Source organism: Streptomyces sp. SCA2-17 (assembly GCF_044336695.1).
In genome coordinates this window covers 3,081,418-3,138,062 of the sequence record NZ_CP117521.1, presented here as the reverse complement: position 1 = coordinate 3,138,062, position 56,645 = coordinate 3,081,418, and the positions used below count along the sequence as shown (strand labels likewise).

Annotated in this window: 56 protein-coding genes, 3 tRNA genes and 3 pseudogenes (1 of these 62 running past the window's edge); 36 read left to right on the top strand and 26 right to left on the bottom strand. The window is 70.8% G+C overall.

Features of this window, described 5'->3' with window-relative positions:
* The 7 genes and pseudogenes from PS271_RS14055 to rpmH form a co-directional block, all read right to left on the bottom strand.
* Positions 1-172, bottom strand: partial view of a ParA family protein gene (locus tag PS271_RS14055; protein WP_398382227.1) — the start only. Its footprint begins 908 nt before the window's first position; only the first 172 of its 1,080 coding nucleotides appear in the window; it begins with the start codon at positions 170-172; the stop codon falls past the left edge of the window.
* Positions 173-460: 288 nt separating this feature from the next.
* Positions 461-1,171 (bottom strand): 16S rRNA (guanine(527)-N(7))-methyltransferase RsmG, encoded by a 711-nt coding sequence (rsmG, locus tag PS271_RS14050; RefSeq protein ID WP_356278354.1) that lies wholly within the window; start codon positions 1,169-1,171, stop codon positions 461-463.
* Positions 1,172-1,337: 166 nt separating this feature from the next.
* The gene (locus tag PS271_RS14045) at positions 1,338-1,859 is read right to left on the bottom strand and encodes a Jag family protein (protein ID WP_356278357.1); all 522 of its coding nucleotides are present in this window, start codon (positions 1,857-1,859) and stop codon (positions 1,338-1,340) included.
* A 14-nt stretch (positions 1,860-1,873) separates the two neighbouring features.
* Positions 1,874-3,001: a membrane protein insertase YidC gene (yidC, locus tag PS271_RS14040; protein WP_398382226.1), complete on the bottom strand. Its 1,128-nt coding sequence runs from the start codon at positions 2,999-3,001 to the stop codon at positions 1,874-1,876.
* Positions 3,002-3,004: 3 nt separating this feature from the next.
* Complete coding sequence (yidD, locus tag PS271_RS14035; RefSeq protein WP_356278363.1) at positions 3,005-3,322, bottom strand: membrane protein insertion efficiency factor YidD; 318 nt, start codon at positions 3,320-3,322, stop codon at positions 3,005-3,007.
* A 62-nt stretch (positions 3,323-3,384) separates the two neighbouring features.
* A pseudogene (rnpA, locus tag PS271_RS14030) lies at positions 3,385-3,753 on the bottom strand (ribonuclease P protein component); the annotation flags it as partial.
* 28 nt (positions 3,754-3,781) lie between these two features.
* Positions 3,782-3,919, bottom strand: coding sequence for a 50S ribosomal protein L34 (gene rpmH, locus PS271_RS14025; RefSeq protein WP_003949374.1), 138 nt, complete (start codon positions 3,917-3,919; stop codon positions 3,782-3,784).
* 421 nt (positions 3,920-4,340) lie between these two features.
* Here rpmH and dnaA point away from each other — a divergent pair, with 421 nt between their 5' ends.
* The 10 genes from dnaA to PS271_RS13975 all read left to right on the top strand — a co-directional run bounded on the left by dnaA (position 4,341) and on the right by PS271_RS13975 (position 17,783).
* Positions 4,341-6,305 (top strand): chromosomal replication initiator protein DnaA, encoded by a 1,965-nt coding sequence (gene dnaA, locus PS271_RS14020; RefSeq protein ID WP_398382225.1) that lies wholly within the window; start codon positions 4,341-4,343, stop codon positions 6,303-6,305.
* A 924-nt stretch (positions 6,306-7,229) separates the two neighbouring features.
* On the top strand, positions 7,230-8,360 hold the full coding sequence (dnaN, locus tag PS271_RS14015) for a DNA polymerase III subunit beta (RefSeq protein WP_356278370.1): 1,131 nt from the start codon (positions 7,230-7,232) through the stop codon (positions 8,358-8,360).
* Positions 8,361-8,491: 131 nt separating this feature from the next.
* Entirely contained in the window at positions 8,492-9,370 is an 879-nt protein-coding gene (gnd, locus tag PS271_RS14010; RefSeq protein ID WP_398382224.1) for a phosphogluconate dehydrogenase (NAD(+)-dependent, decarboxylating), read from the top strand.
* 96 nt (positions 9,371-9,466) lie between these two features.
* On the top strand, positions 9,467-10,591 hold the full coding sequence (recF, locus tag PS271_RS14005) for a DNA replication/repair protein RecF (protein ID WP_398382223.1): 1,125 nt from the start codon (positions 9,467-9,469) through the stop codon (positions 10,589-10,591).
* A complete protein-coding gene (locus PS271_RS14000) occupies positions 10,588-11,133 on the top strand; it encodes a DciA family protein (RefSeq protein ID WP_398382222.1) in 546 nt (181 codons plus the stop codon). The genes recF and PS271_RS14000 overlap by 4 nt, the downstream gene beginning before the upstream one ends.
* Positions 11,134-11,520: 387 nt before the next feature.
* Positions 11,521-13,569, top strand: coding sequence for a DNA topoisomerase (ATP-hydrolyzing) subunit B (gene gyrB / locus PS271_RS13995; RefSeq protein ID WP_398382221.1), 2,049 nt, complete (start codon positions 11,521-11,523; stop codon positions 13,567-13,569).
* 52 nt (positions 13,570-13,621) lie between these two features.
* Positions 13,622-16,252, top strand: coding sequence for a DNA gyrase subunit A (gyrA, locus tag PS271_RS13990; protein ID WP_398382220.1), 2,631 nt, complete (start codon positions 13,622-13,624; stop codon positions 16,250-16,252).
* A 342-nt stretch (positions 16,253-16,594) separates the two neighbouring features.
* Positions 16,595-17,320 carry a DUF3566 domain-containing protein gene (locus PS271_RS13985; protein ID WP_398386840.1) on the top strand — a complete coding sequence of 242 codons (726 nt, stop codon included), beginning with the start codon at positions 16,595-16,597 and terminating at the stop codon, positions 17,318-17,320.
* Between the two features lie 71 nt (positions 17,321-17,391).
* Positions 17,392-17,465 (top strand) — tRNA-Ile (locus tag PS271_RS13980).
* 183 nt (positions 17,466-17,648) lie between these two features.
* A complete protein-coding gene (locus tag PS271_RS13975; RefSeq protein WP_003958712.1) occupies positions 17,649-17,783 on the top strand; it encodes a DLW-39 family protein in 135 nt (44 codons plus the stop codon).
* A 98-nt stretch (positions 17,784-17,881) separates the two neighbouring features.
* On the opposite strand, the gene PS271_RS13970 is transcribed toward PS271_RS13975, so the two are convergent.
* Positions 17,882-19,009 (bottom strand): serine/threonine-protein kinase, encoded by a 1,128-nt coding sequence (locus PS271_RS13970; protein ID WP_398382219.1) that lies wholly within the window; start codon positions 19,007-19,009, stop codon positions 17,882-17,884.
* 13 nt (positions 19,010-19,022) lie between these two features.
* A complete protein-coding gene (locus tag PS271_RS13965) occupies positions 19,023-19,568 on the bottom strand; it encodes a helix-turn-helix domain-containing protein (protein ID WP_388626511.1) in 546 nt (181 codons plus the stop codon).
* Between the two features lie 118 nt (positions 19,569-19,686).
* Between PS271_RS13965 and PS271_RS13960 the strand changes: the two genes are divergently transcribed.
* Positions 19,687-19,759 (top strand) — tRNA-Ala (locus PS271_RS13960).
* Between the two features lie 152 nt (positions 19,760-19,911).
* On the opposite strand, the gene PS271_RS13955 is transcribed toward PS271_RS13960, so the two are convergent.
* A complete protein-coding gene (locus PS271_RS13955) occupies positions 19,912-20,478 on the bottom strand; it encodes a Gfo/Idh/MocA family protein (protein WP_398382218.1) in 567 nt (188 codons plus the stop codon).
* Between PS271_RS13955 and PS271_RS13950 the strand changes: the two are divergent.
* From PS271_RS13950 to PS271_RS13900, 11 genes and pseudogenes are all read left to right on the top strand, one after another.
* A pseudogene (locus tag PS271_RS13950) lies at positions 20,479-21,062 on the top strand (beta-ketoacyl synthase N-terminal-like domain-containing protein); the annotation flags it as partial. It lies immediately after the preceding gene.
* Positions 21,059-21,211 (top strand): beta-ketoacyl synthase N-terminal-like domain-containing protein, encoded by a 153-nt coding sequence (locus PS271_RS13945; protein WP_398382217.1) that lies wholly within the window; start codon positions 21,059-21,061, stop codon positions 21,209-21,211. The pseudogene PS271_RS13950 and the gene PS271_RS13945, both read left to right, overlap by 4 nt.
* 10 nt (positions 21,212-21,221) lie before the next feature.
* Positions 21,222-21,471 (top strand): annotated as a pseudogene (locus tag PS271_RS13940) (ketosynthase chain-length factor); the annotation flags it as partial.
* A 327-nt stretch (positions 21,472-21,798) separates the two neighbouring features.
* Positions 21,799-22,743: an ATP-binding cassette domain-containing protein gene (locus PS271_RS13935; RefSeq protein WP_398386838.1), complete on the top strand. Its 945-nt coding sequence runs from the start codon at positions 21,799-21,801 to the stop codon at positions 22,741-22,743.
* Positions 22,743-22,892, top strand: coding sequence for a hypothetical protein (locus PS271_RS13930; protein ID WP_398382216.1), 150 nt, complete (start codon positions 22,743-22,745; stop codon positions 22,890-22,892). Before PS271_RS13935 ends, PS271_RS13930 begins: the two co-directional genes overlap by 1 nt.
* A 24-nt stretch (positions 22,893-22,916) precedes the next feature.
* The gene (istA, locus tag PS271_RS13925; protein WP_398382215.1) at positions 22,917-24,362 is read left to right on the top strand and encodes an IS21 family transposase; all 1,446 of its coding nucleotides are present in this window, start codon (positions 22,917-22,919) and stop codon (positions 24,360-24,362) included.
* Positions 24,359-25,129, top strand: coding sequence for an IS21-like element helper ATPase IstB (gene istB, locus PS271_RS13920; protein ID WP_398382214.1), 771 nt, complete (start codon positions 24,359-24,361; stop codon positions 25,127-25,129). Before istA ends, istB begins: the two co-directional genes overlap by 4 nt.
* A gap of 56 nt (positions 25,130-25,185) precedes the next feature.
* Entirely contained in the window at positions 25,186-25,827 is a 642-nt protein-coding gene (locus tag PS271_RS13915) for an ABC transporter permease (RefSeq protein WP_398382213.1), read from the top strand.
* 71 nt (positions 25,828-25,898) lie between these two features.
* Positions 25,899-27,071, top strand: a complete 1,173-nt coding sequence (locus PS271_RS13910) for a sensor histidine kinase (protein ID WP_398382212.1) — start codon at positions 25,899-25,901, stop codon at positions 27,069-27,071.
* Entirely contained in the window at positions 27,068-27,673 is a 606-nt protein-coding gene (locus PS271_RS13905) for a response regulator (protein ID WP_398382211.1), read from the top strand. The genes PS271_RS13910 and PS271_RS13905 overlap by 4 nt, the downstream gene beginning before the upstream one ends.
* An 8-nt stretch (positions 27,674-27,681) precedes the next feature.
* Positions 27,682-27,981, top strand: a complete 300-nt coding sequence (locus tag PS271_RS13900; protein ID WP_398382210.1) for a response regulator transcription factor — start codon at positions 27,682-27,684, stop codon at positions 27,979-27,981.
* Between the two features lie 71 nt (positions 27,982-28,052).
* On the opposite strand, the gene PS271_RS13895 is transcribed toward PS271_RS13900, so the two are convergent.
* Both PS271_RS13895 and PS271_RS13890 read right to left on the bottom strand, forming a co-directional pair.
* Positions 28,053-29,114, bottom strand: coding sequence for a hypothetical protein (locus PS271_RS13895; protein ID WP_398382209.1), 1,062 nt, complete (start codon positions 29,112-29,114; stop codon positions 28,053-28,055).
* Between the two features lie 405 nt (positions 29,115-29,519).
* On the bottom strand, positions 29,520-30,185 hold the full coding sequence (locus PS271_RS13890) for a DUF5324 family protein (protein ID WP_398382208.1): 666 nt from the start codon (positions 30,183-30,185) through the stop codon (positions 29,520-29,522).
* Positions 30,186-30,439: 254 nt separating this feature from the next.
* On the opposite strand from PS271_RS13890, the gene PS271_RS13885 reads away from it, so the two are divergent.
* Positions 30,440-30,967, top strand: coding sequence for a peptidylprolyl isomerase (locus tag PS271_RS13885; protein ID WP_398382207.1), 528 nt, complete (start codon positions 30,440-30,442; stop codon positions 30,965-30,967).
* A gap of 158 nt (positions 30,968-31,125) precedes the next feature.
* Positions 31,126-32,001 (top strand): rhomboid family intramembrane serine protease, encoded by an 876-nt coding sequence (locus PS271_RS13880; RefSeq protein WP_398382206.1) that lies wholly within the window; start codon positions 31,126-31,128, stop codon positions 31,999-32,001.
* Positions 32,002-32,236: 235 nt separating this feature from the next.
* On the opposite strand, the gene crgA is transcribed toward PS271_RS13880, so the two are convergent.
* The gene (crgA, locus tag PS271_RS13875; RefSeq protein ID WP_120754945.1) at positions 32,237-32,491 is read right to left on the bottom strand and encodes a cell division protein CrgA; all 255 of its coding nucleotides are present in this window, start codon (positions 32,489-32,491) and stop codon (positions 32,237-32,239) included.
* Between the two features lie 155 nt (positions 32,492-32,646).
* Here crgA and PS271_RS13870 point away from each other — a divergent pair, with 155 nt between their 5' ends.
* From PS271_RS13870 to PS271_RS13845, 6 genes are all read left to right on the top strand, one after another.
* The gene (locus tag PS271_RS13870; protein ID WP_398382205.1) at positions 32,647-33,411 is read left to right on the top strand and encodes a DUF881 domain-containing protein; all 765 of its coding nucleotides are present in this window, start codon (positions 32,647-32,649) and stop codon (positions 33,409-33,411) included.
* Between the two features lie 38 nt (positions 33,412-33,449).
* Positions 33,450-34,319 (top strand): class E sortase, encoded by an 870-nt coding sequence (locus PS271_RS13865; RefSeq protein WP_398382204.1) that lies wholly within the window; start codon positions 33,450-33,452, stop codon positions 34,317-34,319.
* 72 nt (positions 34,320-34,391) lie between these two features.
* Positions 34,392-34,568, top strand: a complete 177-nt coding sequence (locus PS271_RS13860) for a hypothetical protein (RefSeq protein WP_398382203.1) — start codon at positions 34,392-34,394, stop codon at positions 34,566-34,568.
* Complete coding sequence (locus tag PS271_RS13855) at positions 34,565-35,203, top strand: aminodeoxychorismate/anthranilate synthase component II (protein ID WP_398382202.1); 639 nt, start codon at positions 34,565-34,567, stop codon at positions 35,201-35,203. Before PS271_RS13860 ends, PS271_RS13855 begins: the two co-directional genes overlap by 4 nt.
* Positions 35,200-36,054: a class E sortase gene (locus tag PS271_RS13850; protein WP_398382201.1), complete on the top strand. Its 855-nt coding sequence runs from the start codon at positions 35,200-35,202 to the stop codon at positions 36,052-36,054. The genes PS271_RS13855 and PS271_RS13850 overlap by 4 nt, the downstream gene beginning before the upstream one ends.
* Before the next feature lie 36 nt (positions 36,055-36,090).
* Positions 36,091-36,789 carry a class E sortase gene (locus tag PS271_RS13845; RefSeq protein ID WP_398382200.1) on the top strand — a complete coding sequence of 233 codons (699 nt, stop codon included), beginning with the start codon at positions 36,091-36,093 and terminating at the stop codon, positions 36,787-36,789.
* Between the two features lie 59 nt (positions 36,790-36,848).
* On the opposite strand, the gene pknB is transcribed toward PS271_RS13845, so the two are convergent.
* From pknB to PS271_RS13815, 6 genes are all read right to left on the bottom strand, one after another.
* On the bottom strand, positions 36,849-38,882 hold the full coding sequence (pknB, locus tag PS271_RS13840; RefSeq protein ID WP_398382199.1) for a Stk1 family PASTA domain-containing Ser/Thr kinase: 2,034 nt from the start codon (positions 38,880-38,882) through the stop codon (positions 36,849-36,851).
* Positions 38,883-39,044: 162 nt separating this feature from the next.
* Positions 39,045-40,499 carry a penicillin-binding transpeptidase domain-containing protein gene (locus tag PS271_RS13835; RefSeq protein ID WP_398382198.1) on the bottom strand — a complete coding sequence of 485 codons (1,455 nt, stop codon included), beginning with the start codon at positions 40,497-40,499 and terminating at the stop codon, positions 39,045-39,047.
* A complete protein-coding gene (locus PS271_RS13830; RefSeq protein ID WP_398382197.1) occupies positions 40,496-41,938 on the bottom strand; it encodes an FtsW/RodA/SpoVE family cell cycle protein in 1,443 nt (480 codons plus the stop codon). Before PS271_RS13830 ends, PS271_RS13835 begins: the two co-directional genes overlap by 4 nt.
* 49 nt (positions 41,939-41,987) lie before the next feature.
* Positions 41,988-43,535, bottom strand: coding sequence for a Stp1/IreP family PP2C-type Ser/Thr phosphatase (locus PS271_RS13825; protein WP_398386836.1), 1,548 nt, complete (start codon positions 43,533-43,535; stop codon positions 41,988-41,990).
* A 75-nt stretch (positions 43,536-43,610) separates the two neighbouring features.
* On the bottom strand, positions 43,611-44,159 hold the full coding sequence (locus tag PS271_RS13820; RefSeq protein WP_398382196.1) for an FHA domain-containing protein FhaB/FipA: 549 nt from the start codon (positions 44,157-44,159) through the stop codon (positions 43,611-43,613).
* 10 nt (positions 44,160-44,169) lie between these two features.
* Positions 44,170-45,027, bottom strand: a complete 858-nt coding sequence (locus PS271_RS13815; protein WP_398382195.1) for an FHA domain-containing protein — start codon at positions 45,025-45,027, stop codon at positions 44,170-44,172.
* A 425-nt stretch (positions 45,028-45,452) separates the two neighbouring features.
* On the opposite strand from PS271_RS13815, the gene PS271_RS13810 reads away from it, so the two are divergent.
* Positions 45,453-45,536: transfer RNA gene (locus PS271_RS13810), tRNA-Leu, on the top strand.
* Positions 45,537-45,781: 245 nt separating this feature from the next.
* A complete protein-coding gene (locus PS271_RS13805; RefSeq protein ID WP_398382194.1) occupies positions 45,782-46,528 on the top strand; it encodes a hypothetical protein in 747 nt (248 codons plus the stop codon).
* A 49-nt stretch (positions 46,529-46,577) separates the two neighbouring features.
* Here PS271_RS13805 and PS271_RS13800 read toward each other — a convergent pair whose 3' ends face one another.
* The gene (locus tag PS271_RS13800; RefSeq protein WP_398382193.1) at positions 46,578-46,895 is read right to left on the bottom strand and encodes a transcriptional regulator; all 318 of its coding nucleotides are present in this window, start codon (positions 46,893-46,895) and stop codon (positions 46,578-46,580) included.
* A gap of 324 nt (positions 46,896-47,219) precedes the next feature.
* Between PS271_RS13800 and PS271_RS13795 the strand changes: the two genes are divergently transcribed.
* From PS271_RS13795 to PS271_RS13780, 4 genes are all read left to right on the top strand, one after another.
* The gene (locus tag PS271_RS13795; protein ID WP_398382192.1) at positions 47,220-48,524 is read left to right on the top strand and encodes an IS701 family transposase; all 1,305 of its coding nucleotides are present in this window, start codon (positions 47,220-47,222) and stop codon (positions 48,522-48,524) included.
* Between the two features lie 198 nt (positions 48,525-48,722).
* Positions 48,723-50,117 carry a DUF2252 domain-containing protein gene (locus tag PS271_RS13790; RefSeq protein WP_398382191.1) on the top strand — a complete coding sequence of 465 codons (1,395 nt, stop codon included), beginning with the start codon at positions 48,723-48,725 and terminating at the stop codon, positions 50,115-50,117.
* Between the two features lie 282 nt (positions 50,118-50,399).
* A complete protein-coding gene (locus PS271_RS13785) occupies positions 50,400-51,182 on the top strand; it encodes a J domain-containing protein (RefSeq protein ID WP_398382190.1) in 783 nt (260 codons plus the stop codon).
* A 10-nt stretch (positions 51,183-51,192) separates the two neighbouring features.
* Complete coding sequence (locus PS271_RS13780) at positions 51,193-51,540, top strand: rhodanese-like domain-containing protein (RefSeq protein WP_120755569.1); 348 nt, start codon at positions 51,193-51,195, stop codon at positions 51,538-51,540.
* 37 nt (positions 51,541-51,577) lie between these two features.
* On the opposite strand, the gene PS271_RS13775 is transcribed toward PS271_RS13780, so the two are convergent.
* From PS271_RS13775 to paaA, 6 genes are all read right to left on the bottom strand, one after another.
* Positions 51,578-52,720: an acyl-CoA dehydrogenase family protein gene (locus PS271_RS13775; RefSeq protein WP_398382189.1), complete on the bottom strand. Its 1,143-nt coding sequence runs from the start codon at positions 52,718-52,720 to the stop codon at positions 51,578-51,580.
* 155 nt (positions 52,721-52,875) lie between these two features.
* Positions 52,876-54,018 carry a 2Fe-2S iron-sulfur cluster-binding protein gene (locus PS271_RS13770; protein ID WP_398382188.1) on the bottom strand — a complete coding sequence of 381 codons (1,143 nt, stop codon included), beginning with the start codon at positions 54,016-54,018 and terminating at the stop codon, positions 52,876-52,878.
* A complete protein-coding gene (gene paaD / locus PS271_RS13765) occupies positions 54,019-54,546 on the bottom strand; it encodes a 1,2-phenylacetyl-CoA epoxidase subunit PaaD (RefSeq protein ID WP_359594419.1) in 528 nt (175 codons plus the stop codon).
* Positions 54,540-55,280, bottom strand: coding sequence for a 1,2-phenylacetyl-CoA epoxidase subunit PaaC (gene paaC / locus PS271_RS13760; protein WP_398382187.1), 741 nt, complete (start codon positions 55,278-55,280; stop codon positions 54,540-54,542). The genes paaD and paaC overlap by 7 nt, the downstream gene beginning before the upstream one ends.
* Positions 55,277-55,564, bottom strand: coding sequence for a 1,2-phenylacetyl-CoA epoxidase subunit PaaB (gene paaB / locus PS271_RS13755; protein ID WP_120754903.1), 288 nt, complete (start codon positions 55,562-55,564; stop codon positions 55,277-55,279). The genes paaC and paaB overlap by 4 nt, the downstream gene beginning before the upstream one ends.
* Positions 55,561-56,526 (bottom strand): 1,2-phenylacetyl-CoA epoxidase subunit PaaA, encoded by a 966-nt coding sequence (paaA, locus tag PS271_RS13750; RefSeq protein WP_398382186.1) that lies wholly within the window; start codon positions 56,524-56,526, stop codon positions 55,561-55,563. The genes paaB and paaA overlap by 4 nt, the downstream gene beginning before the upstream one ends.
* Between the last annotated feature and the right edge of the window lie 119 nt (positions 56,527-56,645).

Genomic DNA, 56,645 nt, shown 5'->3' with positions numbered 1-56,645 from the left:
TCACGGGCACCCCGGCATCAGCCATGGGCAGCACCCCGGCATCAGCCGACGGTTCGGAGTCGGCGGGGCGGGGACCGGGGACCGGGTCGGCCATCGGCCCCGCGATATTGGCGTCGGACCGCAAGGATTCACTCTCCTCGACATCAGGCTCGCAATGGACAGAGCCTGCCATGCTTTCGGGGTTGTGAACCAGCGAGGCCCGTTCTCCTGTGGATGAATCCAGCATTCCTGTGGATACACCAGAGCCGCCGGCACCGCCGGCGCGCTCACCCGTCCGCTGGCCGCGCGGCACGGCCGCGCGGCCCCGGTCGATGATTCCCTGTAGCAAGGAGCGTCGTTTCACGTGAAACACGATGCAGCGCACGCTCCGCACCATAGCGGCGACACTCCGCTATGGATAGGTTTGGCAGGTTGTATGGAGCATTGCCCTGCTCCACCGGGGTGACCCGGAAGGGTGATCTCAGCGACGGCGGCGCGAGCGCCCCGCGGCCTTCGCCCGCTTGGCGGCGAAGCGCACACCGCCCGGGCTCTCCCCCACCTCGACCCGGACCACCGTGGACGGCGGGTCCACGACGCCCTGGCCGACCTGGAGGATCGAGGTGCGGACCACGCCGAGCTTGCTGAGCGCCGCCCGCGCGCCCTTCAGCTCCTCCTCCGCGGTGTCGCCCTTGAGGGCGAGCATCTCGCCGTACGGCCGCAGCAGGGGCACGCCCCAGCCCGCGAGCCGGTCCAGCGGAGCCACGGCCCGCGCGGTGACGACGTGCACCGGCTGTACCTTGCCGAGCATCTCCTCAGCGCGGCCCCGGACGACCGTGACGTGGTCCAGGCCCAGCAGCTCCACGACCTCCTGGAGGAACGTCGTACGGCGCAGCAGGGGCTCCAGGAGGGTGATCTGGAGGTCCGGCCGGACCAGGGCCAGCGGGATGCCGGGCAGGCCGGCGCCGGAGCCCACGTCGCACACGGAGACGCCGTCCGGGACGGCCTCGGCGAGCACCGCGCAGTTCAGCAGGTGCCGCTCCCACAGCCGCGGGACCTCACGGGGACCGATGAGACCACGCCGTACGCCCGCGTCTGCGAGCACTTCGGCGTACCGAACGGCTTCCGGCAGGCGGTCACCGAAAACCTCCCGGGCCTCGGGGGGCGCCGGGGGGAGCTCCGCTGCCTCATCCACGGGAAACCGTCCTTCCGTACGACGTCTCTCTGAGCATCACTGGGATTCAGAGTCTGAATATCAGGCTGACAAGGATCGGCCCCGCCTGCGAGCAGACGGGGCCGGACATACCTAGAAGTGGGATCGGGGAAGCCGGGGGGAACCGGGCGGGGAGCGCCCGGGACGGTCAGGCCGGGAGGACGACGACGAAGCGCTGGGGCTCCTCGCCCTCGGACTCGCTGCGCAGGCCCGCGGCGGCGACGGCGTCGTGGACGACCTTGCGCTCGAAGGGCGTCATCGGGTCCAGCTTGACCGGGCTGCCGGTGGAGCGGGCCTCGGCGGCCGCCGAGGCGCCGACCTTGGCCAGCTCCTCGCGCTTGCGGGCGCGGAAGCCGGCGATGTCCAGCATGAGCCGGCTGCGGTCGCCGGTCTCCCGGTTCACGGCCAGCCGGGTGAGCTCCTGGAGCGCCTCCAGCACCTCACCGTCACGGCCGACGAGCTTCTGGAGGTCACGGCTGGTCGAGTCGCTGATGATCGACACCGCGGCGCGGTCGGCCTCGACGTCCATGTCGATGTCGCCGTCGAGGTCGGCGATGTCGAGCAGACCCTCGAGGTAGTCGGCCGCGATCTCGCCTTCCTGCTCCAGGCGGGACAGGGTGTCGGTGCCCTCAGCGGCGACACCGCTGGTCTGGCGCTGCGTGTCCGTCACAGTGGACTCCTTCATCACTTCTTGGAGGGGTGCTTGGGCCGCTGCGGGCCGCTCTTGCGCTGCCCGGGCTTGCCGCCCGCCTTGGCGTCCTTGGCGCCGCCGGCGGCCTTGGCGTCCGTCCCGGACTCACCCTGCTTCTTCTCCAGCGACGGCTTCTGCTCGTCCGCGGCGGGGGTGGTGGAGGCAGCGTCGGAAGCGCCCGGGGTCGTGCCCGCGACCTGGCGCTTGGCCTTGGTCTGGCGCTTGGGCTGCTGACGCTTGGCGCGGGCGGCCTCGACGGCCTTGCGCGCCTCGACCTCGGCCGGGTCCTCCTTGAGCTTGCCCTTGGCCCGCAGGCGGTCCTGACGCTGCTTGAAGGCGAGGCTGCCCGGGGTGGGGTTGCGGCGGATGACGAACATCTGCTGGCCCATGGTCCACACGTTGGTGGTCAGCCAGTACAGGAGCACACCCGCGGGGACGTTGATGCCGATGACCGCGAAGATCACGGGGAAGACGTACATCAGCATCTTCTGCTGCTGCATGAACGGCGTCTTCACCGAGAGGTCGACGTTCTTCGTCATCAGCTGGCGCTGGGTGTAGAACTGCGACAGCGACATCAGGACGATCATGATGATCGTGACGACGCGGACGTCGGTCAGCGTGGCGCCGAGGCTCTCCACCTTGGAAGCGGAGTCGAGGAACTTCACCGAGAGCGGGGCGCCGAAGATGTGCGCCTGGCGGGCGCTGGCCAGCAGCTCCTCGTCGATGAAGCCGACCGTCTTGCCCTGGGCGATGTGGTTCAGGACCTGGTACAGCGAGATGAAGAAGGGCGACTGGGCCAGGATCGGGAGACAGCTCGAGAGAGGGTTGGTGCCCGTCTCCTTGTAGAGCTTCATCATCTCTTCGGACTGGCGCTGCTTGTCGCTCTTGTAGCGCTCCTGGATCGCCTTCATCTTCGGCTGGAGCGCCTGCATGTTCCGCGTCGCCTTGATCTGCTTCACGAAGAGCGGGATCAGGCAGATGCGGATCAGGACCACGAGGGAGACGATGGACAGCCCCCACGCCCAGCCGCTGTTCTTGTCGAAGACAAGGCTGTACAGCGAATGAAACTGGACGATGATCCAGGAAACTGCGTAATAGAGGGGACCGAGGATCGTGTCCACGAATCAGGCTCCTTGGGCGTTGGGCTGAGTCTCGGGCTGTGCGGCAGGCCCCGAGGCGGGGTGCCCACCCAGTCGGCTCCTCAGCCGCTGGTGCCAGACCGGACGCTTCCGGGGAGGAACGTGGTCGACGCCACCGAGCGACCACGGATTGCAGCGCAGGATGCGCCAGGCCGTCAGCGCCGTTCCTTTGACCGCACCGTGCACGTCAATGGCCGTGTAGCCGTAGTGCGAGCACGACGGGTAGTACTTGCAGACCGGGCCCAGGAGCGGGCTGATGGTCCACTGGTAGAGCTTGATCAACCACAGCAGCGGATACTTCACCGTGCGCTCCCTCCCTGGCTTGAGCCAAGGTCCCCGGGGGTGTCCCCGGGGGAATCGGAACGGCGCGGCGCCCCTCCCAACAGCCGCTGCAGTGCGGTGTCAAGATCACGGGCCAGCTCATCGTGGTCCGCCTCGCCCGAGCCGGGCAGGGCCCGTACCACCACCAGGCTACCGGCGGGCAGCTGATCGAGCCGGTCACGCATCAGGTGGCGAAGCCTGCGCTTCACCAGATTGCGGACAACGGCGACGCCGACGGCCTTGCTGACGACGAAACCCGCACGCACCGGGGGAACGCTCTCCCCAGGTGTGTGCGGGTCCGTTGTACCGCTACGGAGGTGGACGACGAGGAGCGGGCGGCCTGCCCTGCGTCCCCGGCGCACCGCGGTCGCAAAGTCCTCGCGCCGCCTCAGACGATTGTCGGTAGGCAGCACGGCATGGACCTATTGGTCGTCAGGCTGCTCAGGCCGACAGGCGGGCGCGACCCTTGCCACGGCGGGACGCGAGAATCGCGCGGCCGGCACGGGTGCGCATGCGCAGGCGGAAGCCGTGGGTCTTCGCGCGACGGCGGTTGTTCGGCTGGAAGGTGCGCTTGCTCACTCGGGGGCTCCAGAAATGATTCGGTGGTGGCGGGACATCGCCTGGCTGTCACCGTGCGCCCACGAGAAGCTCGCAACGCCCGAGTGCACCGCTTCATGACCACGCACAGACTCGACGCGATCTTTGCCCATCGGAGGCAGGCGGCAGCAGCCATCGACAACTCGACCTGGTCACGGTACGCGCGGCTACGCCATTCGGTCAAACCGGCAGCGCACCAGGGATACACCGTAGCCCGCCGCGGCCCGGTGGGACGACACGGCTCGCGCCATGGCACATTTGTACACACCCTGTGGACAACGACTTGAACCACGCACCGCGGCCTGACTACCGTGGCTGAACTCCGAATCCTTCCCGCCCGTCCCGAGAACCACACATTCGTGGGACTGACGGGGCGCCCCCAGTGACTGAGAGAGCGTGCCCTGTGGCTGACCTGCCTGCCGATCTTGCCGCAGTGTGGCCGCGCGTGCTCGACCAGCTCCTGGGCGAGGGCCGGGACAAGCGCGGCCAGGGCGTCGAGACCAAGGACGAGCACTGGATCAAGCGGTGCCAGCCGCTGGCCCTCGTCGCGGACACCGCCCTGCTGGCCGTGCCCAACGAATTCGCCAAGGGCGTGCTCGAGGGCCGGCTCGCGCCGCTCGTCAGCGAGGCCCTCAGCCGCGAGTGCGGCCGCCCCATCCGGATCGCGATCACCGTCGACGACTCCGCGGGCGAGTCCCCCGCCGAGCGCCCCCAGGCCCCGCAGCAGTCCCGCTACGAAGAGCCTGCGGGCCGCGGCGGCGCCGGCCAGGGCCGCGACGCCTACGAGTCCCGGGACGGCTACGAGAGCTTCGACAACGGCGCCTACGAGGGCCGCGAGAGCTACGGCCGCCAGGCCCCGGCCGACGACCTGCCCTCCGTGCGCCCCGCCTACCCGGACTACCAGCAGCAGCGCCCCGAGCCCGGCGCCTGGCCGCGCCACTCGGCCCCCTCGGGCCCCCCGGTGCCGCCCCCCGGTGACAGGGGCGACAGGAGCGACTACGGCTGGCAGCAGCAGCGCCTCGGCGGCTTCGCCGAGGGCGAACGCGATCCGTACGCCTCGCAGCACTCCGGCGGCGGCTACGAACCGCAGGGTTCCGACTACCGGACGCAGCCGTCCGAGCGCCTGCCGTACGAGCAGCAGCGCCACGACATGCCCGGCCGCGACATGCAGGGCCGGGAGATCCCCGGCCGGGACATGGGCGGCCGCGACATGCAGGGCCGGGACATGCAGGAGAGCGGCCCGCGCGGCGGCGACCGGTCCGACCGTCCCGTGTCCGGCGGCGCCCCCGGCCCGCTCGCGGCGAAGCCGTCCCCGGCCCCCGGCCCCGGCGAGCCGACCGCCCGCCTGAACCCGAAGTACCTCTTCGACACGTTCGTGATCGGCGCGTCCAACCGCTTCGCGCACGCCGCCGCGGTCGCGGTGGCCGAGGCGCCGGCGAAGGCGTACAACCCCCTCTTCATCTACGGCGAGTCGGGCCTGGGGAAGACCCACCTGCTGCACGCCATCGGGCACTACGCGCGCAGCCTCTACCCGGGCACGCGCGTGCGCTACGTGAGCTCCGAGGAGTTCACCAACGAGTTCATCAACTCCATCCGCGACGGCAAGGCGGACGCGTTCCGCAAGCGCTACCGCGACATGGACATCCTCCTGGTCGACGACATCCAGTTCCTGGCGAGCAAGGAGTCGACGCAGGAGGAGTTCTTCCACACCTTCAACACCCTCCACAACGCGAACAAGCAGATCGTGCTGTCCTCGGACCGGCCGCCCAAGCAGCTGGTGACGCTGGAGGACCGGCTGCGCAACCGCTTCGAGTGGGGCCTCATCACGGACGTCCAGCCGCCCGAGCTGGAGACCCGCATCGCGATCCTGCGCAAGAAGGCGGTGCAGGAGCAGCTGAACGCCCCGCCGGAGGTCCTGGAGTTCATCGCCTCCCGCATCTCGCGCAACATCCGCGAGCTGGAGGGCGCGCTGATCCGGGTGACGGCCTTCGCGAGCCTGAACCGGCAGCCGGTCGACCTGGGCCTGACCGAGATCGTCCTCAAGGACCTGATCCCGGGCGGCGAGGATGCCTCGCCGGAGATCACGGCGCCGGCCATCATGGCCGCGACCGCCGACTACTTCGGGCACACCGTCGAGGACCTGTGCGGGGCCTCGCGCAGCCGCGTGCTGGTGACGGCCCGGCAGATCGCCATGTACCTGTGCCGCGAGCTCACGGACCTGTCGCTGCCGAAGATCGGTGCGCAGTTCGGCGGGCGGGACCACACGACCGTCATGCACGCGGACCGGAAGATCCGCGCGCTGATGGCCGAACGGCGCTCCATCTACAACCAGGTGACCGAGCTGACGAACCGCATCAAGAACGGCTGAGGACACCGCAGAGGACGTCCGAGGGCGCTCCGGGAGGCTTCCCGGAGCGCCCTTTTCGCGGTCCTGGGGACGTCCTCTTCGCGGTCCCGGGGACATGAACAGCGGTCCTGGGGACGTCGCAGGGGCCTCGCGGAGGTCTCGCAGGGGCGCTTCGGGGGCATCCGGTGTCCACAGCCGTGGACAGCTCTGTTCGAATACGTGCGCCGGACCCGGGGTTCTCCACAGTTTCCTTGCCGACCGGCTGTCCACACCCTGTGGGCTGCGAAGTTGTCCATACGCCGTCCACAGCGCAGGCTGTTGATAGCCCATCAGGCGAGGTCAAGGGCGTGTGGATTTGTGGCTGACAGTCTTCCACAGCCTGTGGACAGACTTATCACCCACAAGGACCCCTCGGCGTTGTCCACCGGCCGCCCACAGGGGAGTGGATGTTGTACACAGTCTTTCCACACCCCTGTCCACTGTTCGGCAACGAAACGCCCGGGCTCACCGCACCGAGTGAAAGGCGTCACACCAAGGTGCCGGATTGGGCTGTGGGGAACCTGGGTAAAACTGGGGACAGCCCTGGGGAGAAGTGCGCCCCGCCTGTGCACTGGTTGTGCAGAACTTTCCGCGGTCCACAGCGCACCCCGCTTATCCACTGCCCCCGCCCACAGGCCCGGTGGACAAAAAAGCGGCGTTGACCTGGGCAAAGAGGGTTTTCCACCGTTTCCACAGGCCCTACTACTACGACCACAGAGATCAAGCGGGGAACTCGTTTCGAAGTGGGTCCTGTGCACAACTCGGCCGCGGGCCGCGCCACGCCCTCCGACCCGACTTGACCCCGAGACGCACCAGCTGTCAGCGGCGTACGTCAGACTGGTCTCCGGCAAGCAGCCGACGAAGAAGCCAGCAGGGCGAGCCAGCAACAAGCAGGAGGCGGTTCCGGTGAAGATCCGGGTGGAGCGCGATGTACTCGCGGAGGCAGTGGCCTGGGCGGCCCGCAGCCTCCCGGCCCGTCCGCCGGTGCCCGTCCTCGCGGGCCTGCTGCTGAAGGCCGAGGACGGCTCCCTGAGCCTGTCCGGCTTCGACTACGAGGTCTCCGCCCGCGTCTCGGTCGACGCCGATGTGGAGGAGGACGGCACCGTCCTCGTCTCCGGCCGCCTCCTCGCCGACATCTGCCGCGCACTTCCCAACAGGCCTGTGGAAATCTCCACCGACGGTGTGCGCGTCACCGTGGTCTGCGGCTCTTCGCGATTCACACTCCACACCCTGCCTGTGGAGGAGTACCCGGCGCTGCCGCAGATGCCCACCGCCACGGGCACCGTCCCCGCCGAGGTCTTCGCCGCTGCTGCCGCGCAGGTCGCCATCGCCGCCGGCCGTGACGACACGCTGCCGGTGCTCACCGGTGTCCGCATCGAGATCGAGGGCGACACCGTCACCCTGGCCTCCACCGACCGCTACCGCTTCGCGGTCCGCGAGTTCATGTGGAAGCCCGAGACCCCGGACATCTCCGCGGTCGCCCTGGTCCCCGCCAAGACCCTGCTGGACACCGCCAAGTCCCTCAGCGGCGGCGACACCGTGGCGCTGGCCCTGGCCGGCTCCGGTGCGGGCGAGGGCCTGATCGGCTTCGAGGGCGCCGGCCGCCGCACCACCACGCGGCTGCTCGAGGGCGACCTGCCGAAGTACCGCACGCTCTTCCCCACCGAGTTCAACTCGGTCGCCGTCATCGAGACCGCGCCGTTCGTCGAGGCCGTCAAGCGCGTGGCCCTCGTCGCCGAGCGGAACACCCCGGTGCGGCTGAGCTTCGAGCAGGGCGTGCTGATCCTGGAGGCCGGCTCCAGCGACGATGCACAGGCTGTGGAGCGCGTCGACGCCCAGCTCGACGGCGACGACATCTCGATCGCGTTCAACCCCGGCTTCCTGCTGGAGGGCCTGTCGGCGATCGACTCCCCGGTCGCCCAGCTGTCCTTCACGACGTCGACGAAGCCGGCGCTGCTGAGCGGCAAGCCCGCCGTCGACGCCGAGGCGGACGACGCGTACAAGTACCTGATCATGCCGGTTCGCCTGTCCGGCTGACGCCGCTGACGGGATCGGCCGCGGCGGGGGTGCGCAGCCTTTTGAGCGCCCCCGCCCCACAGGTGTGCAGCGCCTGCCCGGCGTAGGCTCGGACCCAGGTACGAACCCACTCAAGGCATAGAGGATCACCCATGGAGCTCGGTCTCGTCGGTCTCGGCAAGATGGGCGGCAACATGCGCGAGCGCATCCGCCGCGCAGGTCACACCGTCATCGGATACGACCGCAACCCTGACCTCGCGGACGTCAGCAGCCTCAAGGAGCTGGTCGACTCCCTCCAGGGCCCGCGCGTGGTGTGGGTCATGGTTCCGGCCGGTGCCGCCACCCAGTCCACCATCGACGAGCTCGGCGAGCTGCTCTCCCCGGGCGACATCGTCGTCGACGGCGGCAACTCCCGCTGGACCGATGACGAGAAGCACGCCGAGGAGCTGGGCCACAAGGGCATCGGCTTCGTGGACTGCGGCGTCTCCGGCGGCGTCTGGGGCCTGGAGAACGGCTACGCCCTGATGTACGGCGGCGACGCGGCGAACGTCGCGCGCGTCCAGCCCGTCTTCGACGCGCTCAAGCCCGAGGGCGACTTCGGCGCGGTGCACGCGGGCAAGGTCGGTGCCGGCCACTTCGCCAAGATGGTGCACAACGGCATCGAGTACGCCATGATGCAGGCCTTCGCCGAGGGCTGGGAGCTGCTGGAGAAGGTCGACTCCGTCACCGACGTGCGCGAGGTCTTCCGCTCCTGGCAGGAAGGCACGGTCATCCGCTCCTGGCTGCTCGACCTGGCCGTCAACGCCCTCGACGACGACGAGCACCTCGACAAGCTGCGCGGCTACGCCGCCGACTCCGGCGAGGGCCGCTGGACGGTCGAGGCCGCGATCGACAACGCCGTGCCGCTGCCCGCGATCACCGCGTCGCTCTTCGCGCGCTTCGCCTCCCGGCAGGACGACTCGCCGCAGATGAAGATGATCGCCGCGCTGCGCAACCAGTTCGGCGGCCACGCCGTCGAGAGCAAGCAGTAAAGGGCAAGCAGTAAAGAGCACGTAGTACCAGGCACCACAGCAGTAACAGCATCACCAGCAGGACGAGTAGTACACAGCGGAAGAGGTCGGCGCACCATGCATGTCACGCATCTGTCGCTGGCCGACTTCCGCTCGTACGCCCGGGCCGAGGTCGCCCTCGACCCGGGCGTCACGGCGTTCGTGGGCCCGAACGGCCAGGGCAAGACCAACCTCGTCGAGGCGGTCGGCTATCTGGCCACCCTCGGCAGCCACCGCGTCTCCTCCGACGCCCCGCTGGTCCGGATGGGCGCCGAGCGCGCCGTCATACGGGCCGCCGTGGTCCAGGGCGAGCGGCAGCAGCTGATCGAGCTGGAGCTCAACCCGGGCCGCGCCAACCGGGCCCGGATCAATAGGTCGTCCCAGGTCAGACCGCGTGACGTGCTCGGCATCGTGCGCACCGTGCTGTTCGCCCCCGAGGACCTGGCCCTGGTCAAGGGCGACCCCGGCGAGCGCCGCCGCTTCCTGGACGAGCTGATCACCGCGCGCACCCCGCGCATGGCGGGCGTCCGCTCCGACTACGAGCGGGTCCTCAAGCAGCGCAACACCCTCCTCAAGAGCGCGGCGATGGCGCGCCGGCACGGCGGGCGCGGCCTCGACCTGTCCACGCTCGACATCTGGGACCAGCACCTGGCCCGCGCCGGCGCCGAGCTGCTGGCCCAGCGGCTCGACCTGATCGCGACCCTGCGCCCGCTGGCCGACAAGGCCTACGAGCAGCTGGCGCCCGGCGGCGGCCCGGTCGCCTTCGACTACCGCGGCCCCGCCGGCATCGAGGGCGCCCACACCCGCGAGGAGCTGTACGAGGCGCTGCTCGCGGCGCTCGCCGAGGCCCGCAAGCAGGAGATCGAGCGGGGCGTGACGCTGGTCGGCCCGCACCGCGACGACCTCGTCCTGCGGCTCGGGCAGCTGCCGGCCAAGGGGTACGCGAGCCACGGCGAGTCCTGGTCGTACGCGCTGGCGCTGCGCCTGGCCTCGTACGAGCTGCTGCGCTCCGAGGGCAACGAGCCGGTGCTCGTCCTGGACGACGTCTTCGCCGAGCTGGACGCCCGGCGCCGGGTGCGGCTGGCGGAGCTGGTGGCCCACGGCGAGCAGGTGCTGGTCACCGCCGCGGTCGACGACGACGTGCCGGAGGTCCTCACCGGCGCCCGGTACGCGGTCTCGGACGGCAAGGTCGAGCGCGTATGAGCACGCACCCCGGCTCGCCCTCCGAGCACCCGAAGCCGCCCGAGCCCTCCGGAGTGGACCTGGCGCGGGTCGCGCTGCGCGCGGCCAAGGAGCAGGCGCGGGCGCGGGGCGCCGCGGCCCAGCAGAAGAAGCAGGTGCGCCGCGGCGGGGGGCTGCGCTCCGGTGCGCGCGCCGACGGCCGCGATCCGCTGCCGCTGGGCGCCGCCATCAACCGGCTGATCACCGAGCGGGGCTGGGAGAAGCCCGCGGCGGTGGGCGGGGTGATGGGCCGCTGGCCGCAGATCGTGGGCGACGCTCTGGCCCTGCACTGCACCCCGCAGACCTTCGACGAGGACTCGCACGTCCTGACGGTGCAGTGCGACTCGACGGCGTGGGCGACGCAGCTGCGGCTGCTGGCGCCGCAGCTCGTGGCCCGGCTCAACGACGACCTCGGGCAGGGCACCGTACGGACGATCAAGGTGCTGGGCCCGGGCGGCCCCGCCCGCCGCTACGGCTCGCTGCGCGCCCCCGGCAGCACGGGCCCGGGCGACACGTACGGCTGAGACGGCGGAGCCGGAAGAGACGGCTGACCACGGAGCCGACGGCGGAAGCGGGAGCGGCCGCGGAGGCCTGTGATGACACGGGTTGACCGGCGTGGCGCGTGAGCCGGCGCTGAGACCCCGCTCACGGTAGCGGGCGGTTGACAGCCCGAAGCGCTGAGTGCCGCTGTGAGCCTCTCGGAGCCCGGGGGCGCATATAGGGAGTCGGCTGATGCCGGTTCAGGGCGGCACGTGCAGGCTCAGGCACCGCCAAACCCCCATTCATGTCAGCGCTACCGGTAGACTGGTGGCAATCCCGCCGGCTCGCGGGACTCGTCGACCAACGCAGAACGACGCAGCCGCTCCTGCCTGCCTCGGGTGGGGTCTCCCCGCCGCAGTCGGGGATGGCCTGTGCTGTGCCAGAAAGGGCGCTTCGTGGCCGATTCCGGCAACCCCAACGAGAACACCACCCCTTCCAACGAGACGGCCGGGACCGCACCCGCGGGCGCGCCCGAAGCGGTGTCCTACGACGCCAGCGCGATCACCGTCCTGGAGGGTCTGGACGCCGTCCGCAAGCGGCCCGGCATGTACATCGGCTCGACCGGTGAGCGCGGCCTGCACCACCTCGTCTACGAGGTCGTGGACAACTCCGTCGACGAGGCCCTCGCGGGCCACGCGGACACCATCGACGTCACGATCCTCTCCGACGGCGGCGTGCGCGTCGTGGACAACGGCCGCGGCATCCCGGTCGGCATCGTGCCCTCCGAGGGCAAGCCCGCCGTCGAGGTCGTCCTGACCGTCCTGCACGCGGGCGGCAAGTTCGGCGGCGGCGGCTACGCGGTCTCCGGCGGTCTGCACGGCGTCGGCGTCTCGGTCGTCAACGCGCTGTCGACGCGCGTCGCGGTCGAGGTGAAGACCGACGGCTTCCGCTGGACCCAGGACTACAAGCTCGGCGTCCCGACCGCCCCGCTCCAGCAGAACGAGGCGACCGACGAGCACGGCACCTCGGTCACCTTCTGGGCCGACGGCGACATCTTCGAGACCACCGAGTACTCCTTCGAGACGCTCTCGCGGCGCTTCCAGGAGATGGCGTTCCTCAACAAGGGCCTCACCATCTCGCTGACGGACGAGCGCCCGGCGCACGTGGACGAGGAGGGCAAGCCCCTCACCGTCCGCTACCACTACGAGGGCGGCATCTCGGACTTCGTCCGCTACCTCAACTCGCGCAAGGGCGAGGTCATTCACCCCACGGTGATCGACTTCGAGGCCGAGGACAAGGAGCGGATGCTCTCCCTCGAGGTCGCGATGCAGTGGAACACCCAGTACACCGAGGGCGTCTACAGCTTCGCGAACACCATCCACACCCACGAGGGCGGTACGCACGAGGAAGGCTTCCGCGCGGCGCTCACCGGTCTGATCAACCGCTACGCGCGCGACAAGAAGCTGCTCCGCGAGAAGGACGACAACCTCACGGGCGACGACATCCGCGAGGGCCTGACGGCGATCATCTCGGTCAAGCTGGGCGAGCCGCAGTTCGAGGGCCAGACCAAGACCAAGCTGGGCAACACCGAGGCCAAGACCTTCGTGCAGAAGGTCGTCCACGAGCAGCTGACGGACTGGCTGGACCGCAACCCCAACGAGGCCGCGGACATCATCCGCAAGTCCATCCAGGCCGCCACCGCGCGCGTCGCGGCCCGCAAGGCCCGTGACCTCACGCGCCGCAAGGGCCTGCTGGAGACGGCGTCGCTGCCGGGCAAGCTCTCGGACTGCCAGTCGAACGAGCCGGCCAAGTGCGAGATCTTCATCGTCGAGGGTGACTCCGCCGGCGGCTCGGCCAAGTCCGGCCGCAACCCGCAGTACCAGGCGATCCTCCCGATCCGCGGCAAGATCCTCAACGTCGAGAAGGCGCGGATCGACAAGATCCTCCAGAACCAGGAGATCCAGGCGCTGATCTCCGCCTTCGGCACCGGCGTGCACGAGGACTTCGACATCGCGAAGCTCCGCTATCACAAGATCATTCTGATGGCGGACGCCGACGTCGACGGTCAGCACATCAACACCCTGCTGCTCACCTTCCTCTTCCGCTTTATGCGTCCCCTGGTCGAGGCCGGTCACGTCTACCTCTCCCGTCCCCCGCTCTACAAGATCAAGTGGGGCCGGGACGACTTCGAGTACGCGTACTCCGACCGCGAGCGCGACGCCCTGATCCAGCTCGGCCGCGAGAACGGCAAGCGGATCAAGGACGACTCGGTCCAGCGCTTCAAGGGTCTCGGCGAGATGAACGCCGAGGAGCTGCGCGTGACCACCATGGACGTCGACCACCGCGTCCTGGGCCAGGTCACCCTGGACGACGCCGCGCAGGCGGACGACCTGTTCTCGGTGCTCATGGGCGAGGACGTCGAGGCCCGGCGCTCCTTCATCCAGCGCAACGCCAAGGACGTCCGCTTCCTCGACATCTGAGCCTGTCGGCCCACCCCGAGACAGCCGCAGCGCGAAAGGACTTTGAACACCCATGGCCGACGAAACCCCTGAGACCCCCACCGCCCCCGTGCCCGAGGTGACCCCCGAGGGCGCGCCCGCTCCGCTGGAGGGCGTGGGCATGCGCGTCGAGCCCGTCGGGCTCGAGACGGAGATGCAGCGCTCCTACCTCGACTACGCGATGAGCGTGATCGTCTCGCGTGCGCTGCCCGACGTGCGCGACGGCCTCAAGCCGGTGCACCGCCGCGTGCTCTACGCGATGTACGACGGCGGCTACCGCCCCGAGAAGGGCTTCTACAAGTGCGCCCGCGTCGTCGGTGACGTGATGGGTACGTACCACCCGCACGGCGACACTTCCATCTACGACGCCCTCGTCCGCCTGGCCCAGCCCTGGTCCATGCGGATGCCGCTGGTGGACTCCAACGGCAACTTCGGCTCCCCGGGCAACGACCCGGCCGCCGCCATGCGCTACACCGAGTGCAAGATGGCGCCGCTGGCCATGGAGATGGTCCGGGACATCGACGAGGAGACCGTCGACTTCCAGGACAACTACGACGGCCGCAACCAGGAGCCGACGGTCCTGCCGTCGCGCATCCCCAACCTGCTGGTCAACGGCTCCGCCGGCATCGCGGTCGGCATGGCCACCAACATCCCGCCGCACAACCTCCGCGAGGTCGCCGAGGGCGCCCAGTGGTTCCTGGCGAACCCGGAGGCGAGCTCCGAGGAGCTGCTCGACGCCCTCGTCGAGCGCATCAAGGGCCCCGACTTCCCGACCGGCGCCCTCGTGGTGGGCCGCAAGGGCATCGAGGAGGCCTACCGCACGGGCCGCGGCTCGATCACCATGCGCGCCGTGGTCGAGGTCGAGGAGATCCAGAACCGCCAGTGCCTGGTGGTCACCGAGCTCCCGTACCAGACCAACCCGGACAACCTCGCGCAGAAGATCGCCGACCTGGTGAAGGACGGCAGGATCGGCGGCATCGCCGACGTCCGCGACGAGACCTCGTCCCGTACGGGCCAGCGCCTGGTGATCGTCCTCAAGCGGGACGCGGTCGCCAAGGTCGTCCTCAACAACCTCTACAAGCACACCGACCTCCAGACCAACTTCGGCGCCAACATGCTGGCCCTGGTCGACGGCGTGCCGCGCACCCTCTCCCTGGACGCCTTCATCCGCAACTGGGTGACGCACCAGATCGAGGTCATCGTCCGGCGCACCCGCTTCCGGCTGCGCAAGGCCGAGGAGCGCGCCCACATCCTGCGCGGCCTGCTCAAGGCCCTGGACGCCATCGACGAGGTCATCGCGCTCATCCGGCGCAGCGACACCGTCGACGTCGCCCGCGAAGGCCTGATGGGCCTGCTGGAGATCGACGAGATCCAGGCCAACGCGATCCTGGAGATGCAGCTGCGCCGGCTGGCCGCCCTGGAGCGCCAGAAGATCGTGGCGGAGCACGACGAGCTCCAGGCGAAGATCAACGAGTACAACGCGATCCTCGCCTCGCCCGAGCGGCAGCGTCAGATCATCAGCGAGGAACTCACGGCGATCGTCGAGAAGTTCGGCGAGGACCGGCGCTCGGCGCTGGTGCCCTTCGACGGTGACATGTCCATCGAGGACCTGATCGCCGAGGAGGACATCGTCGTCACGATCACCCGTGGCGGCTACGTGAAGCGCACGAAGACCGACGACTACCGCTCGCAGAAGCGCGGCGGCAAGGGCGTGCGGGGCACGAAGCTTAAGGAAGACGACATCGTCGACCACTTCTTCGTCTCCACCACCCACCACTGGCTGCTCTTCTTCACCAACAAGGGCCGGGTCTACCGCGCCAAGGCCTACGAGCTGCCGGACGCCGGGCGCGACGCCCGCGGCCAGCACGTGGCCAACCTGCTGGCCTTCCAGCCGGACGAGAAGATCGCCCAGATCCTCGCCGTCCGCGACTACGACGTCGCGCCGTACCTGGTGCTCGCCACCAAGTCCGGCCTGGTGAAGAAGACCCCGCTCAAGGACTACGACTCCCCGCGCTCCGGCGGCGTCATCGCCATCAACCTGCGCGAGACCGAGAGCGGTGCCGAGGACGAGCTGATCGGTGCCGAGCTGGTCTCCGCCGCGGACGACCTGCTGCTGATCAGCAAGAAGGCGCAGTCCATCCGGTTCACCGCTACGGATGAAGCCCTCCGCCCGATGGGCCGGGCCACGTCCGGCGTCAAGGGCATGAGCTTCCGCGAGGGCGACGAGCTGCTCTCCATGAGCGTCGTGCGCCCGGGGACGTTCGTCTTCACGGCCACCGACGGCGGCTACGCAAAGCGGTCGAACGTGGACGAGTACCGCGTTCAGGGCCGTGGCGGCCTCGGTATCAAGGCGGCCAAGATCGTGGAGGATCGGGGCTCGCTGGTCGGTGCGCTGGTGGTCGAGGAGACCGACGAGATCCTTGCCATTACGCTCGGCGGCGGCGTGATCCGCACACGGGTCAGCGAGGTCAGGGAGACGGGCCGTGACACCATGGGCGTCCAGCTGATCAACTTGGGCAAGCGCGATGCCGTTGTGGGCATCGCACGGAACGCCGAGGCCGGTCGCGAGGCTGAAGAGGTCGAGGAGTTGGCCGATGCAGCCGAGGGCGACGGGGCCCAGGGTGCCGAGGGCGCATCCGCCCCGGCAGGAAACACCGAGGAGTAAGTCGTGAGTCGAGCCACGGGCGCCGCGGCAAGCGGTGCAGGTGCCGAGCGCAGTACTTCCGCCGCACCTGCTACCGATGAGGCGGGCGCCCGTGGCTCCGCCGCGGACGCGGGCTCCCGAGGGGGGACGTTGACGGACACCCGGAAGCCGGAGCCCTACCACCCGCCGCAGGCGTACGAGCCTCCGGCCGGTTCTGCCGGTGCGGAGCCGGCCCCGTCCGGCAAGGACGAGGCCGGGAGCACCGCCGGCGCCGGGAAGCCCGGCAAGGCGGCCGAGGCCGCGACCTCCAAGACTGCGCCTTCCGCCGAGGTGAAGGCGGCCGGAGCGGGGAAGGCTGCAAGCGTGGCTGACGAGACGGGGAACGGCAGCGGGAGCGACAGCGCCGGGAGCAACGGGGGCAAGCCCGCTGCGAAGGGCTCGGCGAAGGGTTCGGCGAAGGCCTCCTCGGCCGACCCGCGGAACGCCGTCAAGGCTCCGCCCCGCATCCCCGGCCAGGACGGCCCCAAGCCCGCCACGGGCGCCCTCAAGAAGGGTGGCGCGGGCAAGGGCGCCGGTGCCGCCCAGGCGCCCCGCCAGGAGTCTCAGCAGGCCTCCGGGGCCGGCGCTGCCGTGCCGCGCCCCGCGGCCCCCCAGAAGCCCGTGCAGGACGGCGGGGCCTCCGCTGCCGCGCCCCGCCCGGCAGGGCGCCCCGCGCCCCGTACGCGCACCGCACGGCTGCGGGTGGCCAAGGCCGACCCCTGGTCGGTGATGAAGGTCAGCTTCCTGCTGTCGATCGCGCTTGGCATCTGCACGATCGTCGCGGCGGCCGTGCTGTGGGCGGTCATGGACGCCATGGGCGTCTTCTCGACCGTCGGCGGAACGATCAGCGACGCCACGACCTCCAGCGACGGCGGCGGCTTCGACCTCCAGTCGTTCCTGTCGCTGCCGCGGGTGCTGCTCTTCACCTCGGTCATCGCGGTGATCAACGTGGTCCTGGCGACCGCGCTGGCCACCCTGGGGGCCTTCGTCTACAACCTTTCGGCGGGCTTCGTGGGCGGCGTGGAGCTGACCCTCGCCGAGGACGAATAGCCGTGCGCAGGGGCCCGGCGGACCGGATTTTGGGACTGGGCCCCAAGTGCGCTAATCTTTCGGTGTCGCGCGGGGCTATAGCTCAGACGGTTAGAGCGCTTCCCTGATAAGGAAGAGGCCACAGGTTCAAGTCCTGTTAGCCCCACCGCACGATCGGCCCGGACGGAGATTTTCTCCGCCCGGGCCGATCTGTTTTCCCCAGGTGGGGAGTTGGGTGTGCGACCGGCCGGCGGAAGCGGGCGCCGCACAGGTCACCGATCGGTATCGGCCGGTGTGTATCATCGGCCACCAGAGGTCCCCTTACGTCAAGGAAAGACGAGGTCGCGCGGTGAAGAAGCTCCTCCTGGTCGCACTGGCCGCCATCGGCGGGCTCCTCGTGTACCGCCAGATCCAGGCGGATCGCGCCGAGCAGGACCTGTGGACGGAGGCGACCGACTCCGTGCCCGCAGGTTCGGGTGTGTGAGACAAACGAGTCCTGAGCAGGGCCCCGGCCGACCCGGCCGGGGTCCTGCTGTTTTCATACGCAAATGATTCATTTGCGGTAGCAAGCTGTCCGGCAGGCTAGGCGGAGGCGAGCGCCCAGAAGCCGATTCCCAGGCAGATCAGCGCGACGATCAGCACGGGGACGGCCACCTTCGCGGGCGGGCCGGGCCGCCGTTCAGGAGCGGGCTGCCGTACGGGCTGGGGCGCCGTGTAGAGGCGTGTGGGCAGCGGGGCGGGATGAGCCGGCGGGGAGAGCGGCAGCGGGGCTTGCGGCGGCGGGTGCGGCGGGTAGGCCGGCAGGGGCGGCGGCACCGGCGCGGCCGGGCGCTGCGGGCCGTCCGGGCCGAACCCCGCGGGCAGCGGTCCGAGCTGGTCGAAGACCTCGATGGGCTCCTCGTCCGCGGCGGGGGCGCCCAGCATTTCCACGGCCGCCGCGAGGGCTTTGCGCGCGCCCGTGGCCGTACGGAAGCGCAGTCCCGGGTCCGGCTGCAGGAGGCCCGCAATCAGGTGCCAGAGGGGCTCGGAGACCTCTTCCGGGGCGCCGGGCGTGCCGTGCTCGGTGAAGCGCTCCACGAGCGCCTCGGCGTCGGGTTTGCAGCCGGTGAGGAGATACAGCGCGGTGAGGCCGACGGCGTAGAGGTCGGCGGGGAAATCGGGCTCGTCGCCCAGCATTTGCTCCGGCGCGAAATAACCGGGAGTGCCCATGACGTAGTTGGCGTCCGTCAGCCGGGGCTCTCCCTTCCGCATGGCGATGCCGAAATCGGAGAGGCGGACGTGGGGCCGGCCGGTGCCGGTCGCTTCCAGGAGGACGTTCGCGGGTTTGATGTCCCGGTGCACCACGCCTTCGGCGTGCACCGCCGCGAGGCCGGACAGCAGCTGGTCCAGCAGGACGCACACGTAATGCGGCGGCAAGGGCCCGTAGTCGCCGATGAGATGGGCGAGGGAGCCGCCGCTCACCACGTCCATGGTGAACAGCACCTTGTCGTCGTCGGCGGCCCAGCTCATCGGCGCGACCACGTGCGGGTGGTCGATCCGTAAGCCCTGCTCGCGGACGAACCTCAGCAGAGTGTGGGCGTCGCTCTGCTGGAGGACCTTGGCCGCCACGTAGCGGCGCCGGCGCCGGTCCCAGGCACGCCAGACGGCCCCCACCCCGCCCCGGCCGATCGGGTCCACCAGCTCGTAGCGCCCGGCGAAGAGCTCACCCATCGCGTGCGCGCGGTCAGCTCTGGTGGGCCTCGTAGTGCGCGACCGCCTCGGCGGTCCGCCCGGCGCCGTACACCCGCAGGAACTCGGCGAGTTCGGGATGGGTGGGGGCCAGGCTCTGCGCGGCCTCGATGATGTCGCCGGCGCCGGCGACGGAGCGCAGCAGGGACTGGATCTCGCGGACCACCCGGCGCACGGTCGGCGCGCCGCTGCTGGCCGTCGTCTGCGTGGAGTTGAGGACGGAGCCGCCCGAGCTCTTCTTGACCTCCTCCATCCGGTCGGCGGCCTCGGCGGCGCTCACGGTGCCGTCGGCGACCTGGCGGGAGAGGTCCTGAAGCGCCTGGACCCGCTGGACGACCGCGGGGTTGCCGATCTTCGCGCGCTGGCCGCTCATCAGCTGGGAGAGCATGGGCGCCGACAGGCCGAGCACGGAGGCGAGCCGGGCCTGGTTGAGGCCGAGGTCGTCGATGAGCCGCCGGAAGAGCGCCCCCAGCGGCTCCCCGTACCAGCTACGCTGCAGCTCCCGCGCGCGGGCGGTGGCTTCCTGCTGTGCTGCGTCCATCTCGCTCTCCCCTTCGCTTCGCTTCAGCGAATCTTGCGGTGCATCCTACGGAGAGTGCTGGGCCCCGGCGATACCCGGTCGGAAAACACCGCGGGCACCGGGTAGTCTGGTCGGCGACGGGGCCTTAGCTCAGTTGGTAGAGCGCTGTCTTTGCATGGCAGATGTCAGGGGTTCGACTCCCCTAGGCTCCACTCGTCAAACACCCTCTGAACTGCGGAAACGCAGATTCAGAGGGTGTTTTTCGATGCCTGCGGGCGGAGGCGTCCGGGCCCGCTCGACGACGGACCGCGCCGTGTCGTGGAGTTTCGGCCCCTGGGCCCCTGAGCCCGGTCGCCCGGTCGCGTCAGGTGCTCGCGGCCGATGCCTTCCGCCGGATCTCGTCCACGAGTTCCGCCTGGCGCAGCGCGTCCTGGGCGTGATCCTCGAACCCGTCCCCGGACAGCGCCGTCGCGGCGAAGCAGCGCATGGCGAGAGCGAACTGGTCGGCCGCGGGCAACCGCAGTTCCTCGGCCTCGCCCCCGCGCTCGATCCTGATCACCGGCGTGTGGCCGGGCGGAGGAGTGAAGGCCCGGTCCACCCGGATCACGCCTTCGGTGCCCCACACCTCGTACGCGCACTGGTAGGCGTTGTCCAGCCCGAACGTCAGCTGCGCCACGGTTCCGCCCGGGGTCCGCAGGAGAGCGGCGCCGCCGACGTCCACACCCAGGGCCGGGTCGTGGGTGAGCACCGCGCCCGCCACGGCCGGCGGGCCGTCCAGCAGGAGCCGGGCCGCGCGCAGCGGATATCCCGCGACGTCGAGCAGGGCACCGCCGCCCAGCGCCGCCTGGTAGCGGATGTCGTCGTCGGGCCGCCGCGGGATGGCGAAGGCGGCGTGGAACGCCCGCGGCTCGCCGATGGCGCCCTCGGCCACCGTGACTGGGTCGTCGACCCGGTCTACGCCGTCCCGCACCTCTACGACTACTTCGTCCCCAGCTCGCTGGCCGCCGAGGTCGCCCGGGGTGGCCGGCGCGGAGGCCCCGCCGGTCTGATCTCCGCCGGCTGCACCTCCGGCCTGGACTCGGTCGGGCACGCCACCGAGCTGATCCGCGAAGGCTCGGCGGACGTGATGATCGCCGGAGCCACCGACGCTCCCCTGTCACCCATCACGTTCGCCTGCTTCGACGCCATCCGGGCCGCCTCGAACCGCAACGACGACCCCGAACACGCGCTGCGGCCCTTCAACCGCACCCGCAACGGCTTCGTCCTCGCCGAGGGGGCGGCGGACCCCGGTGAGCTCCATCAAGGCGGTCATCGGGCATTCGCTGGGTGCCGTCGGTTCCATAGAGGTCGCCGCCTGCGCCATGGCGATCGAGCACGGCATCATCCCGCCGACCGCCAAACGTCCCCCTCGTGGCGCGCGAGAAGAAGCTCGACACGGTTTTGACGGTCGGCAGCGGCTTCGGCGGCTTCCCGAGCGCCATGCTCCTCACCCGGCCTGGAAAGGCGGCACAATGACCGCGGTCATCACCGGAATCGGTGTCTGCGCGCCCAATGGGCTCGGCACCGAGGAATTCTGGAAGAGAACGCTCGACGCGACGAACGCGATCGGACCGATCGCCCGGTTCGACGCGTCCTCTACCCCGTCCGGCTCGCCGGTGAGATAACGGGCCGCGTCCGGTCACCGCGCCCAAGACCATGACCGGGACGCCTGAGTTCCGGTGGTGCGCCGCTCGACGTCGCCGCCGCGCTGCTGTCGATCCGCGACGGCGTCATCCCGCCGACCGTCAACGTGACGCGCGAAGCCTTCCGCAACGAGCTCGACCTGGTCCGCGAGCCGCGGCAGGGCGCACTGTCCACCGCCTTGATCGTCGCCCGCGGCTACGGCGGCTTCAACGCCGCGCTGGTCGTCCGCTCGGCCGCGTAGGCGCCAAGTCCACCACACTGAGGAGAAATTCAGGAGCGAGTTCAGCATCGACGACCCGAAGCGGATTCGGCGCAAGGCCGCGGGAGAGGACGAGATGGACGTGATCAACACCCCCCGCGAGTTCCTGGACTTCGTGAACGGCAGGCTCTCCGCGGCCGCTTGATCCGATCGAAGAAGCACGCATGAGCCCTTGTCCGGACCGTAAGGTTCCGGAAAAGGGCTCAGGCCTATTCGCTCCTTCGGCCCGGGCAGGACATATCTCCTGCCCAGGAGAGCATCTTTGTCTCTATTGGCGCCCGGCCCCGGAACCGTAACGTCGTCCCCATGATGCAAACAGCTGCGTATTCCAGGGCACCGCAGCGGACGGGCTCTGCGGTGAGCTTCGCGAACGTGACGAAGACCTATGGGAACGTCCACGCCGTCAACGGGCTTGACCTGGAGATCGGACGCGGGGAGACGGTGGCCCTCCTCGGTCCGAATGGAGCGGGCAAGTCCACCACCATCAACATGATGCTCGGACTGCTTCCGCACGACGGCGGCGAGATCCGGCTCTTCGGCAAGGAGCCCGGACGCGCCGTCCGGGAGGGGCAGATCGGCGCGATGCTCCAGGAGGGCGGCCTGATCCCCCGGGTCACCGTCCAGGAGCTCATCAACTTCATGCGCGGCACCTACGAGGCCCCGCTTCCCCTGGGCGAGATCCTGGAGACCGCCCAGCTCACCAAGCTCGCCACCCGGCGAGTCGACAAGCTCTCGGGCGGCCAGGCCCAGCGCGTCCGCTTCGCCCTCGCCCTGACCGGCAACCCCGACCTGATCGTGCTGGACGAGCCCACGGCCGCGCTCGACATCCAGTCCCGCCGCGACCTGTGGGCGACGATGGCGGCCTACGCCGAACGCGGCAACACGCTGCTCTTCTCCACCCATTACCTGGAGGAGGCCGACGAATACGCCAAGCGCATCGTCGTCATCGCCCAGGGCAAGGTGCTGGCCGACGGCACCGGAGCGGAGCTCAAGCGGACCGTGGGCGGCAAGACCGTGAGCATCGACCTCGACGCCACCGGCACCGACGGCATCGCGACGCTGCCGGGCGTCACCCGGGTGGAGGTCCGCGGCGCGCGGATCCACCTGACCACGTCCGACGCGGACCTCACCGTGACGGCGCTGGCGCGAACCGGCGCCCTGCGCAACGTAGAAGTGACCGGCGGCGGCCTCGAAGAGGCCTTCCTCGGCCTGACCAGCGATCTGAACAAGGATCACCAGAGGAGCGGTTCCTGATGTTGGTCGGCTACCTGCGGCTGGAACTGCGCCGCACCGTCCGCGACAGCGGCTTCCTCATCATGTCCCTGATCGCACCCGTGTGTCGGCGTACACATGAACGTCCCCAGCCGCGTACGGATGAAAAGGGACAGTTGTTGATGCGGTGACCGCTGGGGCCCGGCACTCTTCTGATGATCGGTGTGGGTCTGGTGGAAGGGGTGGCGGTGGTCCTCGATCCGCATCGCTGGCTGGAACTTCGGCGGTTCCGTGCTCTCTTGGCATCCGGGGCGATGAGCCTGTCGGAGATCGCGCGGGAGACCGGGCTGGACCGCAAGACGGTCCGCAAGTACCTGTCGGAGAAGAGTCCCGCTGCACCGCCTCGGCGGTCGTCGGGCGGGCAGTCCCACAAGCGGGTGATCGACGAGTTCACCCCGCTGGTCGACTCGATGCTGCGGGCCGAGATCCTGATGAAAGCTTCGGTGATCCACGAGCGGCTGGTCGGCGAGTACGGGTTCACCGGCAACTACCAGCGCGTCAAGCTCTACGTCCAGGAAGCCCGCCCGCGGATCGCGGGCGAGCTGGGTATCGCGCCGAAGGAGCTGGCGGGCATGCACCGCCGGTTCGAGGTGATCCCGGGGGCCCAGGCCCAGGTCGACTGGGGTGACGAGGGCAAGATCCTCGCCCACATGGGCATTGGGAAGGTCTATTCCTTTCACATGACGCTGTCGTACTCGCGCGATCCGTTCTGCTGTTTCACGACCAGCCAGGACCTGCAGACGTTCTTCGACTGCCACCGGCGGGCGTTCGCGCACTACGGCGGGGTGCCGATGACGATCGTCTACGACCGCACCAAAACCGTCGTCCGCCGCCACGTCGCCCCTGGCGAGGCAGTCCCGCTGCACCCGGAGGCCGTCGGCTTCGCCGGCCACTACGACTTCGATCCCGACGTGCTGGCTGCCTACCGACCCACCGGCAAGGGCCGGGTCGAACGGCAGGTACTGATCGTCCGGGACCACGTCCTGTCAGGCAGGTCATTCGCCTCGGTCGAGGAGATGGACGCCGCGTTCATGTCCTGGGTCCCCCAGCGACGCGCTCAGATCCACCAGACCCACCGCGACGTCATCGGCGAGCGGGCGGCCCACGACCATGCCGCCCTCAAACCGCTTCCCTCCACCCCGTATCTGGTGGCCGAGCGGCAACTGCGGCATGTCGGCAAGGATTGCCTCGTCGCCTTCGACGGCAACCTCTACTCGGTCCCTGCCCGCAGGGTCCGGCCCCGCCAGCTGGTCGAGGTCCGGGCGACCAGGTCGCAGATCATGCTCCACCTCACAGCCCCGCAGGGCAGTGGCGAGACCCTGCTGGCCAGCCACCCCCGGGCGGTCGGCCGCGGCGCCCGCATCGTCGACGACAAGCACTGGGACGGCCTGCCCAAGGGCGACAACCGCAGGGTCACCACGGGAGACATCCCACCCGCTCGCCGCGAACGACCGCCGGCCGGGACCGGGCCCCTGCAGGCCTTGTTCACCCGGGCCGCGATCACCCAGGTCGAGGTCGGCCGCCGCCCGCTGTCGGTCTACGACGAGCTGACCGGCACCCGCCCCTTCACCACCCGTCCGAGCACCAAGGAATCCTCTTGAGCGAGCTGGTCAGCACCCGCATCCGCACCACCGCCACCAAGCTCGGCCTGCCCCACCTGGCTGAAGCGCTGAACCAGTACGCCCAGCGGGCCGACGAAGCCAAGATGGGATATCTCGACTTCCTCGACCTGGTCCTCTCTGAAGAACTCGCCGTCCGCGAGGACCGCCGCTTCCGCCAGGGCCTGAGGCTGTCGAAGCTGCCGCACCACAAGACCCTGGACGAGTACGACTTTTCCTTCCAGCCCGAACTCGACCCGCGCAAGGTCAAGGACCTCGCCACGCTGTCATTCGTCGAGGCCAAGGCGAACGCTGCCCTGCTGGGCCCGCCCGGAGTCGGCAAGACCCACATCGCCGTCTCCCTCGCGGTCGCGGCCTGCCGGGCCGGCTACTCGATCTACTTCACCAGCCTCGACGACATGGTCCGCAACCTCAAGGCAGCCGAATCAGCCGGCCGCCTGGCCAGCAAGCTCGGCACCTACCTGCGGCCCGGAGTCCTCGTGGTCGATGAAGTCGGCTACCAGCCCCTCGAACGAGCCGAGGCGAACCTGGTCTTCCAGGTGATCTCCAAGCGCTACGAAAAGGGGTCGATCATCCTGACCTCGAACAAGACCTTCAGTGAATGGGGCCAGGTCTTCGGCGACGAAGTCCTCGCCACCGCCATCCTCGACCGCCTCCTCCACCACTGCGACGTGATCGCGATCAACGGCCCCAGCTACCGGCTGAAGAACCGCCTCAAGGCCATCGAACGAGAGACAGACGTGGCCTGACAGCTGGGGACATTCACCCGTACACGACCGGGGAGCCGAGGTCGTACGTCGACACCGTGGCGCTCTACCTGCTCTTCAGCCACCTGGGCGGCACCCGTCCCGACCACGACGAGCAGGTCCGGAACATGGCCGGCATGGCCGGCTTCGGCGCCCTGGGCGCGGTGATGAACACCCTCGGCGGCGTCTCGGAGGACAAGCGGGCCGGCTGGCTGCGCCGGCTCCGTCTCACCCCCCTCAGCCCGGCGACGGTGGTGATCGGCCGCGCGATCGCCTCGATGTGCCTGGCCCTGCCGCCCATCCTCGCGGTCACCCTGCTCGGCGGACTGGTCAACGGCGTTCACCTCAGCGCCGCCGAATGGGCGGGGACCATCGGTGTCCTGTGGGTGGGCATCGCCCCCATCTCGATGCTGGCCATCGGCTGCGGCTATCTGCTGGACGGCGCCAAGGCGCAGTCCATGGGCCTCGTCTCCTACCTGCTCCTGTCGGTGGTCGGCGGCCTGCTCATCGACGTCAAGAACTTCCCGCACTGGCTGGGGAGTGTTTCGGGGTGGACGCCGATCAACCGCTACAAGCAGTTGGTGTCGGACCTGGCCCTCGGTCACGCGCTGAGCACCACCGCCCTGACGATCCTGCTCGTCTGGAGCGTGGCCCTGGCCCTCTTCGCCGCCTTCGGCTACCGGCGGGGTGCCACCGCCTGACCTGGTGGACCGGAGTGTTCGTGATCTACAAGTCCAGTGATAGCCATACCTGGTCACAGGAGGATGGGGCCGTGCCGGTCAAGGGGAAAGCCTTAACCCACGAGCAGTTCGGCATGCGCAAGGCGCCGACCGTCTTCTACCCCGTGCTCGCCATCGCCGCCGGCGCCTTCTCCGACATCGTCGGGGGACGGGACACACCGGCCTGGGAGGCCGCTGGCGGCCTCCTGGTGTTCTGCGCCCTCTATCTCTTCTGCATCTGGGCGGCGTTCAGCGACCGGTGCGGGCGCCTGCTGGTCATCGCCCCGGCGGTGGTCCTCACCGCCCTCACCCTGACGCTGGCCCTCCGCTTCGGCGCGGGAATGGTCTGGCTGTTCTCTCTGCTGGCGGTGGTGTGGAGCGCGGTGGCGAGCCGGCGGCATCTGGCGCAACCGCCGCTCCTGATCGGCTTGGTCGCCTTCATGGCCGGCGCCACGGCCGGCTACGCCGGCGACGAGATGGGTGACGCGATCCTCATCAGCTACAGCACCCTGATCTCCGGCCTGATCGTGACCGTCATCGTGCGCCTCTTCTCCACGGTGATGGAGCTGCGCCAGGCCCAGGAGGAGCTGGCCCACTCGGCGGTCGCGGAGGAAAGGCTGCGGTTCGCCCGCGACGTGCACGATCTGCTCGGACACTCGATCTCGCTCATCGTCGTCAAGGCCGAGGCCGTGCGCAGGTTCGCCGAGTCCGACCCGTCCACCGTCAAGCGTCACGCCCGGGACATCGAGGCCGTGGGCCGCACCTCGCTGGAGGAGATCCGCGAGGCGATATCCGGCTACCGGGAACGCACCCTCAACTCCGAGCTGAAGGGCGCTCAGCTGGCGTTGGCCGACGCGGGGATAGACACGGAGATCGTCCACGACGGCCCGCCGCTGACGGCCCAGGCCGACGCGCTGCTCGGGTGGGTGGTGCGAGAAGGTGTCACCAACGTCATCCGGCACAGCGAGGCCCGGCACTGCGAGATCTCCGTGCGGCACCGCCCCGAGGGCGTCGAGCTGGAGATACGCAACGACGGCCCCCGTGCGAAACCGCCCGCTGCCGAGAACGACGCCGGAACTCCCGGCCATGGTCTACTGGGGCTCGCGGAGCGGTTGTCGGCGGTGGGCGGCGCACTGGACACGGAACCGGGGGCGGACGGGGGATTCCGCCTCACGGCCACTTTGCCTGTTGCCCGGAGGAGTGAAGCGAGGGTGGGGGACCAGTGATCCGCGTTCTGCTGGCCGAAGACCAGGGGATGATGCGGGGCGCCATCGCGCAACTGCTCGACCTGGAAACGGACATCGAGGTCGTGGCCCAGGTGGGCTCCGGGGCCGAGGTGGTCGACGCGGCCCGCGCGTCCGGCCCGGACATCGCGGTCCTCGACATCGAGATGCCCGTGCGGACCGGCCTGGAGGCCGCCGAAGACCTGCGGCGCCTGGTGCCGGGATGCCGGGTGCTGATCGTCACCACCTTCGCCGGGCCGGGCTACTGCCGGCGCGCCCTGGACGCGGGCGCCCGGGGGTTCCTGGCCAAGGACGGGCCCGTGGCGGAGCTCGCCCACGCGATCCGGCGCGTGCACGCGGGAGAGCAGGTCGTCGACCCGCTCCTCGCGGCGGCCGCGCTCAGCGCGGGAGCGAGCCCTCTGACCACCCGGGAGCGCGAAGTGCTCGCGGCCGCGGCGGACGGCGCTCCCGTGATGGCCCTCGCGAAGCGCTTACACCTCTCGGAGAGCACGATCCGTAACCATCTCTCGTCGGCCACGCAGAAGATCGGTGTACGCAACCGTATGGAGGCCGTGAACAAGGCCAGGCAGAACGGCTGGCTGTAAAGGCATCGATGAGCGAGCGGGTCATCGCCGCCATTCGATGCGTCAACCGCCATCCGGAGCGGATGGTTCTTTCGGTTTCGCAGGGAAGTCTCAATTTCAACCACCAGTCGGCCGAGGGCCTGACCAGGCGCGAGAGCGACGTCCTCGGTCACGTCGCCAAGGGCCTCAGCAATGCACAGATCGCGGCCCGGCTCTTCATCGCCGAGGGAACGGTAAAGCGCCACCTGCGCAATATCTTCGACAAACTCGGCGCGGCTTCCAGGACGGATGCCGTGAACAAGGCGACCGAGGCGTCCCTGCTCAGCTAGGCCGGCCGGCAAGGGGAGCTTGCGGGTCCGCCCGCCCCTCGAGCCTTTTTGGCGCCTCCCGGCTGTGCACGTCAGCCGTCCAGTAAGCCCGCGCGGCGCGCGTAGCTTCCCGCCTGGAAGCGGCTCTGGGCGCCGAGCTCGGCGAGGAGTTCGGTGACGTGGCGCCGGTAGGTGGTGACGGACATGGCGAGGCGGCGGGCCGCCATGCCGTCCTTCATCCCGGATTCCAGGAGTTCGAGGATCGACCGGCGCAGTTCGTCCTTGGCCGATCCGTCGTCGCCGGATCCGGTGAAGGGCCGCGCGGACTCCCAGGCGCTCTCCCAGGACCGGTAGAGGAAGCGCACGAGCGAGGGGTCCCGGACGGCGAGCGCGCCCTTGCCGTCGCCGGGGGAGCTGCCGTGGTCGGCGAGGACGGCTGTGCCGGCGTCGAAGATGAGGACCCGGTCGGGCACGTGGGCGGTGGTGCGGACCCGGGCGCCGAGCTCCGCTATCCGGCTCAGGTGCTGCCGCACGTGGGCGTGGGTGAGGACGGAGTGGGGGTAGAGGGTCCGCACGAGCACGCCGCGTCCGGTCAGCTCGGTCGTCCGCTGCAGGCCCTCTTCCAGGGCAGCGGGGGCCGGCACGTCGGGGTGGGCGGCGGCGACCTCGGTGCGGGCGGCGGCGGAGAGGCGCTCCAGGGCGGCGCGGATGGCGTCGGGGAGGGTCAGGTACTCGATGGGCGTCCGGGCGAAGTGGCCGTGCCAGGACTCCTCGAACACCGGCTTCATGGCCAGCACATGACTGCTCATCCGCTCGGACTCGCGGTGCAGCTGCTGGATCCGTGCCTCGATGGGGCCGGTCACGTGGGTGACGGCGAGGTCGGGGTTGCGGGCGGCGTACGCGGTGTCGCGGCCGGCGCCGGCGGCGTGCTCCCCGGTGGGCCGGGCGGCTTCGGGCGCTTCCTCGGCCGGGCGCAGCAGATGCAGCCGGGAGAGGTCGTCCACGGCGGCGCGGACGACGGCGCGCGGCACGTTCAGGCGGCGGGCGGCCGCCTTCGGCCGGAGCCTGCCCTGTTCGAGCGCCATGCGGTAGAGCAGCACATGGAGGTCGCTGAGAGGCGACAGCTGCGGCACCTCGGTAGCGGTTTTATCCATTTCCTTCTCCGTCGTCGGCTCGGTGGGGGGTGCCTGTTTCGCCGCCGCATAACCGGGATTTCACACTGATTTAAAGTTCGTATTCTTTTGCGGCCGGGCCTCGTGCCCCGGGGCAGCCGGATCTCCGGCCCCTGGGGTAGCGGCCCGGGGCCGGGCGGCCGCCCATGGAAACGAAGGCGAGCGTGGGTCATGACCCCGTCAATCAGCCATCACAGACTCTACCGTCGGTTTTTGCGAAAAGGAATGGCGATATCCCGTGGGTAACCGCTGCCGTTATTTGAGTGACAGGTTCCGCTTCCGGAAACAAATACGTCCGCGCCGGGGCCCCGGGGGGCCTCGGCGCGGACGTTCGGAGCGGGGTTACGGAGGGTCAGTACAGGCGGCCGGTACGGACGGTGCGGGCGGTCAGTAGGGGCGCTCCCCCGAGCCGTCGTCGTTCTCCGGAGAGGACTCGGCCTCGGCCTGCTTGGCCTGGACCTCCGGGTCGAGGGGCGAGGACGCGCTCTCGGAGCCCGTGCCGTCGACCGACGTCAGCGGGGGCCGGTCCCGGACCTCCGTGGCCTCCGGCGGCTCGACGAGCCAGTCCGGATTGGCCTGCTTGTCCCACCACTTCCAGGCCGCGTAGGCCCCGCCGGCGAGCAGGCCGATCACCGCGAAGCGGCGGAACGCCCGCCCCGCCCGGCACCGCCGGTCGCGCCGGGCGACCAGCTTCTCGATCTCCTTCGGGCTCACCTGCCCGCGCAGCGCCGCGAAGGCGGCGGCGCTGCGGGCGACGGCCTCGTCCCGGACCGGCTCGACGGCCGTGCGGGCGCGCACGGCGGCCTGGTCGATCTTCGGGGGCAGGGCGCCGCGGGCGTGCTCGATCCGGGGATGGAGATGTGCGTCGTACTGCGAGCGGGCCTGGTGCGCGGCCTCCACGACCTTGGGCGCCAGCCGTGTCCGGGCCTCATGCGCGTAGTGCACGGCCGCGTCCTTGGCCGTGCCGGCGTACGGCGCCACCACTTCCGCGGCGTGCCGGACACTGTCCTTCGCCGTGCTGGTCGCGGCGCGCACGCTGTCCTTGCGGGTCACGAGATCCTCCTCCTCGGTGGCGTGTGTTTTGTCGCCTTTCCACCCAGTGAAAAATCATGCCTGGGGACGGGCGGTCCGGCATGTGCGAGCGTGCATCCGGGTCATCGGGGAAGTGAGCGTGTGGTGAAGGGGCGGTGAGCCCCGCTCGACCATGCCACGGTTTCGCGCGGCGCGCGGGTGTTTGTCCGCTACTCGACGCCAACCCGTACGTGCGAGGATCGTTAGCCGACAGTGCAGACGAGGGAAGGCAGACCGTGGCCGAGCAGCTTTACGCCACCCTGAAGACCAACCAGGGCGACATCGAGATCCGGCTCTTCCCGGACCACGCCCCGAAGACCGTCAAGAACTTCGTGGAGCTCGCGAAGGGCGAGCGCGCGTGGATCAACCCGGAGACGGGCCAGAAGACCACGGACAAGCTGTACGACGGCACGGTCTTCCACCGCGTCATCGAGGGATTCATGATCCAGGGCGGCGACCCGCTGGGCAACGGCACCGGCGGCCCGGGCTACAAGTTCGCGGACGAGTTCCACCCGGACCTGGCCTTCACCAAGCCCTACCTGCTGGCCATGGCCAACGCCGGCCCGGGCACCAACGGCTCGCAGTTCTTCATCACCGTCTCGCCCACCACGTGGCTGACCCGCAAGCACACCATCTTCGGCGAGGTCACGGACGAGGCCTCCCAGAAGGTCGTCGACGCCATCGCCGGCACCCCGACCAACCCGCGCACCGACCGCCCGGTCAGCGACGTGGTCATCGAGTCGGTCGTCGTCGAGACCCGCTGACGCGGAAGGCCTCCTTCCGCGGCCTCCTCCTTCACCCGCTCCTCCGCCCTCGCCCGCCCTCGCCCGCCCGAGGGAACCCGGCGCCCCGCTCGTCCGTATGACGGGCGGGGCCGCGCGTCCCGGACAGGCCCGCCCACCACCCGGCGCAAGGGGAACGCATGAACGACCAGGCCGTCGGCTGCTACCGGCATCCCGACCGGGAGACCGGCATCCGCTGCACCCGCTGCGAGCGGCCGATCTGCCCGGAGTGCATGGTGAGCGCATCCGTCGGGTTCCAGTGCCCGGCCTGCGTCGCCGGCGACTCCGGTACGGGACACCGGCCGCAGGCCACCGCGCCGCGCACCATCGCGGGCGGTGCGCAGGCCGCCGACCCCCGGCTGGTGACCAAGATCCTGCTCGGGATCAACGTGGCCGTGTGGATCGCGGTCATGGCCACCGGCGACGGCCTGCTCGATCCGCTGGAGCTGTTCGGCCGCGCCGTGCTCGGCGGCGAGCCGCAGGGCGTCGCCGAAGGCCAGTGGTACCGCCTGCTGACCTCGATGTTCCTGCACCAGGCGCCGATGCACATCGCCTTCAACATGCTGTCGCTGTGGTGGATCGGCCCCCCGCTGGAGGCGGCCCTGGGCCGGGCCCGCTACCTCGCGCTGTACCTGCTGGCGGGCCTCGGCGGCTCCGCGCTCACCTTCGTCGTCGCGGACCCGCGCCAGCCCTCGCTCGGCGCGTCCGGCGCGATCTTCGGCCTGCTGGGCGCCACGGCAGTGATCATGCGCCGCCTCAACTACGACATGCGGCCCGTCGCGGCGCTGCTGGTGCTCAACCTGATCTTCACGTTCACGTGGCACAACATCGCCTGGGAAGCCCACATCGGCGGGCTGGTCGTGGGCGCCGTCGTCGCGTACGGGATGGTGCACGCGCCCCGGGAGAAGCGGGCGCTCGTCCAGGGGCTCACCTGCGGCGTGACGCTGGCGGTGATCGTCGCGGCGGTGATCGTACGGACGGCGACGCTGCCGGAGCTCATGGGCTTCTCCGGCTGATCCGTGCGTTTGTCCACAGCGCGTACAGAAAGTTGTGCACGCTGTGGGGAACGCGTGTCCGCGCTCGTACAGAGCTACGTTTCCGCTGGTAGGCGGGGCCGCCAAGCGGCCCACCGCGCTTGTGATCAGTCACACCGGCGTCAACGGCGAGGAAGTTATCCACAGATCTTCTGAGTTTTTCCCCACTGTGGACGAGGGTGTGGATAACTCCCCGGAAGGCTCCCCGGAGGACTTGCTACTTCCACTGCGTGGAGACTACGAACCCCGCCGCGATGAAGCCGAAACCGACCACGATGTTCCAGTTGTGGAGGGACTCGACGGGCATGTCGCCACTGGTCACGTAGAACATGACGATCCAGGCCAGCCCGATCAGGAACATCGCCAGCATCAGCGGCGCCACCCAGCCCCGTCCGGAGCTCAGCTTGATGGTCTGCTGCTTCGCCGGCGGCGGCGTGAAGTCGTCCTTCTTGCGGATCCGTGACTTCGGCACGAGGAACTCTCCTGTCGATGCGCTGCGTGACCGCGCTGGGGCTGCATGGGGCGGGACAAAGGGCCGGCCCGGGGCGGTGGGCGGCGGGAACGCCACCTTGCCCCGGGCGTCCGTTAGCGTAGTGCTTCCGTGGCGCCGGAGAGGATAAGGGTACGTTGAGTAATTCTGCGGACTCCACCAGCAGGCCCTCCCGGCGCTTCAAGCCCGTCCGGCTGCTCACCGGGGGCGTGTTCGCGCTGGCTGGCCTCATCTTCTGGACGAGCTTCAACACCGCGCACGGCACGGACATCCGCACCGACGACTCCATGCTCCGGCTCTCCGACCTCATCCAGGAGCGCAGCCGCAAGAACGCCGGCCTGGACGAGAGCGCCGCGGCCGTCCGTTCCCAGGTCGACGCCCTCGCCCGGCGCGGCGACGGCAACACCGCCGCCCGGAACAAGAAGCTGGCCGGTCTCGCGGCGGCCGCCGGCACCACGCCGATCAGCGGCCAGGGCCTGACCGTCACCCTCACCGACGCCCCGCCGAACGCCACGGCCAGGATCCCCGGCGTCCCGCAGCCGCAGCCCAACGACCTGGTCATCCATCAGCAGGACCTGCAAGCCGTCGTCAACGCCCTCTGGCAGGGCGGCGCCAAGGGCATCCAGGTCATGGACCAGCGGCTGATCTCCACCAGCGCGGTCCGCTGCGTCGGCAACACCCTGATCCTCCAGGGCCGCGTCTACTCCCCGCCGTACAAGGTGACGGCCGTCGGCGACCGCGGCGCGCTCCGCAAGGCGATCGACGCCTCCCCGTCGATCCAGAACTACCTCCAGTACGTCAACGCGTACGGGCTCGGCTGGAAAGTCGACCAGCACGAGGCGGTGACTCTTCCGGGCTACTCGGGCACAGTGGACCTCCACTACGCCGAGCCCGTGACGTGAGGGCGTGAGCGGGGAGCACGAGCGGGAGGAGGCCCGCGGTGAGGTCGAGGACCGTCGTCCGCACCGTCAGCGAACTGTGCGTCACCACCGGCATGCTGCTCGTCCTCTTCGTCGTCTACGTCCTCTACTGGACGGGCGTGCGCGCCGGCAGTGCCATGGACGAGGAGCTCGGCCGGCTCCAGGACCGCTGGTCGAGCGGGGCCGTGAGCGCGGCGGCCGCGCCGGGGGAGCAGGCACCGGAGCAGCGGCCGGAGGGGGCGCAGCCCGGGGCGGGCGGCTTGCCTGACCGGCCGCCGGACCCATCGGGCGACCGGTCAGGAGGCGAACCGGGAGCCCGGCCGGGAGACCCGTCCGCACCGGCACAGCCCGGGGCGCCCTCCCGGACCCCGCCCCGCGCAGGCACCGCCGGCCAAGCGCCCCCCGCCGGCCCGGCCCCGCGGGCCGGCCGCGCCTTCGCCGTCATGTACATCCCCCGCTTCGGCGCCGGCTGGGCCAAGCCCGTCCTCGAAGGAACCGGCACGGACCTCCTCAAGCGGGGCCTCGGCCACTACGAGCAGACCGCCCGCCCCGGCGCGCCGGGCAACTTCGCGGTCGCCGGCCACCGTCGCACCTACGGCGACCCCTTCAAGGACCTCGACGAGCTGCGTGCGGGCGACGCGGTGGTGATCAGCGACGGCACCACCTGGTTCACGTACCGCGTGGACGGCCGCCCGTACCGCACCCGCCCCGACGACACGGCCGTCATCGACCCCGTGCCCGCCGCGTCCGGCTACCGCACCCCGGGCCGCTACCTGACCCTCACCACCTGCGAGCCGGAGTGGGGCCACAGCCACCGGCTGATCGTGTGGGCGCACCTGGACGCCACCTCGCCCGTCGCGCAGGGCCGGCCCGGTGCTTTGTCCGCCTGACCCCCTCGGCGCCCGCCCGACCCTTAGTCTGGTGCTGCAATTTCGACTACGTCATCGGCAAGTGGGGACAGCATGTACGGCTGGATCTGGCGGCATCTGCCGGGCAACGCATGGGTGCGGGCACTGATCTCGCTGCTGCTCGTACTGGCGGTCGTCTACGCGCTCTTCCAGTACGTCTTCCCCTGGGCGGAACCACTGCTGCCGTTCAACGACGTGACGGTCGACAACGGAATGGCGGTCAACCAGTGAGTGCGCGCATCCTCGTCGTGGACAACTACGACAGCTTCGTCTTCAACCTCGTCCAGTACCTCTACCAGCTCGGCGCGGAGTGCGAGGTACGGCGCAACGACGAGGTCGAGCTCGCCCACGCGCAGGACGGCTTCGACGGCGTCCTGCTCTCGCCCGGGCCGGGGGCGCCCGAACAGGCCGGTGTGTGCATCGACATGGTGCGGCACTGCGCCCAGCACGGCATCCCCGTCTTCGGCGTCTGCCTGGGCATGCAGTCGATGGCCGTCGCGTACGGCGGCGTGGTCGGGCGGGCGCCCGAGCTGCTGCACGGCAAGACGTCGCTGGTGACGCACGAGGGCGCGGGCGTCTTCCAGGGCCTCCCGTCGCCCTTCACGGCCACCCGCTACCACTCGCTGGCCGTCGAGCGGGAGAACTGGCCCGACGAGCTGGAGATCACCGCCTGGACGGAGTCGGGCATCGCGATGGGCCTGCGCCACCGCGACCTGCCGGTCGAGGGCGTGCAGTTCCACCCCGAGTCCGTGCTCACCGAGTGGGGCCACCGGATGCTCGCCAACTGGCTGGTCGCCTGCGGCGACGCGACGGCGGTGGAGCGGTCGGCGGGCCTGGCCCCGGTGGTGGGCAAGGCCGGGGCGTGACCACGCCCCCGCGGGTCGTATCGCAGCCGCTGCCGCCCGAGGACCGGGCGACGATGGAGCTGCGCAGGGTGGAGGTGCCGGCTCAGGCGGCGCACAGGCCCGTACGGACCGGGGGGCGTGCCGCGCGGAGGCACGCGGCCCGGCGGGCGCGCAGGGGCAGCCTGGGCGTGCTGCTGTGCCGGCTGACGGGCGAGCTGTTCATCACGGCCGGCCTCGTGATGCTGCTCTTCGTCGCCTACCAGCTGTGGTGGACGAACATCCGCGCCCACCAGCAGGCCGGCGGGGCCGCGCACCACTTGCAGAGCCGCTGGGACGAGGACGGCCAGGGCGCCGCCGACCGGGACGCGGGCGCGTTCTCGCCCGGCGAGGGCTTCGCGATCCTCTACATCCCGTCGCTGGACGTGAAGGCGCCCATCGCCGAGGGCGTCGGCAAGCAGAAGGTCCTCGACCGCGGCATGGTGGGCCACTACGGAGACGGGGGCGCTGCCGCCCTCAAGACCGCGATGCCGTGGGACAAGCAGGGCAACTTCGCCCTCGCCGGCCACCGCAACACCCATGGCGAACCGTTCCGCTACGTCAACCGCCTGAAGCCCGGCGACAAGATCGTCGTGGAGACGCGGAGCGCCTTCTACACGTATGAGATGACGAGCCGTCTGGACCAGACGTCGCCGGCGAATGTCACGGTCATCGCCCCCGTGCCGGCCGGCTCGGGCTTCCGCGGCCCCGGCCGCTACATCACCCTCACCACCTGCACCCCCGAGTTCACCAGTACCTACCGCCTGATCGTGTGGGGCAAGATGGTCGACGAGCGGCCCCGGAGCAAGGGAAAGCCGGACGCGCTCGTCAACTGAGACACGCGGGGAACAGTGAGCGGGGTACGAACGTCAGTGGCACGTACTGACCGGGGACGGGGGCGCCTCGCCGCCGCCGTGGGCGTCATCGGCGAACTGCTGATCACAGCGGGCGTGATCCTGGCCCTCTTCGTCGTCTACTCCCTGTGGTGGACGAACGTCCTCGCCGACCGCGAGGCGAAGCGGCAGGGCAACCAGGTGCGCGACCGCTGGGCGCAGGGCCCGTCGGGCCCCGGCGCGCTCGACACCAAGGACGGCATCGGCTTCCTGCACGTGCCCGCCATGAAGAACGGCGAGGTCCTGGTCAAGCGCGGCACGGGGACCGACGTCCTCAACGAGGGCGTCGCCGGGTTCTACACCTCCCCGGCCAAGGCCGCGATGCCGTGGGACAAGCAGGGCAACTTCACCCTGGCGGCCCACCGCGACGGGCACGGCGCGAAGTTCCACAACATCGACAAGGTGAGGACCGGCGACCGGGTCGTCTTCGAGACGCGCGACGTCTGGTACGTCTACAAGGTCTACGCCGAGCTGAAGCAGACCTCGAAGTACAACGTCGCCGTCATCGACCCCGTCCCGAAGGAATCGGGGAAGACGAAGCCGGGCCGCTACCTGACCCTGACGACCTGCACGCCCGTCTACACCTCGGACTACCGCTACGTCGTCTGGGCGGAGCTGGAGCGCACGGAGAAGGTCGACGCGGACCGCACGCTCCCGAAGGAACTGCGCCGGCCCTGAAACGCCGAACGCCGGGTGGGCTTCAAGAAGCCCACCCGGCGTTCGCCGTTCTTACGGCGTCAGTGACGACGGCCCCCTATGAAGCCGCCTCCGATGAAGCCCGTGTTGCCCGTGGCGCCCTGGTCGCCGCCCGGGGTGCCGGGGTTGCCCGTGTCGGAGCCGGGGAGGCCCGCCGTGGTCGTCACGTCGACCGCGGTGCCCTTGGCGACCTGGTTGCCCGGGAGGGGGTTCGTGGTCTGGACGATCGCGTTGTCGTCCTGCGGGCCGATGACGTTGCCGACCTTCAGGCCCGCGCCCTCGATCTCCTTCTTGGCGTCCTTGAGCTTGTGCGTCAGGACGGGCGGCACGACGACGTTCTGCGCGCCCTTGGCCACGGTCAGGGTGACCATGGAGTTCTGGGCGGCCTGGGTGTTGCCGTCGGGGCTCTGCTTGGTGACGGTGCCGGGGGCCTGCCCCGGGGCGTCCTCCTCCGTCACCGACACCTGGAAGCCGTTGTCGGTCAGCTGCTTCTTCGCGGCGTCGACGTTCTGGCCCACCACGGACGGCACCGTCTTGGTCGGCTTGGCCGTGGCGACGGTCAGGGTGACCTCGGAGCCCTTCTCGGCCTGCGTGTCGCCCTTGGGGTTCTGCTCCAGGACCGTGTCGGCCGCGACGCCGTCGACCTGCTTGCCCTTGGTGTTGACCTGGAAGCCCGCCTTCTCCAGGATCCGCCGGGCGTTCTCCAGCTGCTTCTCGGTGACGTCGGGGACGCTGACCTTGGCCGCGCCCGAGGACACCTTGACCTTGACCTCGCCACCGCGGTCGATCTTGCCGCCGCCCGTCGGGTCCTGGCTGCAGATCTTGCCCTTGTCCTGCTCGCAGGTCTCGGTGCCGTTCTGCACGACCTTGAAGTCGCCGTTGACGCCCTGCTGCTGAGCGTCCTTCAGCGTCTGCCCGACGAGGTTCGGCACGGACACCTTGGAGGCGTTGTCGCTGCCGTTGAACAGCGACTTCCCGATGAAGATCGCACCGACCAGCACCAGGACGCCCGCGAGGATCAGCAGGATCGTCGACAGGTTGCTCTTGCGGCCGCCGCCCCCGCCGCGCCGCCGGCCGTGGCCGTCGTCGTAGCCGCCGTACCCGCCGTCGTCGTCCCGCACGGGCGGGAGCATGGACGTCTGCCCCTGGCCCGCGGGGGCCTGGGGGCGGAGCATGGCCGTCGGGGCGTCCGCGCCGTAGCCGACGGCGCCCATGGTGGCCGTGGCGGCGACGGGCTGGCCCTCCAGGGCCGCCTCGATGTCGGCGCGCATCTCGTCGGCCGACTGGTAGCGGTAGTCCGGGTCCTTGGCCAGCGCCTTGAGGACGATGGCGTCCATCTCGGGCGTGATCTCGGGGTCGTGGACGCTCGGCGGGTTCGGCTCCTCCCGCACGTGCTGGTAGGCGACCGCCACCGGCGAGTCGCCCACGAACGGCGGCCGCACGGCCAGCAGCTCGTACAGCAGGCAGCCGGTCGAATAGAGGTCCGAGCGCGCGTCGACCTGCTCGCCCTTGGCCTGCTCCGGGGAGAGGTACTGGGCGGTGCCGATCACGGCCGCGGTCTGCGTCATCGTCATGCCGGAGTCGCCCATCGCGCGGGCGATGCCGAAGTCCATGACCTTGACCTGGCCGGTGCGCGTCAGCATGACGTTCGCCGGCTTGATGTCGCGGTGGACGATGCCGGCCCGGTGGGAGTACTCCAGCGCCTGGAGGACGCCGATGGTCATCTCCAGGGACCGCTCGGGCAGCAGCTTGCGGCCGGAGTGCAGCAGCTCGCGCAGGGTCGACCCGTCCACGTACTCCATGACGATGTACGGGATCGACACGCCGTCGACGTAGTCCTCGCCCGTGTCGTACACGGCGACGATCGACGGGTGGTTGAGCGAGGCGGCCGACTGGGCCTCACGGCGGAACCGGGCCTGGAAGGACGGGTCGCGGGCGAGATCCACCCGCAGCGTCTTCACGGCGACGGTGCGGCCGAGCCGGGTGTCGTGGGCGAGGTAGACCTCGGCCATGCCACCGCGGCCGAGCACCGAGCCCAGTTCGTACCGGCCGCCGAGGCGACGCGGCTCTTCCATAGCTCCAGCCCTTCCGTTTTCCTGACCGCACCTTCACTACGTCCGGCGGTGTGCTGTCCGGCATACGGTACCCGGCACGTCACGCCCCTTCCGGCCGCGACGGCCACCTGATACACGACCGGTACCGTCACGCGCGGCTCCGGACGGCGGAGGTGAGCGGCGTCACTTCGCCGTGCTGAGCACCGCCTCCATGACCTTCTTCGCGATCGGCGCGGCGAGGGCGCCACCGGCGATGTCGTCGCGCAGCGTGTCCGAACCCTCGATCACCACGGCGACGGCGACGGGCGAGCCGTTGGAGCCCTTGGCGTAGGAGATGAACCACGCGTAGGGGTTCTCGCTGTTGGCCACGCCGTGCTGAGCGGTTCCGGTCTTGCCGCCGACCGTGACGTTCGGGATCCGGCCGTTCTTGCCGGTGCCCTCGTTGACCACCGTCTCCATCATCGACTGGAGCTGCCGGGCGTTGTCCCGCGACATGGGCTGGGACATCTCCTTCGGCTGGTGCGTCTCGATCACGTTCAGGTTGGGGGCGCGCACCTTGTCGACCATGTACGGCTCCATGAGCTTGCCGTCATTGGCGACCGCGGCGGCCACCATGGCCATCTGGAGTGGCGTGGCGCGGTTGGAGGCCTGGCCGATGCCGTCCATGGCGTTCTGCGGACGGTTGTCCTTGGGGTAGATGCTCTGGGCGGCGCGCACGGGCGTGTCGAGCTTGTCGTTGTTGAACCCGAACTTCTGCGCCTCGTCCATCATCTTCTTGTTGCCGAGGTCGGCGCTGACCTTGCCGAAGACGGTGTTGCAGGACCACTGCAGGGCCACCCGCAGCGAGGCGTCCTTGCAGGGGATCTCGCCCTCGTTCTTCAGCGGGGTGACGGTGTCCGGCAGGGTCCACGGCAGCGGCGAGTCGGTCTTGGAGTCGACGTCCTTGTACAGGCCGTTCTCCAGGGCCGCGGCCGCCGTCACGACCTTGAAGGTCGAACCCGGCGGGTAGGTCTCGCGCAGCGCCCGGTTGAGCATGGGCTTGTTCTTGTCCTTGTCCAGCGACGTCCACTCCTTGCCGTCGTTGGCACCCGCGATCTTGGACGGGTCGTACGACGGGGTGGACGCCAGGGCGAGGATCTTGCCGGTGCGCGGGTCGATGGCCGCGACGGCGCCCTTCTTGTCTCCCAGGCCCTCGAAGGCGGCCTTCTGGGCCTTGCCGTTCAGGGTGGTGATCACGTCACCGCCCTTCTTCCCCTTGCCCGTGATCATGTCGACGGTGCGGTTGAAGAACAGGCGGTCGTCGTCGCCGATGAGGACGCGGTCGTAGAGGTTCTCCAGCTGGGTGGCGCCGTAGACCTGCGAGGAGCGGCCGGTGACGGGCGCCCACATGGCGCCGTCCGTGTACGTCCGCTTGTACTTGAAGTCCACGCCGCCGGTCTCGACCGAGCCGGTGATGGCCTGGCCGTCCACGATGATGTTGCCGCGGGGCTGGCTGTAGCGGGCGATGTCGACGCGGCGGTTGTTCTTGTGCGTCTTCAGCTCGTCGGCCTGGACGAACTGGAGCCAGTTGTCCCGCAGGAGCAGGGCCAGGACGAGGAGGCCGCAGAAGATCGCGATCCTGCGTACGGGCTTGTTCACGGGCGGACCACCTGGGTCATCTCGGCGTCTGGGGACGGTGCGGGGGCCGGAGCCGGGCGCCGTGCCGTGTCGCTGATCTTTATCAGGATGGCGATCAGCGCCCAGTTGGCGATCACGGACGAGCCGCCCTGGGCGAGGAACGGCATGGTCATACCGGTCAGCGGGATGAGGCCCATGACGCCGCCCGCCACGACGAAGACCTGGATGCCGAAGGCGGCGGCGAGGCCCGTCGCGAGGAGCTTGCCGAACGGGTCGCGGGCGGCGAGGGCCGTCCGCACGCCGCGCTCCACGATCAGGCCGTAGATCAGCAGGATCGCCATGGCGCCGGCCAGGCCGAGCTCCTCGCCGTAGGAGGCGAAGATGAAGTCGGAGTTGGCCGCGAACTGGATCAGGTCGGAGGCGCCCTGGCCCCAGCCGGTGCCGAAGACGCCGCCGGAGCCGAAGGCGAACAGGGCCTGGGCGATCTGCTCCGTGGTGGCCCAGGACGGGCGCGGGTTGTCGTAGACCGCGAAGGGGTGCAGCCAGGCCATCACACGGACCTTGACGTGCGGCTCGACGGAGCCGACGACGGCCGCGCCGCCCGCCGACATCAGCAGACCGAAGACGATCCAGCTGGTGCGCTCGGTGGCGACGTAGAGCATGACGACGAACATGCCGAAGAACAGCAGCGACGAGCCCAGGTCGGTCTCGAAGACGAGGATGACGAGGCTCAGCGCCCAGACGGCGAGGATCGGGCCGAGGTCGCGGCCGCGCGGCAGGTACAGCCCCATGAAGCGGCGGCTGGCCAGGGCCAGGGCGTCGCGCTTCACCATCAGGTAGCCGGCGAAGAAGATCGCCAGGATGATCTTCGCGAACTCACCGGGCTGGATGGAACCGAGGCCCGGGACGGTGATCCAGATCTTGGCGCCGAACTTGCCGGGGAAGAACACCGGGGCGACCAGCAGGATCAGCGCGACCACCATGGAGATGTAGGTGTAGCGCTGGAGGATGCGGTGGTCCTTGAGGAAGATCACCACGGCCACGAAGAGCGCGATGCCGAGCGCCGAGAACATCAGCTGGTTGGGCGCCGACGCCTGGAACGTGAAGCCCTGCGCCTTGGCCAGGCGCGCCAGCCGCTCCGACTGGTCGAGCCGCCAGATCATCACGAGCCCGAGGCCGTTGAGCAGGGTGGCCAGCGGCAGCAGCAGCGGGTCGGCGTACTTCGCGAACTTGCGCACCACCAGGTGCCCGACGCCGCCGAGCAGGCCGAGGCCGAGCCCGTAGCCGAGCATGCCCGACGGCATCTCGCCGTTGAGCGCGAGACCGACGTTGGCGTACGCGAAGCAGGGCAGGATCACCGCGAACGCGAGCAGCGCCAGCTCGGTGTTGCGCCGGCTGGGCGGGCCCACGGTGCTGATCGTGGTCGTCGCGGTCGTGTTGCTGCCCGCGCTGGATGGCATGGATGGCATGGATGGCATGGGTGACATGAGTTGATGGCCCCCTACGGCTTTACTGCTGAGCGCTGCACTGCGGGACCAACTTCTGCTCTTCCTCGGTGAGGGTGGGGCCCGGGCTGGGCGCCGGGGTGGCTCGGGCGGAGAGGCCGGCGGCCCCCGGCTTGGCGTCGCCCGCCTTGGGGTCCTTCGGGTCCTTGGGCAGCTCGCCCACGGAGCCGACCCGGTCGCCGTTCTGCTTCTCCTTGTCGCGCTGCGCCTGCTCGGCCTTGCGGCGCTCGTCTTCCTTCTTGCAGGCGCCGGCGAGCAGGCCGAGGTCCTTGGCCTTCTGCTCCGCCTTCTCGCGGCTGTCGAGCGCGATGGTGTCCTCGACGCGGCTGCGCTGGTCGACGGGCAGGTACTTGAGTTCGATCTCGGGGTGGTCCTGGTAGAGCTTGCTGAGGTTCACCCACGCCAGGTCCTGGTTGATGCCCTGGTAGACCGCCACGTGGTTGTTGTCCTTGGCGCCCACGTAGTACTGCGTCTGGGTCCAGCTGTAGCCGCCGTAGAGGCCGCCCGCGACGACGCCGAGGGCGATGGCGAGGATGAGCGTCCGCTTGAGCCACCGGCCGCGCCGGGGCTCCTTGACGAAGTCCTCGTCCATGAAGGCGCCGAACGAGCCGTCCGGAGTGCCGCCGTCGCCGCTGCCGGGCGGGCCGAAGCCGCCGCCGGGAGCCTGCGGGGGCACCGGCCGGTTGGCGCGGGCGTGCTCGGCGGCGCGGCCGGCCGGGGTCTGCATGGCGCCGTCGACGCCCAGCTGCAGCTGGTTCTCGGCGACCGCGCCGACGATCACCGGCGTGTCGTTGAGCTGCTGGACCAGCTGCTGTCCGGGCTCGCCGCCGTCGACGTCGAGGACGTCGGCGACGATGCAGGTGATGTTGTCGGGCCCGCCGCCGCGCAGGGCGAGCTGGATCAGCTCCTGGACCGTCTCGTGCGGGCCCTGGTAGCTGGCGAGCGTCTCCTCCATCGTCTGGTGGCTGACGACGCCGGAGAGGCCGTCGGAGCAGATCAGATAGCGGTCGCCGGCGCGGACCTCGCGGATGGACAGGTCCGGCTCGACGTGGTCGCCACTGCCCAGCGCGCGCATCAGCAGGGAGCGCTGCGGGTGGGTGGTGGCCTCCTCCTCGGTGATCCGGCCCTCGTCCACCAGCCGCTGCACCCAGGTGTGGTCCTGGGTGATCTGGGTGAGGACGCCGTCGCGCAGCAGGTACGCGCGGGAGTCGCCGACGTGCACGAGGCCGAGGCGCTGGCCGGTCCACAGCAGGGCGGTCAGGGTCGTGCCCATGCCCTCCAGCTGGGGGTCCTCCTCGACCATGACGCGCAGCTGGTCGTTGGCGCGCTGCACGGCGGTGCCCAGCGAGGTGAGGATGTCCGAGCCGGGGACGTCGTCGTCGAGCTGGACGAGGGTGGAGATCACCTCGGAGCTGGCGACCTCGCCCGCGGCCTGGCCGCCCATGCCGTCGGCGATGGCGAGCAGGCGCGGACCGGCGTAACCGGAATCCTCGTTGCCCTCCCGGATCATGCCCTTGTGCGATCCGGCGGCGAAGCGCAGTGACAGACTCATGCGCACCTCGCCCGTCGGCTCCGGGTACAGCCCCTTCCCAGCCACGCTGCCCACCCTCCGGTCGTCATGGTCCTACTACTTCCGCAGCTCGATGACGGTCTTGCCGATGCGGATCGGCGCGCCGAGCGGGATCGGGGTCGGGGTGGTCAGCCGCGTGCGGTCGAGATACGTGCCGTTGGTCGAACCCAGGTCCTCGACGATCCACTGGCCGTCGCGGTCCGGGTAGATCCTGGCATGCCGGCTGGAGGCGTAGTCGTCGTCCAGCACGATCGTGGAGTCGTGGGCGCGGCCCAGCGAGATGGTCTGGCCCTGGAGGGCCACCGTGGTGCCCGCGAGGGTGCCCTCGGAGACCACGAGCTTGGTGGGGGCGCCGCGGCGGCCCCGGTCCGCGCGCCGGTCGGCCCTGCGGCCGCCCGTCTGCTGCTGGCGCTGCTGCGGAGGCGCGGCCTGGGCAGCGGCCTGCGCGCGCTGCGGCCGGTTCTCGCCACCGCCGCGGCGGGAGCCACGCTGGGTGACCCGGGTGCCGAAGAGGTCACTGCGGATGACCTGAACGGCCACGATCACGAACAGCCACAGTACGGCGAGGAAACCCAACCGCATGACCGTGAGGGTCAGCTCTGACATTGCCCCCGCTTCACCCTTCGGCTTGCCGATAAACGATGGTGGTGCTGCCCACGACGATCCGTGAGCCGTCGCGGAGCGTAGCGCGAGTGGTGTGCTGTCCGTCCACCACGATGCCGTTGGTCGACCCCAGGTCCTGGATGGTGGCGGGGGTGCCGACCCGGATTTCGCAGTGCCGGCGGGAGACGCCGGGGTCGTCGATCCGTACGTCCGCCTCGGTGCTGCGGCCCAGCACGAGGGTGGGCCGGGAGATCTGGTGGCGGGTGCCGTTGATCTCGATCCAGCGCCGGGTCTGGGCGCCGGGCACGCCCGCCGCGGGGCCGCTGCCGCCCGCGCGCGGCGCGGGCCGCCCGGGAGGTGCGGAAGGCGGCGGTGACGCGGGCATGGGCGGCAGCCCCGACGGAGGCGCCGGATAGCCCGCACCCTGGGTGACGGGGCCGCCCGGGCGCGGGCTGCCGGGGCGCTGGCCCGGCCCGCCTTGGTGGTCCTGCGACTCGCTGGAGGCGAGGGTGCGGCTGCGCACCCGGTACAGGCCGGTGTCGAGGTCGTCCGCCTTCTCCAGATGGACCTTGATGGTCCCCATGAAGGTGTACCGCTGCTGCTTGGCGTAGTCGCGGACCATGCCGGACAGCTCGTCGCCGAGCTGACCGGAGTACGGGCTGAGCCGCTCGAAGTCCGGGGTGCTCAGCTCCACGATGAAGTCGTTCGGGACGACGGTGCGGTCACGGTTCCAGATGGTGGCGTTGTTGTCGCACTCGCGCTGGAGCGCGCCGGCGATCTCGACCGGCTGCACCTCGGACTTGAACACCTTGGCGAAGGTGCCGTTCACGAGACCTTCGAGACGCTGCTCGAAGCGCTTCAGTACTCCCACGGGGCACCTCCTTCCCTCAGTGACGTTCCTGATGCTCGGTGTCGTTCCTGATACTGCTTACTGATCGTATCCACGCGTCGGGGAAACGGCCGGTTCCCCTTCGGGGCCAGGAGTGACGAGTGTCGCCCCGGCCCTCCGGCGCGACCCTCCCTGTCCCCTTCACGGGGATCCCTTCACCGGGACCCCTACATAGGGATCGTAGAGGCGGCCGGGAGCCAGTGTCCCGCAACCGGCGGGGTCCCCACCGGTCCCGGCGGCCCGGGCGGGCCGCCACGGCCCCTGCCCGGGCCGGTCCGGGGAGAACGAGTGTGAAGGCACCCGCCAGGGCGTGCTAATGTTCTCGATGTCGGAAGGCGCACGGCGCAGACACCGGAAGGGCCAAGGCCCCGCCGGAGGAAGCCCGGAAGCCCGAGGACGACACCCATGCGCGGGTGGCGGAATAGGCAGACGCGCTGGATTCAGGTTCCAGTGCCCGAAAGGGCGTGGGGGTTCAACTCCCCCCTCGCGCACAGAGGACAGACCTCTCGAAGTGACTTCGGTCACTCCGGGGGGTCTGTCTCGTTTTGGCCTTCCATCTCCTCGGGGCAGAGGGGCCCTTGTGCCCCCTGCGGCCCCTTGCGTCCTCAGAGCTTGGCCGGAACGTGGCACGCGGTAGTGGCTGGAGTGGGAACATCATTCCGTAGTCGTACCGGGGCGCTGTGTGATCCGGAATGGGGGACGCGGGGTGGCTGGGGACCAGACGTCCGTTTTTTCGGTGTGGATACTGCCCGCTGCCGTCTGCGCGCCCGTGACCTGGGTGTGCCTCGTGCACCGCTTCCGCGGGCAGGGGCGGCTGCTGGGGACGGTGCGCTCGGCCGCCTCGGCGCTGGCCGTCGTGCTGTGGACGTCCGCGATGGCGGCGCTCGCCAGCGGCCTGCTGTTACCGCACGCCTCGGCCGTGCCGCCGGCGGCGGTCGGGATCGTCGCGGGGGCGGGGCTGGTGCCCAAGCGGCGGACCGAGCAGGCCGAGCATCCGGTGATGGCGATTCTCACACTCGGCCATTCCCTGCTGATCAACAGTCTGATGGACCGCTTGCAGACGGACCGGGCCGACTGGTGCGCCCGCCTGGCCGACGGCTTCGACAATCACTGGGAGCTCGACGTCTTCGCGGACCGGGTCTCGCGGCACCTGAAGTCGCGGGTCGAGGTGCCCGGGCGCCCGGCCAGGGGCAAGAGCAGCCCGGCGGTCTCGATCGAGACGCGGTACGAAGAGGTGCGGGCCGCGGTGCAGAAGGCGGACACGCTGGAGGCCGAGATCGAGAAGGCCTGTGCGGTCGAGCAGCGCGGGCGGACGCGCGAGGAGATCGGTCGGACGCTGCGGGCCTTCGGCGAGGCCGAGCACCTGTGCGCGCGCCTGCTGGAGCTGGCGCACGCGCACGGCAAGCGCAGCGACGACCGGAGGATCCTCGAACTGCGGCGGCAGCCTTTGTACGCGGCCGCTGCGGAGCCGCCCGGACGGTGATGCGGTGAGCCGCCGGTCCCGCGGTGGGCTACCGGTGCGGGGCGTCGGCTCAGCGGTACGTCTTGGCCAACGCTCTGTGCGCGGGCGATTCCTGGCAGCCGGTGGCGGCGGGCTCGGAGAACGAAATCTCCATCTTCACGTCGAGCGCATCGGCCACGGCGGCCAGCGAACGCATGGTCAGATTTTCGTCTCCGGAGAGGATTTGGCTCACCCTCCCCGGGGAGACGCCCATGCTCTCCGCCAAGTCCTTGCGGGTCATGCCGCGTTCGGCGAGGAGGCCCGCAAGGGATGCCGTCGCGTGGCGTGCCAGCCGGCCTCCGGCCTCGTCGGCCGCCGATCCATGATCGCGTCTGTCGCGCCACGTCATCGCTACCCCCTGGAACCAAGAACTCACGGCGCCCTGGGGCGCCTTCCTCTAAGAGGATGCCACCTTTAGGGCTAACTAAAAGCCCGCATCCGGCTAAAGATGGCCGCAGCGGGGGTGAGTTCACTTTTTGATCAATCTGTGACCAGGCGTGATGCGGCAATCGGTCGAATTCGGCCAAGGTTCGCGCCACCCCTCGCCGCCCGACGACCGTGACGGGCTAGGTGGTACAAGGTTCAAGCATCAATAGAAACCACGCGGTCGGTTTGGTACGGTCGGGCGCCAGTCCGGTAGCCACCACCGGTAGCCACCACGTGGGGAGATCCGATGCCAGTCAGATCCGCGCAACCCGGCCGTGCCCCCGGCGGGACGGCGGCCGGCCGTGTGCCCGGCCGCGCGGCAGCCGCGGCAGCCGGGCACGGGCCCGGCGGGGCGGCGGCCCTCGCCGACGGCTGGGACGTGGAGCCGGAGCTGTTCGCTTCCCTCGCGCGGCACGACCAGCGCCGGATGGCCGAGCAGTACGTACGCGGCCTGCTGGCGGCGGAGGGCCGCAAGACCCTGCGCAACGTCGCGGAACAGATCGGCGGGAAGGCGCTCCAGCAGAGCGTCCACCACTTCATCACCGCCTCGTCCTGGAACTGGGCGCCCGTCCGGGGCGCGCTGGCGCGGCTCGCGGACGAGGCGGTGCGCCCGCAGGCGTGGGTGGTCAACTCCACGGTCATCCCCAAGGCGGGCATCCACTCGGTCGGCGTCGACCAGCAGTTCCTTCCCCACCTGGGCCAGACCGTCAACGGGCAGCGGGCGTTCGGCGCGTGGAGCGCCTCGGAGCGGATCAGCGTGCCCTTCAACTGGAGCCTGGTGCTCTCCAGGAGCTGGCTGGAGGACCCGGCCCGGCGCAGCCGTGCCCACATACCCGCCGCCAGCCGTGTCGCCTCCCTGGAGGAGCACGCCGGATCCGTCGCCCTGGAGGCCGCCGAGGCCTGGGGGCTGCGCCGGCGCCCCGTCGTCGTGGACGTGGAGGGGCTCGACGCGGGCGCGACGGCGGGGCGCTTCGCCCGCGCGGGCGCCTCCCTGATCCTGCGCATCGACGGCGGGACGCCGCTGCGGATCGACGGCTCCCTGCTCCAGGGGTACAGCGACAAGGAGGTGCCCGCCCTGAACCTGATCTCCTCGATGAAGCGGATGCGCCGCCAGGTGGAGTGGTCGGACGCGGTGGGGGGCCGCCTGCACTTCGGCGTGGTGAGCGCCATTCCCGTGCTGCTGGCGTGCCGGGTGCCCGGCGGCGGCCCCGGGGGCGGCACCGGCGCCGTCCACCACCGGCCGATGCTGCTCATGGGCGACTGGCGCTCCTCCGACCGGTGGCCTTCGCGGCTGTGGCTCACCGACGCCCGGCGACTGCCGCTGACCACCCTGCTGCGGCTGACCCGGCTCACGGACGTCGTCGAGCGCGACTTCGCGGAGATCTCCGAGCACACCGGCGTCCGGGACTTCGCGGGCCGCTCGTTCCAGGGCTGGCACCGCCACATCACCCTGGCCTCGGTCGCCCACCTCGTCGCCGCGCGGGCGGGGGCGCGCGGGTTCCCGGCGCGGCGGCGGCGCGCGGCGGGGTCCGTCACGCCCCTGTGTGCTTGAGTGGTTCGCGCCCCCGAGTCCCCCTGTCTCCCGCCGGAGCTCCGCCGGTAGGTTCTCGCCATCCGAGCGACGCGTGGCGTGTGGCGCGCGCGGTGCGCGGTGCGCGAGATGCGCGACGCGAGAGCCGTAAGAGAACGACGTAAGAGACGTACGAGAGACGACGTACGAAAGAGACGTACGAAGGGGGAGGTGGGCGCGATGTCGCGACTGCCGTACGTGCCGGGGTTCGCCCGGCCCGCCGGGCCCAAGGGGGCGGCGGGGTCGCCGAAGGCGGAGGGCAAGGCGCTGCGGGAGCGGGTGCCGCGGTCCGCGCACGCGCACTGGGCCGCGAGTCCGGACCGGCCGGACGCGGTCGTCGCCGTCGAGGCCTCGAACGCGGGCCGGCTGCCCGAGCTCACGCCGATACGGGTCGGCAGGATGGCCGCCTCCCCGTTCGCCTTCCTGCGCGGGTCCGCCGGGCTCATGGCGTACGACCTGGTGGACACCGCCGTGACCGGGGCCGGAGCCCAGATCTGCGGCGACGCCCATGCCGCCAACTTCGGGCTCTACGGTGACGCGCGCGGCGGGCTCGTCATCGACCTCAACGACTTCGACGAGACCCTGCACGGGCCCTGGGAGTGGGACGTGAAGCGGCTCGCCGCCTCGCTGGTGCTGGCCGGGCGGGAGGCGGGCGCGGACGAGGCCACCTGCCGGGACGCGGCGCGGGACGCGGCCGGCTCCTACCGGCACACGATGCGGCTGCTCGCCGGCATGCCCGTCGCGGACGCCTGGAACGCCATCGCCGACGAGCGGCTCGTCTCCCACGCGGACGCCCGCGACCTGACCGGCACGCTGGAGCGCGTCTCCGAGAAGGCCCGGCGGAACACGAGCGCCCGCTTCGCCGCCAAGGCCACGGAGAAGGCGGACGGCGGGCGGCGCTTCGTGGACGCCCCGCCGGTGCTGCGCCGCCTGCCGGACGCCGAGGCGGGCGCGGTCGCCTCGGCGCTGAGCGAGTACCTCGGCACCGTCCCGGAGGACCTGCTGCCGCTGCTCGCCCGCTACGAGGTGCAGGACGTGGCGTTCCGCATCGTCGGCACCGGGAGCGTGGGGCTGCGCTCGTACGTGGTGCTGCTGCTGGACCACCGCGGGGAGCCGCTGGTCCTCCAGGTGAAGGAGGCCCGGCCCTCGGTCCTGCTGCCGTACGCGGAGAAGGCCGGCTTCGCGCTGCCGCCGGACGGGCACGAGGGGCGGCGGGTCGTGCTCGGCCAGAAGCGGATGCAGGTCGTGAGCGACGTGCTGCTGGGCTGGACCACCGTCGAGGGGCGGCCGTACCAGGTGCGGCAGTTCCGCAACCGCAAGGGCAGCGTCGACCCGGCGGCCCTCGCCCCCGCCGAACTGGACGACTACGCCCGCCTCACCGGTGCGCTCCTCGCCCGCGCCCACTCCCACACGACGGACCCGCGCCTGATAGCGGCCTACTGCGGCAAGTCCGACGCCCTGGACGAGGCGGTGGCCGCCTTCGCCCGGACCTACGCGGACCGTACGGAAGCCGACCACGAGTCCCTGACCCGCGCGATCAGTGCGGGACGGGTGGCGGCGGAGACGGGCGTCTAGGGGGCGCTGCGGGCCGGCGCCTGTCCTCGGCGCTTCGCCGCAGGCGGGAAGTCCCGCCGGGGCGGGCGGCGGCGCACCTCGCCCCTTGCCGCGGGCAAGAAAAATCCGCCGCGACGGCGAAAAGCCGCGATGGCGCAGTCCGGCGGTGCCCGGCCGGCATCAGGCCGTCCGGCACCGCCGGCCTCCACCGCGGTGGTTGCGCGCCGCCGCGGCGGGGGTACGTCGGGGGCGGGCCGCCGCGTTCCCGGTGCCCCTCCGGGAGGGAACTACGCTGGGCGGGTGATGAATCCGGAAGCAGACACTTCCCGCCTGGAGCAAGCCGTCCGCACGGCCGAGACCGCGCTGATCGAGTTCGAGATCGCCGTGGAGACGTTCCGCGTGGAAGTGGAGAACTTCTCCCGCCTGCACCACCAGCGCCTCGGCCCGGTCTACGCCCGCCTGGAGGAGCTGGACGCGCAGATCGCCGAGGCCGTCGCGGCCCGCAGCGGCGATCCGGAGGACCGGCGCAAGGCCCGCGAGGCCCGCGCGCTGGTGCAGCCGCTGCCCGGCGTGGAGGAGCTGTTCGGCGGCTGGCTGGACTCGGACGGGCTGTCCCCGGAGGGCATGGCGATGCTCACGGAGAAGCCGGTCCGCCCGCCCCGCCGGGTCCGCGCGAGCGACGAGGCCCGCCGGGCCTTCCGGGAGCTGGTCCGCAAGGCCCACCCGGACCTGGCGCGGGACGAGGCCGAGCGGCTGCGCCGCGAGGAGTTCATCGTGCGGGTCAACGCCGCGTACGCGGACGGTGACGAGGACCTTCTGGGCGCCTTGGCCGCGGAGTGGGCCGCGGGCCCGGCGCCGGAGCCGCGGCCCCTGGACCGCGCGGAGGAGCTCTACGCCCGCCTGGAGTGGCTGGCGCAGCGCAAGGAGATGCTGTCGGGGCTGGCCGCCGAGCTGGAGGGGTCGGCGATCGGCGCGATGCTGCGGATGGCGCCGGAGGACCCGGACGGCCTGCTGGAGGAGATCGCCGAGGGGCTGCGCGCCCAGGTCGCCGAGCGCGAGGCGCAGCTGCGGGAACTGGTCGGGTAGCGTCGTGGGCATGAGCTTTGGTTCCGGAATTCCCACGGTCGGCGTCGACGCCGTCTCGTCCGACGACTTTCTGCTGGATGTGCGCGAGGCCGACGAGTGGGCGGCCGGCCACGCCGAGGGCGCTCTGCACATTCCGATGAGCGATTTCGTGGCACGCTTCGGCGAGTTGACGGAGAAGGCGCCGGACGGCGGCCGGATCAACGTCATCTGCCGCTCGGGCGGCCGTTCCGCGCAGGTCACCGCCTATCTGGTGCAGCAGGGCATGGACGCGGTGAACGTCGAGGGCGGCATGCAGGTCTGGGAGGCCGCCGGCCGCCCGGTCGTGGACGGCAACGGCGCCCCCGGGACCGTGATCTAGCCGGAGGCAGGGCTTGGGCTACGGCTGCGGCCGGGCTCTACCCCTCGGGCGCGTGGGCGGCCAGCAGGTCGCCCAGCGCCTCCTCGTGCGCCGCGGCCGGGCCCAGCGACAGCTCCAGCTGCTTGGCCCAGGCGTGGTACCGGTGCAGCGCGTAGCCGGTGTCGGCGCCGAAGCCGCCGTGCAGGTGCTGCGCGGTCTGCACCGCGCGCCGTACCCCTTCCGAGGCCCACACCTTCGCGACGGCGAGGTCCGCGTCGGCCGGCAGGGCTCCGCCCGCACCGGTCTCCAGCCGCCACGCGGCCTGCCAGAGCGTGGCCTCCATGGCCCGCAGGTCGACATAGCGGTCCGCGGCCTGGACGGCCACCGCCTGGAACGTGGCCAGCGGGAAGCCGAACTGCTCCCGCTTGCTCGTGTACGCGCTGGTCATGCGGCACACTGCCGTCCCCACCCCGAGCGCGAGCGCGCACGTCCCGGCCGTGAGCAGCGCGCGCAGCCGCGGCCAGGCCCCTTCGGCGTCGACGACCTGCGTGCCGTCGAGCCGCACGGCGTCGAGCCGCACCTCCGCGTACTGCTCGCCGTTGGTGGACACCTGCCGGTCCAGGACGACGCCGGGGTGTTCGCGGGGGACGAGCCCGAGCACGGTGCGGCCGTCGGCGTCACATGCGGGGACGACGATCAGGTCGGCACTCGGTGCCCACGGCACGGCCGTCTGCACCCCGTCGAGCACGCGGCCGCCGCCCTCCCCGGCCGCGGGCCGGGCGGCGACCGAGAGCTCCGCCGCGTCGTGCCCGGTCCGCCCGCTGGAGGCGACCGTGACGACCAGCTCCCCGCGCCCGAGCGCCGGCAGGATGCGGGCCCCCGCCGCACCGCCGTGCGTGCTCAGCGCGAGCGCCGTGGCCCCGGCCTCCAGCAGCGGCACCCGCGCGAGGACCTGCCCGGCCTCGCGCAGCACCAGGCACAGGGCGATCGGCCCGAGCCCCGCCCCGCCGTGCCGGGTGCCGGCGGTCAGGCTCAGCAGATCCGCCGCGGCCAGCTTGCGCCACAGCGCGCGGTCGAAGTCCTCCGCGACCGGGCCCCGGGACAGCACGGGGCTGGGCACGCCGTCGGGGGTGACCCCGGAGAACACGGCGCGCGCCGCCTCGGCGGCCGCCTGCTGCTCCTCGCTGAAGGTGAAGTCCACTGCCGCCGTCCTCCCGGTACACGGAACTGACGGTCCGTCAATGTAAGGGGAGCGGGAGCAATTGGGAATGCTCAGTGGGGGACTCCGGTGGGACTCCGGTGGGGGCTCCCGTGGGGGCTCCGGTGGGAGCTGCCGTGGGGGCTCCGGTGGGGCTCTCAGCGGTCGAAGTCGAGCTCCACCTCCTCCGTCACCGGATGCGACTGGCAGGCCAGCACATGGCCGCCCTCGACCTCATCCGGCTCCAGGGCGAAGTTCCGGTCCATCCGCACCTCGCCGCGGACCAGGAACGCCCGGCACGTCCCGCACACCCCGCCCTTGCAGGCGTACGGCGCGTCGCCGCGGTTGCGCAGCACCGCCTCCAGCAGCGTCTCCCCTTCCCGCACCGGCCAGCTGCCACTGCGCCCGTCCAGCGTGGCGGTCACGGTGCTGTGCGCGGGGGAAGCGGCGGCCCGCTCCCCGGCACCGCCCGCGGGCTGAGCGGTCTCCGCGGCGGCACCGGCACCGGACCCCGCCCCGGATCCCACACCGGACTCCACGTGGAAGATCTCCTGGTGGATGCGGTCCCGCCCGACGCCCAGCGCGCGCAGCGCCCGCTCCGCCCCCCGCACCAGCCCGTAGGGCCCGCACAGGAACCAGCCGCCTATCTCCTCCACCGGGACCAGGGCGGGCAGCAGCCGGGTCAGCCGCTCCTCGTCCAGCCGCCCGGACGGCAGCCCGGCCTGCTGCTCCTCGCGGGAGAGGGTCTGCACCAGCTGGAAGCGGTCCGGGAAGCGGTCCTTGAGGTCGGCGACCTCCTCCAGGAACATCGTGGAGGCCGTCGTCCGGTCGCTGCGTATGAGGCAGAACCGGGCCCCGGGCTCCCGCGCCAGCAGCGTCGCGGCGATGGACAGCACGGGGGTGATGCCGCTGCCGCCCACGATCGCCGCGAAGTGCCCGGCCCGCGGCTCCAGGACGAACCGGCCGATCGGCGCCATCACCTCCACCGTGGCCCCGGCGGCCAGCTCCTTGAGGGCGTACGTCGAGAATTCGCCGCCGTCCACCAGCCGGACCCCCACCCTCAGCTCGGCGGGTCCGGGCGTCTCCGGGGCGGGTGCGGGGACGCACACCGAGTACGTACGGCGGATCTCGGTGCCGTCATGGGCAGTGCGGCGCACGGCGATGTGCTGGCCCGGTGTCCAGCGGTAGACCTCGCGCAGCTCGGGCGGTACGGCGAAGGTCACGGCGACCGAGTCGTCGGTGAGGCGGTCGACTGCCGCCACCCGAAGCGGGTGGAAGGCGCCGTGGCGGGCCGCAGCCATCTACAACTCCTTGAAGTGGTCGAAGGGCTCGCGACACGCCTCGCAGCGGCGCAGGGCCTTGCAGGCGGTGGACGAGAAGCGGCTGAGCAGCGTCGTCTCGGTGGATCCGCAGTGGGGGCAGCGAATGGCCAGGCCGACCATGACGGGCCCGGCCGGCCCCGTGGGCCGGGGCGGCGCTATGCCGAACTCCTCCAGCTTGCGGCGGCCTTCGGCCGTGATGTCGTCGGTGGACCAGGCGGGGGAGAGCACCGTGCGGACGGACACCTCGGCCTGTCCGTGCTCGTGCAGCACGCGCTCGATGTCCGCGGACATCGCCTCGACCGCGGGACAGCCGGTGTACGTGGGGGTCAGCTCCACCTCGACCCGGCCGGGGCCGGTGACGTGCAGGCCGCGCAGCACGCCCAGCTCGGCCAGGGTGAGCACGGGCAGCTCGGGGTCCGGGACGGCTCCGGCCAGCGCGCGGAGCTCCTCTTCGAGGCGGGTGGCTCCGGGGCGGGCGGATTCGCGGTGGGCGGAGGTGGTCACCATGACGCCCCCGGGTGGCTGCGGTGCAGGTGCTGCATCTCGGCGAGCATCCGCCCGAACGGCTCGGTGTGGATCCCCTGGCGGCCCGCTCCGGCCGTCCACGCGCCGCTCTGCGGGCCGTCCGGCATCCGCAGTGTGGCGCGCTCGACGACCTCGGTCACCGCGGTCAGCCAGCCCTCGCGCAGGGCCGTCCAGTCGACGGACAGGCCCTCGACGGGCTCGAAGAGCTCGCCCGTATAGCGCCAGAGGCCGTCCAGGGCGCGCTGCATGCGGGCGTGGCTCTCCTCCGTGCCGTCGCCGAGCCGCAGCGTCCAGTGCTCGGCGTGGTCGCGGTGGTAGGCGACCTCCTTGACGGCCTTGCCGGCCAGGGGCGCGAACGGGCCGTCGCCCGCGGCCAGCTGCCCGTACAGCAGGTGCTGGTGGACGGAGAAGAACAGCTGGCGGGCGATCGTGCGGGCGAAGTCGCCGTTGGGCTGCTCGACGAGCTGGGCGTTGCGGAAGGAGCGCTCCTCCCGCAGATAGGCCAGCTCGTCCTCGTCGCCGGCGAGGGAGAGCAGGGTGCGGGCCTGGCCGAGCAGGTCGAGGGCGATGTTGGCGAGGGCGACCTCCTCCTCCAGGACGGGCGCGTGCCCGGCCCACTCCCCCAGCCGGTGGGAGAGCACCAGGGCGTCGTCGCCGAGCGCCAGGGCGGCCGTGGCCAGGGGGGCTTCCCCGACGGTCACAGGTGCGCCGTTCATAGGTGCCGCACCCCTTCCGGGATCTCGTAGAAGGTCGGGTGGCGGTAGGGCTTGTCGGCGGCCGGCTCGAAGAAGGGGTCCTTCTCGTCGGGCGAGGAGGCGGTGACCGCGGCGGAGGGCACCACCCAGATCGAGACGCCCTCGGAGCGGCGGGTGTAGAGGTCGCGCGCATTGCGCAGGGCCATCTCCGCGTCCGGGGCGTGGAGGCTGCCCGCGTGGGTGTGGGAGAGGCCGCGCCTGCTGCGCACGAAGACCTCCCACAGCGGCCAGTCAGCGTTCGTCATGCCGTCGCCTTTCCGTGCTTGGCCGCATACGCGGCGGCTGCTTCGCGCACCCACGCGCCCTCTTCATGGGCGCGCCGGCGCTGACCGATCCGCTGGTCGTTGCAGGGGCCGTTGCCGCGGAGCACCTCCTGGAACTCCGTCCAGTCGATCGCGCCGAAGTCGTGGTGGCCGCGCTCCTCGTTCCACCGCAGGTCCGGGTCGGGGAGGGACAGTCCGAGGGAGGCGGCCTGGGGGACGCAGATGTCCACGAAGCGCTGGCGCAGTTCGTCGTTGGAGTGCCGTTTGATCTTCCAGGCCATGGACTGGGCCGAGTGGGCCGACTCCGCGTCCGGCGGGCCGAACATCATCAGGGAGGGCCACCACCAGCGGTCCACGGCGTCCTGCGCCATCGCGTGCTGGGCCTCGGTGCCGCGGCTGAGGGCCAGCAGGAGCTCGTAGCCCTGGCGCTGGTGGAAGGACTCCTCCTTGCAGATGCGGACCATGGCGCGGGCGTAGGGCCCGTAGGAGCAGCGGCACAGCGGGACCTGGTTGGTGATCGCGGCGCCGTCCACCAGCCAGCCGATGGCGCCGACATCGGCCCAGGTCAGGGTGGGGTAGTTGAAGATCGAGGAGTACTTCTGGCGGCCCGAGTGAAGCTTGTCGAGCAGCTCGTCCCGCCCGGTGCCCAGGGTCTCGGCGGCGCTGTAGAGGTAGAGGCCGTGACCGGCCTCGTCCTGCACCTTGGCCATGAGGATCGCCTTGCGCCGCAGTGAGGGCGCGCGCGTGATCCAGTTGGCCTCGGGCTGCATGCCGATGATCTCGGAGTGGGCGTGCTGCGCTATCTGGCGGACGAGCGTGGCGCGGTAGGCGTCGGGCATCCAGTCCCGCGGCTCGATGCGCTCGTCCGCGGCCACGGCGGCGTCGAAGAACGCCTCGTGGGCCGTGGTGTCCTGGGCTCCTGCGTCCGCCGCCATCGTCGTCATGGCATTGCCCCCTGCCTCTCCGCCCGCTGCGCGACCGGCCCGACCGACCGATCGTTCGGTTCAATGGTGGGGTGGCCGCCGAGGGGTGTCAAGCCTGTGGATAACCCCCGGGCGCTGTG

Coding starts and splice junctions, on each gene's coding strand:
- gnd (WP_398382224.1), top strand. CDS start 8,492: ATGGAGCTCGGTCTCGTCGGTCTCGGCAAGATGGGCGGCAACATGCGC.
- recF (WP_398382223.1), top strand. CDS start 9,467: ATGCATGTCACGCATCTGTCGCTGGCCGACTTCCGCTCGTACGCCCGG.
- PS271_RS14000 (WP_398382222.1), top strand. CDS start 10,588: ATGAGCACGCACCCCGGCTCGCCCTCCGAGCACCCGAAGCCGCCCGAG.
- gyrA (WP_398382220.1), top strand. CDS start 13,622: ATGGCCGACGAAACCCCTGAGACCCCCACCGCCCCCGTGCCCGAGGTG.
- PS271_RS13970 (WP_398382219.1), bottom strand. CDS start 19,009: ATGGGTGAGCTCTTCGCCGGGCGCTACGAGCTGGTGGACCCGATCGGC.
- PS271_RS13965 (WP_388626511.1), bottom strand. CDS start 19,568: ATGGACGCAGCACAGCAGGAAGCCACCGCCCGCGCGCGGGAGCTGCAG.
- PS271_RS13945 (WP_398382217.1), top strand. CDS start 21,059: ATGACCGCGGTCATCACCGGAATCGGTGTCTGCGCGCCCAATGGGCTC.
- PS271_RS13935 (WP_398386838.1), top strand. CDS start 21,799: ATGCAAACAGCTGCGTATTCCAGGGCACCGCAGCGGACGGGCTCTGCG.
- PS271_RS13930 (WP_398382216.1), top strand. CDS start 22,743: ATGTTGGTCGGCTACCTGCGGCTGGAACTGCGCCGCACCGTCCGCGAC.
- istA (WP_398382215.1), top strand. CDS start 22,917: ATGATCGGTGTGGGTCTGGTGGAAGGGGTGGCGGTGGTCCTCGATCCG.
- PS271_RS13900 (WP_398382210.1), top strand. CDS start 27,682: ATGAGCGAGCGGGTCATCGCCGCCATTCGATGCGTCAACCGCCATCCG.
- PS271_RS13895 (WP_398382209.1), bottom strand. CDS start 29,114: ATGGATAAAACCGCTACCGAGGTGCCGCAGCTGTCGCCTCTCAGCGAC.
- PS271_RS13880 (WP_398382206.1), top strand. CDS start 31,126: ATGAACGACCAGGCCGTCGGCTGCTACCGGCATCCCGACCGGGAGACC.
- PS271_RS13860 (WP_398382203.1), top strand. CDS start 34,392: ATGTACGGCTGGATCTGGCGGCATCTGCCGGGCAACGCATGGGTGCGG.
- pknB (WP_398382199.1), bottom strand. CDS start 38,882: ATGGAAGAGCCGCGTCGCCTCGGCGGCCGGTACGAACTGGGCTCGGTG.
- PS271_RS13830 (WP_398382197.1), bottom strand. CDS start 41,938: ATGCCATCCAGCGCGGGCAGCAACACGACCGCGACGACCACGATCAGC.
- PS271_RS13825 (WP_398386836.1), bottom strand. CDS start 43,535: ATGAGTCTGTCACTGCGCTTCGCCGCCGGATCGCACAAGGGCATGATC.
- PS271_RS13820 (WP_398382196.1), bottom strand. CDS start 44,159: ATGTCAGAGCTGACCCTCACGGTCATGCGGTTGGGTTTCCTCGCCGTA.
- PS271_RS13800 (WP_398382193.1), bottom strand. CDS start 46,895: ATGACGTGGCGCGACAGACGCGATCATGGATCGGCGGCCGACGAGGCC.
- PS271_RS13795 (WP_398382192.1), top strand. CDS start 47,220: ATGCCAGTCAGATCCGCGCAACCCGGCCGTGCCCCCGGCGGGACGGCG.
- PS271_RS13790 (WP_398382191.1), top strand. CDS start 48,723: ATGTCGCGACTGCCGTACGTGCCGGGGTTCGCCCGGCCCGCCGGGCCC.
- PS271_RS13785 (WP_398382190.1), top strand. CDS start 50,400: ATGAATCCGGAAGCAGACACTTCCCGCCTGGAGCAAGCCGTCCGCACG.
- PS271_RS13780 (WP_120755569.1), top strand. CDS start 51,193: ATGAGCTTTGGTTCCGGAATTCCCACGGTCGGCGTCGACGCCGTCTCG.
- PS271_RS13770 (WP_398382188.1), bottom strand. CDS start 54,018: ATGGCTGCGGCCCGCCACGGCGCCTTCCACCCGCTTCGGGTGGCGGCA.
- paaD (WP_359594419.1), bottom strand. CDS start 54,546: ATGGTGACCACCTCCGCCCACCGCGAATCCGCCCGCCCCGGAGCCACC.
- paaC (WP_398382187.1), bottom strand. CDS start 55,280: ATGAACGGCGCACCTGTGACCGTCGGGGAAGCCCCCCTGGCCACGGCC.
- paaB (WP_120754903.1), bottom strand. CDS start 55,564: ATGACGAACGCTGACTGGCCGCTGTGGGAGGTCTTCGTGCGCAGCAGG.
- paaA (WP_398382186.1), bottom strand. CDS start 56,526: ATGACGACGATGGCGGCGGACGCAGGAGCCCAGGACACCACGGCCCAC.